Origin of the sequence: Streptomyces fradiae, assembly GCF_041270065.1 — a bacterium.
Classification (GTDB): Bacteria; Actinomycetota; Actinomycetes; order Streptomycetales; family Streptomycetaceae; genus Streptomyces.
Genome location: NZ_CP065958.1, coordinates 7,833,880 through 7,883,796, shown reverse-complemented (window position 1 = coordinate 7,883,796; position 49,917 = coordinate 7,833,880). Strand labels below are relative to the sequence as shown.

Genomic DNA, 49,917 nt, shown 5'->3' with positions numbered 1-49,917 from the left:
GGCGGCTGTGGATATCGGCCCGCACCAGCCGGCGAGGTGTTGGTGGGCTCCCTGGCGGGTGTCGCGAGCGCCGCGTGGTCGGAGATCGCGGCGCCAGGCCGTACGCCGGGGCTCATCGCCGTCTCCCCCAGCGGACGCTACGAAGGGTTTCCCGGTGCGCTCGCGGCTTCCAGGAGGGCGGTGACGGTCTCGTTGTACGGGGTCGGGATGCCGTGGCGGGCGCCGGCGCGGACCACTGCGCCGTTGCGGGCGTCGTACTCCGTCTGGCGGCCGGCCAGGCGGTCCCACAGCATGCTGCTGCCGGACTCGGGCGGCATCGACCGCAAACGGGTGAGGACCTGGTCGGCGAGGTCGGCGGGGAGGTGGGCGCCCGAGGCCAGCGCGACCTGGCGGGCCTCCTCCACCAGGGCGCGGCCGAGTTGGGCGATGCGTGGGTGGGCGAAGACCGGCATGCGGTGCATCGTGAGGGCGGTCACGGCGCCGTTCGCGGCATTCAGGCAGAGTTTCGCCCAGGCGGCGGTGACGAAGTCGTCGACCGGCGTGACCTCGATACCGCTGCCCTGGCACAGGGCCGCGAAGTCGGCGCCGTCGTCGGCGCCCGGGACGGTGAGCCGCAGGGGGCCGAACAGCCGCACCTGACCGCGGTGTCGCGACTCGGCCGAGATCTCGACCACGGCCGGAACGATGCGGGCGGGGCCGGCCAGGGGGGCGACGCGTTCGCGGTGTTCCACGCCGTTCTGGAGTACCGCAACGCGGGTGGTCGGGCCGCAGAGGCGGCTGAGCCAGGGGGACGCCGCGGGGGTCTGATGGGCCTTGGTCGCCAGTACGACCCATTCCACGGGCGACAGTTCGGCGGGGTCGGTGGCCTCGGAGACGGACGTCTCCAGGGCCGACCCGTCGGGCCGTTCGATGCGCAGCCTGCCCAGCGGTGAACGTACGCAGGCGGTCACGTCCAGCCGCCCGGTCGACATCAGACCCGCGGCCACGACGCCGCCCACCGCTCCCACGCCCACTACCGCAACTCTCGTCATGTCCACCCACCCTAGGGGCTTTACCTCCAGGCACGGGGGCGGTAACTTCCGCCCGACGCAAGAGATTTCAGAAACTTTCCGATCGTGTTTCCAACGGGCTGATCCCCATCCTCGACCAACCAGCCCACAGGGGACGCACCTCCGCCTGGAGATTCCGATGAGCCGCACACCCCTTCCGCCGCCGGCGCGTTCGGTGGCCGTCCTGGCCGTGGCCGCCAGCCTGTTCGGCCTGCTCGCCGCGCCGCCCGGCGAACCCGCACCCCGTACGGCCCCCGCCGCGGCCGTCGCGGAGAACACCGCGACGGTCTTCTACTGGACGCGGACGAAGAACTGGGCCGCCTACAACCTGCATTACGCCCCCGACGGCGGCTCCTGGACCACCGTGCCCGGTGTCGCCATGGAACCCGCCTGTACCGACTGGGTGAAGAAGACCGTCAGCCTCGGCTCGGCCGCCGGGCTGAAGGCCACCTTCAACAACGGCAGCGGCACCTGGGACAACAACGGCGGCCAGGACTACGCCCTGGGGACCGGGAACATCACCGTCAAGGACGGCGTCGTCGCCCACTCCGACCCCTGCGCGGACACCACCCCCGCCCCCGCCGCGAAGGCGACCGTCTACTACTCCACCGAGGCCCTCGGCTGGTCCACCGCCAACATCCACTACCAGCCCGCGGGCGGCGCCTGGACCGCCGTGCCCGGCGTCGGCATGCAAGCCGCCTGCGCCGGCTGGTGGAAGCGGGAGATCGACCTCGGGACGGCCGCCTCGCTCAAGGCCGCCTTCAACAACGGCAACGGCACCTGGGACAACAACGGCGGCTCCGACTACACCATCGGCACGGGCGTCTCCACCGTGCGCAACCGGGTGGTGACGGCGAACGCCGCCGACCCCTGCGCCGCCGCCCCGCCCGACACCCAGGCCCCGACCGCCCCGGCCCGGGTGACCGCCGCCGCCGACGGCGTCTCCGTACTGCTCGGCTGGGACCCCGCCACCGACGACCGGGGCGTCACCGCGTACCAGGTCACCCGGACCGGCGGCAGCGGCAGCACGGTCGTGACCGACGTCGGCTCCACCGTGTACACCGACACCGGGCTCGCCGAACGCACCACGTACACCTACACGGTGAAGGCCGTGGACGCCGCCGGGAACGTCTCCGCCGCCTCGGCCCCGGCGACCGCCACCACCGGCGACAAGCCCGCCACGCCCGCGCCCGGGAAGCCGCTGGGCACCGACCCGCGCAAGGACCCCATCTACTTCGTCCTCACCGCCCGCTTCAACGACGGCGACCCGTCGAACAACCGGGGCGGCAGCCAGCACGTGAAGTCGGGCAACGCGGCCAACGACGACCCCATGTTCCGCGGTGACTTCAAGGGCCTCATCCAGAAGCTGGACTACGTCAAGGGCCTCGGCTTCTCGGCGATATGGATCACGCCGGTGGTCCTCAACCGCTCGGACTACGACTACCACGGCTACCACGGCTGGGACTTCTACAAGGTCGACCCGCGCCTGGAGTCCGCCGGCGCCTCCTACCAGGACCTCATCGACGCGGCCCACGCCAAGGGCATGAAGATCTACCAGGACGTCGTCTACAATCACTCCTCCCGCTGGGGCGCCAAGGGTCTGTTCGTGCCGACCGTGTACGGCGTGCGGGACAGCCAGTGGAGCTGGTACTACGACGAGCAGCAGCCCGGCTTCGAGTACGACGGCCTGACCATCGACGCCAAGACCGGGAAGTCGTACTACAACGGCGACCTGTGGTCGACCGCCGAGCCGGCCGGCAACACCTGCGTGAACTGGGGCAAGCCGACCGGAGGAAAGAGCGCCGAGGGCTACACCCTCTACAACTGCCAGTGGCCGAGCCCCACTTCGGGCATGTTTCCCAGGGAGCTCTACCACCAGTGCTGGATCGGCAACTGGGAGGGCGAGGACTCCCGCTCCTGCTGGCTGCACGAGGACCTGGCCGACTTCAACACCGAGAACCCGGCCGTCCAGAACTACCTGATCGGCGCGTACGACAAGTACATCGACATGGGCGTCGACGGCTTCCGCGTCGACACAGCCGTGCACATCCCCCGCACCACCTGGAACCGCCGCTTCCTGCCCGCCATCCAGGAGCGGGTCGCCCAGCGCCACGGCGCCGAGGCGGCCGCGAACTTCTTCGTCTTCGGGGAGGTCGCCGCCTTCGTCAACGACAAGTGGAACCGCGGCTCGGTCAATCACTCGGCGCAGTTCTACACCTGGAAGGAGCGCAAGGAGTACGACGCCGACGACACCAAGGCGGCGCTCGAGATGTACGACTACGAGCAGCAGCAGGGCACCGGCAACCAGCCCACCTCCACCAACGCCTTCCTGAACGGCAACAGCTACCACTCGCCCGACCACAGCCGGTTCTCCGGCATGAACGTCATCGATATGCGCATGCACATGAACTTCGGTGACGCGCAGAACGCCTTCTCCAACGGCAAGGACTCCGACGACAGTTACAACGACGCCACCTACAACGTCGTCTACGTCGACAGCCACGACTACGGCCCCAACAAGTCGAGCGAGCGGTACGCGGGCGGCACCGACGCCTGGGCCGAGAACATGTCCCTGATGTGGACCTTCCGCGGCATCCCGACGCTGTACTACGGGTCCGAGATCGAGTTCCAGAAGGGCAAGAAGATCGACTGCGGGCCCACCTGCCCGCTCGCCGACACCGGCCGCGCCTACTTCGGCGACCATGTCGCCGGCTCCGTCACCGCCTCCGACTTCTCCCAGGTCTCCGCGGCGAGCGGTCAGGTCGCGACCACCCTCCAGCAGCCCCTGGTGCGGCACGTGCAGCGGCTCAACCAGATCCGCCGCGCCATCCCCGCGCTGCAGATGGGCCAGTACTCCACCGAGGGCGTCTCGGGCGGCATGGCGTTCAAGCGCCGCTACACCAGCGGCTCGACGGACAGCTTCGCGCTCGTCACGGTCTCGGGCGGCGCCACCTTCGCGGGCATCCCGAACGGCACGTACACCGACGCCGTCACCGGCGACGTCCGCACCGTCACGAACGGCAGTCTCACCGTCGCCGCACCCGGCAAGGGCAACCTGCGGGTGTACGTCCTGAACGGCCCCGGCAGGATCGGCACGGCCGGACCGTACCTCAAGTGACGTGAGGCCGTACGGGGCGGGCCTCGCCCGCTCCGTACGGCCGGACCGGATCCGGGCTGCCGGGAGTTCGGGTCGTTGATCGTGATCACGGGGCCGCCGCTGTCGCCGGTCCGCGCGACGGCGCCGCCGTTGTGCGGGACGCCGGCGCTGCCGAAGATGTGGGCGCCGCCCCCGCGTGGAACGCCGAGGTGTCGTCCCACCGGCCGCTCAGCGGCACCATCGCGGGCGACTGCCGGACCCGGACCGGCGTGGACCCGGCCTGCGTGAGCTGCTTCGCGACGGCGGGCCGGGCGAGGTACTCCCGCGCGGCCATCGCGTCGTCCACGCCGAGGTCGATCGCGCCGCCGTCGACCGTGCTGCTCGCCATCTCGACATTGAAGGGCAGCTCCTTGCGGCTGACGAGCGCCGTCATCTCCTTCCTGAGCCGCTGCCGGGACTTCGCCTCCGGCGTACGTGCAGCAGTTCCGTGTCGGCCTTCGGGTTCACCTCACGCACAGCGTCGACGAAGACGGCACGGCGCCCCGGGTCGGTGAGGTAGAGAGACGCGACGGACGGCCGGCACCGCGTGTGACCGCCGCGGGCGGCGCGCCGGTGCGCGCGGAGCTCAGACGCGCGGCTGCTCCCCGGCCTGCTGGCGAGCGGACCGCCGGCCGTGGCCCACCGGCGGCACGGAGCACCCGGTCTACGATGTACGGTCGCTGCACCCGCCGCGGCCGGCGCCCCTCCGCCGTGGCACCCATAGATCTGGACACCGCGTCATGACCTCCGCCGTCATCGTCGGCGGCGGGCCCAACGGGCTCGCCGCCGCGGCCCTCCTCGCGAAGGAGGGCCTGGACGTCACGCTTCTGGAGGCCGCGGACGAGGTCGGCGGCGGCACCCGCAGCCACGAGGCCATCGTCCCCGGGCTGCTGCACGACCACTGCTCGGCCATCCATCCGATGGCCGTCACCTCCCCCGCGCTGCGCGCGCTCGGACTCGAACGGCACGGCCTGCGCTGGCGGACGGCGGACGTCGACTGCACCCATCCGCTCGACGACGGCAGCGCCGGGGTCCTGCTGCGTTCCGTCGAGGAGACCGCCCGTCTGCTCGGCGGTACCGACGGCGACCGCTACCGGGCCCTGTTCGCCCCGTCGGTACGGGCCTGGGACGCGCTCGCCGAGGACACGATGGGGCCCCTGCTGCGGGTCCCGGCGCACCCGTTGCTGCTGGCCCGCTTCGGTCTGCCGACCGCGCTGCCGGCCACGGTCCTCGCCCGGCTCTTCGGCACCCCGCAGGCGCGGGCGCTGTGGGCGGGCGTGGCGGCGCACAACTTCCGCCCGCTGTCCCGCCCGTTCACCTCGGCGATCCCGCTGGGCATCCTCACCGCCGGGCACGCGGCCGGCTGGGCCGTGGCGGAAGGCGGCTCGCGGTCCATCGCCGCTGCCCTGGAGGGCGCGCTGCGCGCGTACGGCGGCGTGGTCCGGACGGGGGTGCGCGTCACCGACGCCGCGCAGATCCCGCCCGCCGACGTGACGCTGCTCGACCTCGATCCGGGCCAGGTGGCCGCCCTCTACGGTGACCGGCTGCCGGGGCGGGTACGGCGTGCTTACCGGCGTTTCCGGCGCGCGCCGGGCGCGTTCAAGCTGGACCTGGCGGTGGAGGGCGGAGTGCCCTGGACGAACGAGCCGTCCCGCCGCGCCGTCACCGTCCACCTCGGCGGCCCGCTCGCGGAAGTGGCCGGTCTGGAGCGGGAGGTGGTGGCCGGGCGGATGCCGGAGCGGCCCTTCGTGCTTGTCGGCCAGCAGTATCTGGCCGACCCCTCGCGCTCGGCGGGCGACGTCCACCCCGTGTTCACGTACGCCCATGTGCCGCACGGGTACGACGGGAACGCGACCGAGGCGATCCTCGGACAGCTTGAGCGGTTCGCGCCCGGTGTCCGTGAACGGGTCGTGGGCATGCGGGTCACCCGGCCCTTGGACTTCGCCGCCGGCAACCCCAATTTCGCCGGCGGCGACATCATCACCGGGGCCAAGACGATCCCTCAGCTGCTGCTCGGCCCGCGTCCGGCGTTCGACCCGTACGCCACGGGTGTGCCCGGCGTGTTCCTGTGCTCGGCGGCGACTCCGCCCGGTCCGGGGGCGCACGGCATGTGCGGTGCGGGGGCGGCGGCGTCCGCGCTGCGCCACCTCGGGGCCCGGCCCGCGTGACGGTGCGGGGCCGCTCCGGCCGTACGGTTCCTGGCACCCGTACGGCCGGAGCGGCCCGGTGGGCCGGCCTCGGTCAGGAGGCGGGCACCTCGTCGACGAAGGTCGTGCCGGCGCTGCGCAGGGCGGCGATCTTGGCGGTGACCTGGGCCGGGGTGAGGACCTGGTCCTTGACGTGCAGGACGTAGTCGACCTGCTGGTCGTAGGCGCGCGGCGTGGTGGACGGCTGGCCGTTGAGGTCGATCAGCCACTGGTTGAAGTTGATGGACATGGGCCGTTCGGGCAGGTAGGCGGCGTCGTGGGTGCCGAAGACGGCGCCGTCGATGTAGTAGGTGATCCTGCTGTCGTCGATGGTGACGACGAGATCGTGCCAGCCGGCGAAGCTCTGCCGGCTCTCGCTGTGCTGATTGACGGCCTGCCAGGGGTCGGGGTTGTAGGTCTCCCAGGAGGTCGTGTACAGGATGTTCGCGGGCTCGCCCCAGCCGCCGTTGGGCAGGTACTCGAAGTCGTACTCGGCGTAGTCGTCGGCCATCGGGGCCTTGAGGTCGTTGATGGTGAAGAAGGTCTGGACGATGCGGTCACCGTCGGGGCCGTACTTCGGCGCGTCGGAGAACTTCACCCGGGCCGCGTAGGTGCCGTTCTTGAACTTCGTGGCCTTGGTGAGGACTTCGGTGTGCGTGGTGGTGGAGCCGGTGCCGGCGCTGGAGGTCTCCAGGTTCATCACCGTGTTGCCGCTCTGGTTGACGAAGGTGACCTTGGACGGGTCCCAGGTGGCGCCGGGGACACCGGGGCCGCCGGAGTTGGAGCGCACGTTCCAGCCGTGGCCGGCGAGGGCCGGGTCGGTGTGCGAGGCGTAGGAGAAGTCGTCGAAGAGGGTCTGGCCGCTGCCGGTGGGCGGGTCGGTCGGGGTCGGCGGGTCGGTGGGGGTGGGCGGGTCGGTCGGCTCGTTCCCGGCGGGGGCGGTGCCCCATACGTTCGTTCCGGCGATCTGGGCGGTGACCTTGGTCCAGTCGGCGTAGGCGAGCTGGGTGCCGCTGAAGGAGTAGTCGTCGCTCTGGGTCAGGGTCTGCCAGGTGGACTGGTAGAAGCGCAGCTGCATGTCGCCGGTGTCGGCGCCGGGGGCGAGGGTGCCGGCCCCCGGGGTGAAGCCGATCTCCAGGTAGCGGTCGGCCGTGGCGGTCGGGTTCGCGAGCGTGCCGAAGGTGCCCGTGATGACGGAGCAGCCCTTGACCGCCCAGGAACAGGCGAAGCGGTAGGTGGCGGTCGGGGAGTCGGCCTTGAAGTAGTAGCGGATCTTGACCTGGCTGAGCTGGACGGTGGTGGTGCCGGTGTTGCGCAGCTTGAGCCACGGCTCGGTCTGGTCGGCGGTGGCGCCGGTGGCGCTGGTGCGGTACTGGACGGCGAGTCCGTCGCCCGAGGCGGCGGAGGCGGTGGTGAGGGGCAGGGTGGCCAGGGCGGCGCTGCCGACGAGGGCGATGAGGGCGAGGGCCGCACGGGCGCTGCGGCTGGTGGTACGGCTGGTGCTCCGGGTACTCATCCGGCGTTTCCTTTCGTTCTTCGTTCGCTCCCGCGCTCCGCGGGAGGGTTCGTGGGGGTGTGCGGGTGGAGCGGCGGGACGTTTCGTCATGCGGGGGCGGGTGCGGGCCGGTTCGGGAGCGTGTCGTGCGGGACGCCGAGTGAGGTGAGCCGCGCCCGGTGGCCGTCGAGCCGGGTCCGGAAGTCCCGCCAGTCGCCGGTGGGGGCCCACGCCCGCTCGGCGAGGGCGCACAGGCGGGGGTAGGTGAGGTATTCGATGTGCGCGGGAGTGGGCACGAACTCGGTCCACAGCTGGCCCTGGGTGCCCAGGACCCTCCCGGAGAGCGGCGGCTCGCCGGCCGGCGGGACGAGGTCCACGCCGTACACGGTCCGCAGGCCGAGGGTGTGGCCCGGCTGGGCGGGGGGTTCACCGGGGCCGGGGGCGCGTGCGTAGTCGAAGTAGGTCGAGCGGTGGTCGGCGTGGATGACGTCGTGTCCCCGGCGGGCCGCCGCCCAGGCGTGTCGTGGGGTACGCCAGCTGATCACCGTGCAGGTCAGGGGCAGGGTGGTGGCGTCCTCGGCCCAGGCGACCGGGCGCCGGCCGGCCCGTACGACATGGTCGGCCATGCTCGCCATGAACCAGCTGTGCAGCTCCCGCGGACCGGACAGCCCCTCCCGTGCGGCGCGGGCGACGGCGGCCGGGCTGGACTCCCATTCGGCCGTGGGGACTTCGTCGCCGCCGATGTGGATGTACGGCGAGGGGAAGAGGTCCATCACCTCGTCGAGGACGGTGCGGAAGAAGTCGAGGACGTGGTCGCCGACGCCGAGCACGTTGGGGCAGACGCCCCAGTGCGTCCACACGTCGAGGCGCGTGTCCGGGTGGTTGCCGAGTTCGGGGTAGGCGGCGAGCGCGGCCCGTACGTGCCCGGGGACCCCGACCTCGGGTACCACGGTGACACCGCGTGCGGCGGCGTAGGCGACGAGGCCGGCGAGTTCGGCGTGGGTGTACGAGCCGCCGTGCGGACGTCCGTCGAATTGCTCGCTGCCGGCGGGGCCGACCATCGACTGTGCGCGCCGGCCGCCGATCTCGGTGAGCCGGGGGTAGGCGTCGACCGGCATCCGCCAGCCCTGGTCGTCGGTGAGGTGCAGCTGGAGGACGTTCAGCTTGTGCAGGGCGAGGAGGTCGACGAAGCGGCGCAGGTAGGACACGGGCTGGAAGTGGCGGGCGACGTCGAGCAGCATGCCGCGCCAGGGGTGCGCGGGTACGTCCGTGATCTCCACGCCCGGCAGCTCGGCGCCCCGCCCGGCCCGCTGCCCGGCCCGCCGCTCCGCCCCCTGCCCGTACGGCGCCGACAGGGCTTCGTACGGCAGGAGCTGACGTACCGTCTGGACGCCGCGCAGCAGTCCGGTCGGGCGGGCGGCGCGCATGAGCACTCCGCCGGAGCTGACGGTCAGTCCGTACCCCTCCTCTCCAAGGCCTGTCAGGGCGGGATCGAGAGCGAGGACGAAGGCGCCGTCCTCGGCGTGCTCCAGACGGCCCGGTCCGGTGACGGGCGCGAGATACGTGCGCAGCAGATCGGCCGCGCCTTCGGCGCCGGGGGCGACGCGCAGCCGGGTGGTGTGGTCGAGGCGGAATCGGCCGGGACGGGCGGCGAGCCGGCTCGGGCGGGGGACGAGGGCGCGATCGGGGCGTGGGGGTGCGTGGTTGAGCAGGTCCACGGGACGTGTCTCCCGGAGTTCGACGGGGCGCGGGCGGGCGGGGTGGTGCGGAGGTGCCGGACGGGCCCTGGCTGTCGGCCTAGGGGGTGTCTTGCCGATCAGGCCGGATCAGCGAGCGGCTCCCCCAGAGCTTCGCCTGGGTGGTACCCCCAGTGCCGTGGATCGCAAGGCGGAGGAGGGAGTCAACGCGGAGCGTTGCCGACCGACGACAACGCGGCGAGGCGCGGTGCCAGGCGTCGCGAGCCCGGCAAGATCGGCGAGACACCCCCTAGCCCTTGACTCCTCCGGCGGTGAGGCCGGAGGTCACATGGCGCTGCAGGGCGAGGAAGACGATCAGTGCGGGCAGTGCGAAGAGCGTGGAGGCCGCCATGGTGGCGCCCCAGTCCGTGCCGAAGGTCGTCTGGAAGGAGGAGAGCCAGACGGGCAGGGTGCGGCTGTCCTGCTGTTTGATGATGAGGAAGTTGGCGTAGGTGAACTCGTTCCAGGCGGTGATGAATCCGAAGAGCGAGGTGGCCATCAGGCCGGGGGCGAGCAGGGGGAACGCGACCCGGCGGAAGGCGCCCACCCGGGTGCAGCCGTCGACCTGCGCCGCCTCTTCCAGTTCGGGTGGTATGCCGGCGATGAAGCCGCGGAGGACCACCACGGTGAACGGCAGGGTGATCATGAAGTAGATCAGGGTGAGGGTGGGCAGCCGGTCGAGCATGCCGGTGTCGCGGGAGATGATGTAGATGGGGATGATCAGTGATTCCCACGGCGCCATCTGGGCGATGAACACCGCCAGCATGAACTGCCTGCGGCCGCGCCAGCGCAGCCTCGCGACCGCGTATGCCGCGCCGAGGGCGACGACCAGGGCCAGGAGTACGGCGCCGAGGGTGACCAGGATGCTGTTGCGCCAGAACAGGGCGAAGTGGTCGGCCCGGACCGCCGCGCGGAAGTGGTCGAGGGTCCATTCCGAGGGGAAGAGGCGGGGTTCGTAGGACTGGATGTCCCGGGACGGCTTGAGGGCGGTGGTGACCATCCAGTACACGGGGAAGAGGCAGATCGCCACGGTCAGCGTGGCCGACGCATGAAGCGGGAGCCGGCGCAGGGCGCGTCGCAGGGCGGGCCTGCGGGTGGCGGGCACAAGGGTCACAGGGGTCACAGGGGTCACAGGGGTCACAGGTGCTCCCCTTCCTGGCGGAACAGTTGGCGGAAGTAGAGGACGAGGACGCCGCTCATGAGCAGGACGGTGACCATGGAGGCGGCCGATCCCAGGTCGTAGCGCTGGTTGGCGAGTGCGGTCTGTACGGCGTACACCGGAAGGATCGTGGTCGCGTCGCCCGGCCCGCCGCGGGTCATCACCCAGATCTGGACGAAGGCCTTGAAGGTCCAGATCACCTCCAGGGAGACCACCAGCATGAAGATCGGTCGCACGAGGGGGAAGGTCACGGAGCGGAAGATCCGCAGGGCGCCGGCGCCGTCGAGGCGGGCGGATTCGTAGAGCTCCTCGGGCACGGTGGTGAGGGCCGAGTAGAGGGTGATGGCGGCGAACGGCACCGACTGCCAGACGATGAGGACGACCAGGATGGTGAACGCGGCGCTGCCGTCGGCGAACCAGGTGTAGCCCTCGAAGGAGGTGAAGCCGAGGTCGGTGAGGGTTTCGTTGACGATGCCGAACTCGGAGTGGAACAGCCACTGGAAGACGGTGGTGGCGGCCACGACGGGCACCGCCCACACCAGGACCAGTGAGCTCAGGACCACGGCCCGGCCGGTCCTGCCGAGCCGTTCGATCATCAGGGCGACCAGGGTGGAGAGGATCACGATGGTGATCACGTTGACGGCCATGAAGAGGAAGGTGCGGCGGACGACGGCCCAGAATCTGGGGTCGGCCCACAGGGTCTGGTAGTTGCGCAGACCCACGAACTCGGCGTGGCCCCTGATCAGTTCGCGCAGCCGGAAGTCCTGGAAGGAGATGAGCAGGGCGCGGCCGAACGGATAGAGCAGGAGGTAGAGCATGCCCAGGACCGCCGGTGCGATCAGCAGGTAGGGGCCGAGGGTGAGCGGGCGTCTGCGGGGCGGGCGCCGGGAGGACCTGGCGGCGGGCATCGGTCAGGAACCGCTGTTCAGCGTGGTGGTGATGGACCGGGACGCCTTGGCGGCCTCGGACTTCGCGTCGCGGCCGATGAGCACGGCGGTCATGTAGTCCTTGATGGGGTTCTTGGCCTCGACCGCCGCCCACTGCGGGGTGTTGGGCGTGGCGTGCCCGTTGACGGCGCCGGCCGCCATGGCCGCCGCGCCGGGGTCGGAGCCGACGGCGGCCGCCAGGTTGGTCTTGTTGGGGACGTAGCTCATCGCCAGGGCGAGCTTCTTCTGCCACTCCTCGCCGGTGAGCTCCTTGATGAAGGTGTACGCCTCCTGCTGATGCGCGGCGACGGCGGGCACGACGAGGTCGGAGCCGCCGGTGAACACGGCGCCGGGGGTGTCGGCGGTCTTGCCGGGGATGGGGAAGAAGCCGAGCTTGCCCTTGAGGGCGGGGTTGCTCTGGGTGATGACGTTGGCTCCGCCGGGGGCGGCGATGACCTGGGCGATCTGTCCCTTGGCCACGACCTCGGCCTGGAGCGGGCGGGACTCGTCGGAGTCCTTGGGGCCCTTGCCGAGGGCCTGGAGCCGCTTGTAGAACTCCATGGCGCGGAGCGCTTCGGGGCTGTCGAGGCCGCCCTTCCAGGTGGTGCCGTCCTGGACGGCGAGGTCGCCGCCCTCGTCCCAGACGAAGCCGGCGAGGGTGAACCAGTTCTGGCCGGGGAGGTAGATGCCCTGCGTGCCGTTGCTGTTGAGCTTCTCGGTGGCGGCGAGCCACTGGTCACGTGTCTTGATCTTCGTGGCGTCGATGCCCGCCTGCTGGAACAGGTCGGTGCGGTAGATGACGACGCGGTTGGCGGCGTAGTACGGGATGCCGTACTGCCGGCCCTCCCAGGATCCGGGTTCGGCGAGGCCCTTGAGCCAGAACTCGCCGCCGAGTTCGGTGACCTTGCCGGTGAAGTCGGTGAGGCCGCCGCTCTGGGCGTACTGGGCGACCTGGGTGTTGCCGACCTCGATGACGTCGGGGGCGTCGTTGCTGGCCAGGGCGGCGGTGACCTTCTCGCCTATGCCCTCCCACTCCTGGATCTGGATCTTGACGTCGATCTCCGGGTGAGCCTTCTCGAAGCCGGCCTCGAACTCCTTCTGGAAGGCCTCGGACACGCTGTCGCGCATCAGCCACACGTCGAGGACGGTCGGTCCGCCGGCGTGGTCCTCGGAGTCGCCGCCGCCGGACGCGGAGCAGGCGACGAGTCCGGTGCTCAGCAGCATGGCGCCGAGCAGGGCAAGGGGGCGGTGCTTCACGGTTCACCTCTGGGGAGCCTGAGAACGGGAGGTAAAGTTCGACCTGACCAATCGGCCGCCGGGTCTTTACCAGTTGGTGCGGGGATGAAGGTGGCATGGACCAATGTCGCCGTCAACCCCCGGAGCAGAGATGACATTTGAGCCAGCGAGTGTGAAGAAGCGGCCAGGCGGCCGACCGGCCAGGGGACCTGCACGACTGCTGCAACCTGACCAGCTGACCAGTTATAGTTGACCAGAGAAGCCATCGACCGACGACGAACGAGAGCACCGTATGGAGATCGACGCGGCAGCCTCTGGCGCGATGCTCAAGCGCGAGCGGGTCCGTGACGCGATCCTCGAGCTCATCGAGGCGCGGCGTCCCGGCGACGCCATCCCGTCCGAGCGCGCCCTCTGCTCCGAACTCGGGGTGTCCCGCCCCACGCTGAGGGCGGCGGTCGACGAGCTGGTCGTGGCCGGGCTGCTCGTGCGCGAGCACGGCCGGGGCATGTTCGTGGCGGCGGAGAAGATCACCCAGGAGCTGGTCTCCGACCAGCACGCCTTCAGCCTGCCGCGGGCCGGCGGGGTGTGGACCAGCAGGCTGCTCGAGTTCAGCACCCTGCCCGCCGGTGCCCGGGTCAGCCGCAAGCTCCGCATCTCCCCCGCCGCCGAGATCCTCTACGTCGCCCGCCTGCGCCTCGTGGACGGCTCCCCCATGGCGATCGAGCACCTGCACGTCCGGGCGGATCTGGCCCCGGGCCTGACCAGTGAGGAACTGGAGCAGGGCGACCTCTACGAGCATCTGCGGGACCGGCACGGCCTCCAGGTCGACGAGGCGGTGCAGTCGATCGAACCCACCGTCGTCACCCGCGCCGAGGCCGAACTCCTCGACGTGCCCGAGCTCTCCCCCGCGCTGCTGTTCGAGCGGCTCACCACGGACACCCGCGGCCGCGCGGTGGAGTACGTGCATTCGCTCTACCGCGGCGACCGGTACCGGATCGTCTCCCGCCTCACCCTCAGCGCCGGCGATGCCCAGCCCACGGGGAACGAGGGCCATCATCCGGGCATTCCGCCGGGCGACTTCACCGGGGGCGACCCGGTCCCCTTCTCCACCCGGGGTGTCGTGCAGCAGAACGTCTGAGCGGGGTGGGGTCGGGGTCGGGGTCGGTCAGAGGTGGCAGGTCTCGTCGTAGATCCGGCCGTGCCACCAGCCTCCCCCGCGCCAGGTCTGGCGGTACGCGAAGGGGTCGGGCAGCGTTCTGCGCCGCAGCTCCTCGTCCAACTCCGCTACCAGGGCCGCCAGTTCACGGCGCGCACGGTGCGGCGGAAGCCGGGACAGGACCAGCGCGAGGAGGTCGCGGGCCACGGCCACGTTCTCGCCCAGTTCGCAGTCGTCGCAGCCGCAGACGGTGCGGCGCACGTACAGGGGGCGCCCCGGTCGGGCCAGGAAGGTCCGGAAGCACTTCAGGGCGATGCGGGTGTCGCCGGGTCCGAGGCCTTCGTCGCGGGGGCGGCGGGACTCTTCCGCGTGGATCGCGGACGCCGTCCGGCCGGAAAGCCGGTCGATACGCGGGGGCGCGCCGGCGCTCCCGTACATCCGGCGGGGCATCTGGTTCTGGGCGCGGAGCGCGCCGGGCCGCTTACGCGGCATGGGCCTTTCGGACAGCGGTCATCCGGTGATCATGGCATGGGCCTCAAGGGTTGTCGAGGCTCGTCGGGGGCAGGTGGCAGGCAGGCGACCAGCAGGTCGGCCAGCTCGACGGGGCGGCTGAGCGCGACGCAATGGCTCGCGGCGATCTCGTACGGGACCACACCGAGGCGTTCTCGCACGAGCCGGCGCAGGAAGTCGGGCGGCAGAAAGCGGTCTTCCGTGCACAGGACGCATCCCGTCGGCACGGCCGGCCAGGTGTCGAGCGGCCAGGGCTGGGCCGACGCGGCCGGCGAAGGGTGTGCCCGTTCCCTGCTCATCGCCTCCTCGGCCGGTGGGCGGGGCACGTCGTGGTAGAACGCGACGTAGGGGTCGTCACTGCCGGTGAGGCCGCCGTCCCGGGCGGCCTGGCGCCTGACGGCGTCGGCGTAGCCGGTGTCGCCCCACCACTGGTCGGGTGACTCCCCCGGCTCGGGGATCATTCCGGCGACCAGCACCAGCGCCTCGACGGGGCGGCGTGCCGCGACGAGCGGCGCGGTGAACGCGCCGAACGACTGGCCCACGACGACGAGGCCGTGGCGGTCGCCGACCGCCTCGACCACGGCGTCGGCGTAGTCGTCGAGGGTCAGCGAGTCGTCGTCGCCCGGGAGGTCCGGAGCGACCACGTCGTGCCCGCGGGCCCGGAGTTCGGCCTCGACCAGGTGCCAGTACCAGCCGACATCTCCGGCACCGTGGATCAACACGAACGTCTTCACGTCACGCCTCTCCTCCGTTCTCGCCCCCTGGGCTCCCACCACCATGCTCCCTTCAGGCGGGAAGGGCTCGCGCCCCGGCGGCGGCTCCCGCCCGAACCGCCGTCGTAGCCGTCGGTCAGAAGGTGAGGTGCTGGTAGTGCCGCAGGCGGGAACCGGCGGCCTGTTCGGTCATGCCGAGGGCGGTGGCGACCTGGGAGATCGCCTCCTGCCGGCCGCCGGTGATGAACCGGCCGGCCAGGGGGCCGAAGACGGCGGCGGCCGATTCGAGTTCGCCGACGGCCTTCAGTACGGCGAGCGGGTGTTCGTCGACGAGCTCGTCGAGGCGCTCCTGCAGCCGGCTCAGCAGGGTGTCCACGTCCTCGGGCAGTTTCACCGCGTGGGCCGCGACGTCGTCCATGTGGGCCTCCCAGTCCCGCTCGGGCGCGGAGACGTCGTAGTCGTGGGGGTAGTCGGGGTTGATCTTCTTCCAGTCGATCGGGACGGTCCGTTCGCCGCGCCACCCGCACGCGCAGCTCCCCCGCATCGCCGTCGCGGCCGGCCTGCGGGAGTCGCCGGTGTAGACCCACCAGTCCGTCGACTCGTGGAAGTAGGCACCGCTGCCCATGTCGAAGTAGACCGGCCCCGGCTCGCTGCCGTCGGCGAGCAGCACCCCGACCTTGCCCTCGTGCGACTCGAATCCGTCACGCTTCCAGCACATCGCGGGAATCCCTCCTCGGCGGCGCAGAGCGGCGGCCCGAGCGGGCCGCCCTCCTCCACGATGGGACAGCGAACGACGGCGCCGCAGGCAAGTTGGCATATTCCGGCGGCACGTGGTTGCGCAGGGGATCGCCGCACGCCCCCCAACCCGGGAATCGGGCCGCTTGCCGGTCGGGCCGGCGTTCGATCGGTGACGGCGGGCGCGGGGGTATCGCCTCCCTCGCCCGGGTGGCGGACCATACTGGTCTCGCCCTGCTCACCCACCGAACGGTTCCATGGCCAAGAACAGCACTCCACCGACCCCCGTCCCCGACACCGCCTGGCTCGGGCGCGGACGCCACCTCGGGCCCGAGCCCGAGCGGGACGTCCGGCGCAACCTGATCGCGCTGAAGGCGGCCCAGGTGATCGACGACTTCCTGGACCTCGACCCCGTGGAGGCGGCCCGCTCCACCGATCTGTACCCGCGGGACGAGTCCGCCGACCCCGGCCCGTCCGCCCGTCGGCTCTTCGAGGCGCGCTGGCGCGTCGGCGACGGGGTCACGGTGCGGGCGCAACTGACCACGTACGAGCCCGAGTCGCGCCGTACCGACGGTGAGAGCGTCGGCTGGGTCCTGGCCGCCGAGGCGGAGCGGGCGTGGCAGGCGGACTGGCCGTCGCCCGCCACCGTGTTCTGGCCCGACAGCGACCAGGTCGCGTGGGACGACCACGACACGGTGCCGGGCGTACGCCTGCGGGCGGCGAACCACCTGCCCAAGGACGACGACGAGCTGCGCCGCGTACTGCGGGCCTGCCTGCGGCAGAGCTGGTACATCCACGTCGTGGTGCACGAGGCGATGACGCCGGACGTGCTGGGGCGGCAGCCGATCACGGCGTTCCTGCCGCCGAGTCTGCGTCACCGGGTGGTCGAGCACCGGGCCGCGCCGGAGCAGGCGCTGATCGCCGACTTCGCGGTCAAGAAGGAGGCGGGGGCGGGGCTCCCGCGCGGTGGAGCCGTCGTCCTGGCCCCGGCAGAGCGGGTTCCGGGCTACGAGGCGGACCACTTCACCGTGCGCAATGTCTTCCTGGACGGCACGGAGCCGACCGAACTCCTCGGCAGGATCAAGGAGTTCGCGGCGCTGCCGCAGCCGATGCCGGCCGACGCCGAGCAGGTCCTGACCCGGCTGCGCCAGGGCTGGCACCTGCTCACCCCGGACGAGGAGCTGGTGCACGCCCGGGCCATGGTGACCCGGTACGCCAAGGCCCTCGAAGCCATGACGGCGTCCTGCGACCTGTACCGGGAGGCGGCCGAGTCGGCGCTCGCCGCCCTCGCCGAGGCGACCAAGGGCAACGGCTCGCCCCAGGCGCCCACGGCGGCGCCGCCGACGGCCGCGGTACCCAAGCAGAACGCCTCGCCGCTGAAGAGCCTGACCAAGGCGTTCTCGATCTTCCGGGGGACGGGCGTGGAGGAGACGGAGGGGCGGCAGAGCCCGGACGGCCGGTGACATGCGGGCGGGGAGGGGCATCGGCCCCGGCCCGCCTCGCGGGCGCTACGCCGGGACGGCCTTCAAGGCCTCGGCGAGCAGCGCGAGCAGTTCGTCGATGACCGGCGGCCGGAGGCCGGGTCGGCTCACGGCGAGGACCTCGCGGTGGAGCGGTGTGGACTCCGGCGGCAGGGCGACGCGTTGGACGGTGGGCCGGCCGGTCTCCTCGGCGAGCAGGGTGACGGGGATCAGGCCCACGGCCAGGCCGGCTCTGATCATGGCGAGCATGCTGTGCAGGTCCTCGGTCTCCAGCGTGACGTCCGGGGAGATCCCCAGTTCTCCGGCCCAGCGCCGCAGCAGACGCCGATCGGGGTTGTGCGGATGCCCCGAGGTCCATCCCCTTTCCAGGCATGCGGCCAGGTCGAGTGGGCGATGGCCCGGCTGCGGCCCCGCGACGAGGACCAGTGGCTCGTGCCCCAGGGAGGTGATCTCCCACTCGGGGGAGGTGACCGGCGGGTCCTCGGGCAGATACCGGTAGGCGATGAGCAGATCGAGGTCGCCCGAGGTGACCCTGGGCAGTCCTTCGTGGGTCTCGACGATGACCAGGCGGATCCGGGCGGCGCCGCGGTCGCCGGCCTGGAGAGCGGTCAGGACGCCGGGCAGCAGGTGGCTCACGGCGCTGGGGTAGGCGCCGACGCGCAGTTCGGCGATCTCGCGGTTGGCGATGCCGTCGGCGGTGTCCCTGAAGCGGGCCGTCGCCTCGAAGAGCGTCCGGGCCGCCTGGGCGAGGGAGCGGCCGGCGGCGGTCAGGATGAGCCGGCTGCCCGGGCGGCGGACGAGCAGTTCGATGCCCAGGTCGCGCTCCAGCGCGGCGATGTGCTGGGAGACCGCGGACGGCACGTAGCCGAGGGCTGTCGCCGCCTCGGCCATGGAGCCGTGCTGCACCACGGCCAGGAACGTGGCGAGGAGCTTCAGATCCGGCTGAGCTTTCATGAACCGTGAGCTCTCCCTTCTTGATCCATCGCTTTACGTGTCCGTACGCACGGTGCCAGAGTCTAGGAAACCCACCGCTTCCGCGCCCACCACCCAGGCCGCCGCCTGCGCACCCCCTCCGTCGAAAGCTGAGGCCATGGCCCTCGACCTGCCCGCCCTGCGGGCCCACTTCCCGTCCCTCGACAGCGGCCTCGCCTTCTTCGACGGCCCCGGCGGGACGCAGACGCCCCGACCCGTCGCCGAGGCCATCGCGGCGACGCTGACCGGCCCGCTGTCCAACCGGGGAGCCGTGAGCCCGTCCGAGCTCAACGCCGAGCGCGCCGTGGCGGACTTCCGCGCCGCCTGTGCCGACCTGCTGGGCACGCCCGCGAGCGGCATCGTCCACGGGCGCAGCGCCACCCAGCTCACGTACGACTTCTCCCGTCATCTGGCGAAGGACTGGCGGGCCGGCGACGAGATCGTCCTCAGCCGCCTGGATCACGACTGCAATGTGCGGCCCTGGATCCAGGCGGCCGAGCGCGCGGGGGTGACGGTCCGCTGGATCGAGCTGGACGCGGCGACCACGGAGCTCGACCTCGTGTCGTACGAGCGGGCGCTGTCGCCCCGTACGCGGCTGGTCGCGGTCTCCGCGGCCTCGAACGTGCTGGGCACCATGCCGCCCGTGCGCGGGATCGCCGACCGGGCGCACGAGGTGGGCGCCCTGGTGTACGTGGACGGAGTCCACTACGCCGCGCACCACCTGGTGGACATACCCGCCCTCGGCGCCGACCTGTTCGTCTGCTCGCCGTACAAGTTCCTCGGACCGCACTGCGGTGTGCTCGCCGGCCGGGCGGAAGTCCTGGAGACCCTCCGCCCGGACAAGCTCCTGCCGTCGCCCGACACCGTGCCGGAGCGTTTCGAGTTCGGCACGCTGCCCTACGAGATCCTGGCGGGGGCCACCGCGGCGGTGGACTTCCTCGCCGCTCTCGACCCGGGCTCGGCGGTCTCGCGCCGCGAGCGGCTCGCGCAGTCACTGGACTCCCTGCACCGGCACGAGCTGGCGCTGCGCACCAGGCTCGAGGAGGGCCTGCAGTCCCTGGGCGACGCCGTCACCGTGCACTCGAAGGCGGCCGACCGTACGCCGACCCTGCTGATGTCGTTCGAGGGCCGCGACGCCCGTGAGGCCCAGGTGCATCTGGCCGGGCGGGGCGTCGTGGCCCCGGCCGGATCGTTCTACGCGTACGAACCCTTCACCGCGCTGAAGCTGGAGGACCCCGCGCTCCGGGCCGGCCTCGCGCCGTACAGCACCGCCGACGACGTGGACCGGTTCCTCGACGGGCTCTCCTCGTTCCTCTGAGGTGTCACCGGCCGGCGGTCCCGGCCGGGACTCCGGCCGGATCGCGGCCCTGCTGTTCGTGGCTCTGCTGCTCGCGGACCGCGATCCGGGCGAGCTTGGTCAGCATCATGCCGTTGCGGATAGAGACGAGGTAGTCGACGGGGAGCCCGTGGATCCGGGTGCCGGGGCCCCGCAGGGGATGCCATTCGAGGAGGAAGAGGGTGTGCTCGCCCCAGGGCACCAGATTCATGGCGATGCGGGCGGCGCCGAAGGGATCTGCCTTCGCCTCCAGTTCCAGTCGGCGCCCGGGCTCGCAGATGCGGACGACACAGGTGTCGTCGAGGGTGAGCGGGCCGACGCCCACGCGGACGCGGAGGCGGGCGCCCACGTCGGGCCAGTGCGGGTCCACCGCCATGACCTGCTGCGTACCCGAGACCCATTCCCCGTAGCGAAAGCCGTCGGACAGCAGGTTCCACACCGTGGACGGCGGACTCAAGATCAAGCGACGATCCCGCGACACCGCGACCGCCTTCCCTTCTCTCCCTAGGAAATGGCGTCCAAGGCCGCGGCCGACGCTATCCGCAGCGTGCCGCCCCCGCACGCGGAAGGAGGCCGCACGCGGGAGGCGGCCGGCACGGTGGGTCAGACGGCGGGTCCGGACACGAAGACGCGCTCCAGCAAGGTGTACAGGGTGTCCCGGTCGGTGTCGTCGAGCCGGGCCAGGCCGTCGTGCGTGGTGTGCATCTTCGCGCGGATCGCGTCGGTGACGCGCTCGCCCTCGGGCGTGAGGATGACGTTCTTGACGCGCCGGTCGGATGCGTCGGCCTCGCGGCGGACGAGGCCGCGCTTCTCCAGCCGGTCGATGATGCCGGTCATGTTGGAGGCGTCGCAGGTCATGGTCTCGGCCAGGGCGCGCATCGCGGCGGGTCCCCGGCGCAGCACGGTGAGCGCCTTGCCCTGGCTCGCCGTGAGGTTCTCGCTCGCCGCCGCGACGGTGAAGTCGCCGTAGTAGACGCCGAGCGACACCGAGAGCAGCTCCATGAGCCGGGCGGTGTCGGCGCGGGGCGTGTCGGTGCGGGGAGCTTCTGTCATGGGGCCACTCTACCGCGAGAAACTTGACTACCTCAAATATCTACCTCTACCTTCATTTCGTTGCATGAAGTTCTCAAGCATCAAGGTTGTCAAGCAGTAGCCATGAGGAGCGTCCCCGTGACCGTCACCGCGTCCCCCGCCTCCCGCGCCGCCGAGATCCTTTCCCGGCCCATCGCGCTGAACGGCCTGACCGTCCCGAACCGCATCGCGATGGCGCCGATGACGCGCATGTTCTCCCCCGGCGGCGTTCCCGGTGAGGACGTGCAGTCGTACTACGCCCGCCGCGCCGCCGCCGGCGTGGGCCTGATCGTCACCGAGGGCACCTACGTCGGCCACGAGTCCGCCGGGCAGAGCGACCGGGTGCCGCGGTTCCACGGCGAGGAGCAGCTGGCGGGGTGGGCGAAGGTCGCCGCGGCCGTGCACGAGGCGGGCGGCACGATCGTGCCGCAGCTGTGGCACATCGGCATGGTGCGCCAGCAGGGCCAGGCGCCGTACGCCGACGCCCCCGCCGTGGGCCCCTCCGGTATCCGCGTCGACGGCACCGAGGGCACGGGCAAGGCGATGACCCAGAGCGACCTGGACGACGTCATCGGCGCCTTCGCCGAGGCCGCCGCGGCCGCCGAGCGCATCGGCTTCGACGGCGTCGAGCTGCACGGCGCCCACGGCTACCTCGTCGACCAGTTCCTGTGGGAGCGGACGAACCGCCGCACCGACGCGTACGGCGGCGACTCCGTGGCCCGTACGAAGTTCGGGGCCGAGATCGTCGCCGCGGTCCGCGCGGCCATCTCCCCCGACTTCCCGGTGATCTTCCGCTACTCGCAGTGGAAGCAGGAGGCGTACGACGCGCGGCTCGCCGAGACCCCGCAGGACCTTGAGGCGATCCTGGCCCCGCTCGCCGCGGCCGGCGTCGACGCCTTCCACGCCTCGACGCGCCGCTACTGGCTCCCGGAGTTCGAGGGCTCGGACCTGAACCTGGCCGGCTGGACCAAGAAGCTCACCGGTCGGCCGACGATCACGGTCGGTTCGGTCGGCCTCGACGGCGACTTCATCCGCGCCTTCGCGGGCGAGGGCGCGGAGCTCGGCAGCCTCGACAACCTCCTCGACCGCATGGAGCGCGACGAGTTCGACATGGTTGCCGTCGGCCGCGCCCTGCTCCAGGACCCGGAGTGGGCGGCCAAGGTCCTGGCGGGGCGGAGTGACGAGCTGAAGCCGTACGACGCGGCCGCGCTCAAGACCCTGAGCTGAGCCCCGGGCGCCGGGGCGGGTCCCGCGCCCCGGCGCCGACAGCCGGCGATCACCCGGCGCCATCAGGGCATCAGGCGCCGTCAGGCGATCAGGCGTTCCGCCAGCAGGAGCGCGCCGATGGCGATCATCATGGCGCCGGAGACCCGGGAGACCGCCCGGGCTGCCGAGGGCCGGGTCGTGAGCACCGTGCGGGCGAGCACGCCGACGGCGAGGTAGACGACGGCGCACACCGTCAGGTGCACGGTGCTCAGGAGTCCGGTCTGCGCGGTGACCGGCCAGCCCGTGGCCGGGTCGATGAACTGCGGGAACAGGGAGAAGTACAGCAGCAGCGCCTTGGGGTTCAGGCCGCTGGTCCCGGCGCCCTTGATCACGGTCCGCAGCCGGGAGACCCCCGCCGCCCCTTGGCCCCCTGCCCCGGCGGCCGCCGGCGTGGCGGGCTGCCGGAACACGCCCCAGCCCAGCCACAGCAGGTAGCCGGCGCCGGCGACGGTCAGCGCCGTGAGCACGTTCGGCGAGTTCGCCACGATCACCGCCAGGCCGGCGACCGCCATCAGCGCGTACGCCGTGTGCCCGACGATCAGGCCGGCGACGGCGGGGACGACCGAGCGGTCCCGCAGGCCCGCGGAGATCGCGTAGGCCCAGTCCGCGCCCGGGGTGAACACCAGCAGCAGGTCCACTGCCAAAAAGGCCGCCAGTGTCGTCGTGTCCACGATGGTTCCCTCGGTTCCTTCTCACTCTTCTTGCTGTGCGTGGGAAGGCTAGGGCGGATATGCCCGAAAGTGTTTGCGTTCTTACCCCATGATCGCGGGATTCGGGGGAGAATCTTCTCCATGGATGCCCTGGACCGGAAGATTCTTACCGAGCTGCAGCTCGACGGCCGCCTCACGGTCACCGAACTGGCCGCCCGTGTGCAGCTCAGCGTGTCGCCCTGCCACCGCCGGCTGCGCGACCTGGAACGCGAGGGCGCCATCCGCGGCTACCGCGCCGTGGTGGACCCGAGCGCCGTCGGCCTGAACTTCGAGACGCTCGTCTTCGTCACCCTGCGCTGGGAGGACCCCGACACCGTCACCGCCTTCGAGGAGGCCGTCGCCGCCATCCCCCACGTGCTGCAGGCCCAGCGGCTTTTCGGCGAACCCGACTACCTCCTGCGGGTCGCCACCACCGACCTCCCGGCCTTCCAGCAGCTGTACGACCGGCAGCTCGCCCGGCTGCCCGGTGTCCAGCGCCTGACGTCCACGCTCGTGATGAAGAACGTGGTCGACGACCGCCCGCTGCCCTGACGGTGGCCGGGCTGTCGGACCCCGCGTCTAGGCTGTGCCCGAGAGTCGATCAAGGAGCGGGGCAGTGCGGATAGAGCGTCACCAGGTGGGCGGGGCCGTCGTGTCGGCGGCGCGCGAGGACTTCACGAACCGGATCGGGGGCCAGGTGCGGTCCATGTCCCGGGGCGGCCGGATGGCCACCTACGAATGGCAGTCGATCGCCGAGGAGTTCCTCGAGTACCTCGGCGCGCTGTCCGTCGAGACGCCCGACCTGGACACCCCGGAGGCGAAGGCCGCCCTCAAGGACGCCTCGGAGGCCGCGGCCGGCGCGGTCGCCTACGCGGCGTACCACCCGCACTGCAGCTTCCAGATCTTCCTGGACTACGTGAACTTCGGGATGAGCTACGACCCGGGTGAGGACGCTCCCCCGGAGAGCGTGACGCCCGGCGACTGGATCGACGCGCTGTGTCTGGCGGTCCTCAGGGACAAGGCCACGTGGCACGGCGAGGCCTTCCACTTCGCCCGGCAGAAGTTCGCCGAGCGGGTGCAGGGCACGCCGCTCGGTGAGCTCGCCACCGCGCTGACGGCCGTGTTCCTGGACGACACCGGCGACGACGAGGAGTACCCGCCGAGCGCGCAGGCCAAGCTCGCCGCCGTCGACGCGGCGCTCGACCGCGTCCGGGCCCGCGCGGTGGAGACCGGCGAGCCCCTCCTGGAGCAGTCGAACAGCGCGGCGCTGCGCACCGTGCGCGCCCTGGCCGCCGAGGACCGGGGCGCCTTCGACGCCGCGCTGGCCGATCTCCTGGTCCGGCACAGCAGCGTGCACGGCGTGTCGGCCCGGCCGAGCAGCCTGCTCCCCCTCGTGCCCATCGCCCTGGCCGCGCTCGCGTACCGGAGCCTGGGCTGGACTCCGGCCGTCCACACCGACTACCTGCCGCACGCGCTGGTCACCGGCTTCGAGTCCCGGGGCCCGCGGGTCGCCGGGTTCGGCAGGGACCGGCGGCCGGACGCGGTCGCCGCGCTCGCGGAGGGCCCGCTGGTGGTGGAGCGGCCGGGGTGTGCGTGGACGGTGAATCCGCGGCTCGAGGTCGTGTACGAGCAGCACGTCCAGCAGGCGTTCACCCCCGATGCGGGAGAGCCCCTCGCCGTCTGGCTGCTCAGCAGCGTGATGGGCGATCAGGAGCGCCTGTTCAAATGGCATGCGGGGACCCCGGAGGGCGTCACGGACGCCCGGCTCGCGCACCTCCGGGTGGCCTCCCAGACGGGGGCGGCCCTGTTCCGCATCGCCCTCGCGGAGCCGGGCACCGAGGTCGAGGTGACCGTCGGCGGCCGGACGCTGCGGTACGAGGCGAAGCGGGGCGAGGACGCCGGCGCGGGCAACTGGCAGACGGCCACGGCCCTCGCCCTCATCACCGGTGTACGCGAGGATCTCGCCCCGCTGGTTCTCACCGGCCCCGCCTTCGCCCGCCCGGACGGCTCGGCCTTCACCGCGTACCGCGAAGCCCTCCACGCGTATCTGAAGGGCACGGATCCGGAGGCGGCCGCGCAACGGGCGCTGGATCAGGCGGAGAAGGCGAAGGACTGGGGGTTCGCCATGCCGCCGGCCGTGCTGCTTTCGCAGCTCGTGGAGGGCGACGAGGAGAGCTTCAACCTGGCCCTGGCCGACGCGCTCGAGGCCCACCGCGACCATTACCGGGTCGCCGACCGCGCCGACGATCCGGACGCCTCGGTCAACCTCGACATCCTCGCCCTGGCCTGCCACGCGCGGCGCCGCGGCTGGGCCATCCGGGTCGAGTCGCCGTACCTGCCGCAGGCGGTTCTTCGGGCGGCCGAACCCTTCTAGGACGACCAGCCGTACGTTGTCGCCCCCGTGCCGGCTACTGGAGGTCGGGCGGGCTCAGGCGGCGCCGCCACCAGGGGTCGGGCTGCGGCCGGGCCGAGAGGCAAGGCTGGATCGTCTCTTCGGCCCGGCACGCGTGCCGGGGGACGGACGGGTCAGTGGGCCGCCGTCAGGCCCAGGGCGATGTCCAGGATCATGTCCTCCTGGCCGCCGACCAGGCGGCGGCGGCCGCATTCCAGCAGGATGGCGCGGACGTCGACGTCGTAGCGGCGGGCGGCGGTCTCCGCGTGGCGGAGGAAGCTGGAGTAGACGCCGGCGTAGCCGAGGGTGAGGGTTTCGCGGTCGACGCGGACGGGGCGGTCCTGGAGGGGGCGGACGAGGTCGTCGGCGGCGTCCTGCAGCTTGAACAGGTCGCAGCCGTGCCGGAAGCCCGAGAGGTCGGCGACGGCGATGAAGGCCTCGAGGGGGCAGTTGCCGGCGCCGGCGCCGTGGCCGGCGAGGGAGGCGTCGACGCGGCGGACGCCGTTCTCGACGGCGACGACCGAGTTGGCGACGGAGAGCGAGAGGTTCTCGTGGGCGTGGATGCCGATCTCGGTGTCCGGGTCGAGGAGGTCGCGGTAGGCGCGGACCCGGGCGGCGACGTCGTTCATCGTGAGGCGGCCGCCGGAGTCGGTGACGTACACGCACTGGGCGCCGTACGACTCCATCGACTTCGCCTGCCGCGCGAGCTGTTCGGGCTCGGCCATGTGGGAGAGCATCAGGAAGCCGGAGACGTCCATGCCGAGCTCGCGGGCGGCGGCGATGTGCTGCGCGGAGATGTCGGCCTCGGTGCAGTGGGTGGCCACGCGCACCGAGCGGACGCCGAGGTCGTAGGCGTGCCTCAACTCGTCCACCGTGCCCACGCCCGGAAGCAGCAGGGTGGTGAGGCGGGCGCGCCTGAGGACGGAGGCGGCGGCCTCGATCCACTCCCAGTCGGTGTGGGAGCCGGGGCCGTAGTTGACCGAGCCGCCGGCGAGGCCGTCACCGTGGGCGACCTCGATCGCGTCGACACCGGCCTCGTCCAGGGCCGCGACGATCCGCTTGACGTCGTCGGGAGTGATGCGGTGCCGGACGGCGTGCATGCCGTCCCGGAGCGTGACGTCCTGGACGAAGATCGGGGTGTTCACTTCGCGGCCTCCTTCGCGGCGGCGATCTGCTCGGCCATCCGCACCGCGGCCGAGGTCATGATGTCGAGGTTTCCGGCGTACGCCGGGAGGTACATGCCCGCGCCCTCGACCCTGAGGAAGACGGAGACCTGGTGGGTGGGCCGGGTGGTCGCGCCCTCCGCGAGCAGCGTCTCGACCGGCTGGTCGGCCGGGATCTCGGTGATCTGGACGTCCTGGACCATGCGGTAGCCGGGGACGTACGCCGAGACCTCGGCGACCATCTTCCGTACCGACGCGGTGATCTGCGCCTTCGCGGTCTCGCCGTCCTCACCGGCGGGCAGGGTGGCCAGGGCGAAGACCGTGTCGCGCATCATCAGGGGCGGTTCGGCCGGGTTGAGGATGATGATCGCCTTGCCGCGCTCGGCGCCGCCGACCCGCACGATCGCCGAGGAGGTGGTCTCGGTGAACTCGTCGATGTTGGCCCGGGTGCCGGGGCCGGCCGACTTCGAGGCGATCGAGGCGACGATCTCGGCGTACGCCACCGGGACGACCCGGCTGATCGCGGCCACGACGGGGATGGTGGCCTGACCGCCGCAGGTGACCATGTTGACGTTCGGCGCGTCGAGGTGCTCGTCCAGGTTGACCGCCGGGACGACGTACGGCCCGATCGCGGCCGGCGTCAGGTCGATCACCCTGATGCCCAGCGGGCGCAGCTTGGCGTCGTTGTACCGGTGCGCGCCGGCGGAGGTGGCGTCGAAGACGAGGCCGATGTCGTCGATCTGCGGCGACTTGAGGAGGCCGTCGACGCCTTCGGCGGTGGTCTCGAAGCCGAGGCGGGCGGCGCGGGCGAGGCCGTCGGAGGCGGGGTCGATGCCGACCATGACCCCCATCTCGAGGTGCTGCGCGGTGCGCATGATCTTGATCATCAGGTCGGTGCCGATGTTGCCCGATCCGATGACGGCGACCTTGGTCCTGCGGGTGCTGCTCATCTCGTTCCTTACGCGGAGAAGGTGACCGACACCGTGCCGAGGCCGGTGACGGTGGCGCGGACGGCGGCGCCCGGCGTGACGGGACGCATCGGGCCGAGGGCGCCGGAGAGGACGACCTGGCCGGCGCGCAGGGGTTCGCCCAGGTCGCGGGCCTGGCGGGCGAGCCAGACGACGGCGTCGACGGGGTCGCCGAGGCAGGCGGCGCCGTTGCCGGTGGAGACGGTCTCGCCGTCGATCGTCAGGGTCATCTCGGCGGCGACGGGGTCGAAGGCGGTCAGCGGGACGCGCCGCGTGCCGAGGACGTAGGCACCGGCCGAGGCGTTGTCGGCGACCGTGTCGCCGAAGCTGATGTCCCAGTCGGCCACCCGGCTGCCGCAGATCTCGATGGCGGCGACGGCGTGGTCGACGGCCGCGCGCACCTGGGCGGCGTCGAGCGGTCCCTCGGCGAGGTCGGCGCCGAGGACGAAGGCGATCTCGGCCTCGACCCGCGGCTGAAGGACGGCGTCGGACGGCACGACCGAGCCGTCGGCGTGCGCCATGTCGTCGAAGAGGAAGCCGAAGTCGGGCTGGTCGACGCCGAGCTGCTGCTGCACGGCGGCGGAGGTCAGGCCGATCTTGCGGCCGGTGACGGTGGCGCCGGACGCGATCCGCTCGGCGGTGAGCAGCCGCTGCACGGCGTAGGCGGCGCGGACGTCGTCGCGGCCGATGAGGTCGCGTACGGGGGCGGCGGGGGTGCCGGTGGCGGCGGCCGCGCGGAGCCGGGCAGCGGCGGCGGCGATGCTGTCGGTGCCGACAGTGGGGTGGTTCTGGGGCATGGCATCCAATCTGGGGTACGGGGAGGGGCGAGCTCCATGAAGGCGTTCCACTCAGCGGTACGCTCTTCTCATGGAGGACAGCGACACCGTCCTGGGCAAGGCACTGGCGATCCTGCGGGCGTTCGGCCCGGCCGACTCCGTGCTGCCGCTGGCCGAACTGGTGCGGCGTACGGGTCTGGCCAAGGGCAGCGTCCATCGCGTGGCCGGGGATCTCGTGCACCACCGGCTGCTCGACAAGACCGAGCACGGCTACCGGCTCTCCGGCGGTCTCTTCGAGCTCGGCATGCGCGCCGCCGCCGAACGGACCCTGCTCGAAATGGCGATGCCGTTCCTCCAGGATCTCTACGAGCGGACCCACGAGACGGTGCACCTCGGGGTGCGCGAGGGACACGAGGTCGTCTATGTCGCCAAGATCGGCGGCCACCGGCAGGCCAGGACGCCGTCCCGCACCGGCGGGCGGATGCCGCTGCACTGCACGGCCATCGGCAAGGTGCTGCTCGCCCATGCCGGGGAGGAGGAGCGGACCGCCGTCCTGACCGGCCCGCTCGAACGGCGTACCCCGCACACCGTGATCGCCCCGGGGCTGCTGCGCCGGCAGCTCGACAAGGCCGTCGAGACCGGGGTCGCCTACGAGCGCGAGGAGTCGACGCCCGGGCTGCTCTGCGTCGCCGCTCCGGTCCTGGCCCCCGACGGGCGGACGGCGGTCGCCGCCGTCAGCGTGACCGGCCCGGTCGGGCGCTTCCGCCCCGAGTCGCACGCCAACGCCGTACGCGCCGCGGCCACGGCCCTGGGCTCCACGCTGGCCCGCCGGCGGCCCTGAAACAACGGGTGGCCGGGGGCGACGCGTTGCGCGTCGCCCCCGGCCACCGGTCGGGCGTGAGGAGGTCAGGCCACCGGCTCCTCGACGGCCGCCGAGGAGAGCGGGATCGGCGTGAACATCTCCGGCTCCTCGTCCGGCGTCAGCGCGGTCGGGCCGTACACCCAGTCGGTGAAGGAGTAGTCGTACGCGTCCCGCGCCCTCATGATCGCGTTGCGCTGCTCCCGGGCCACCCCGTCGACGTGCCACAGCTCGCCCCAGGCGCGGGCCGTGGTCTGCACCCGGCGGCAGTGCTCCACCCGGACCGCCTCGTACGCGGCGAGGGCACCGTCCCAGTCCGGCGCGGCGCCCGCCGGGGCGGCCTCGGCGAGGCGCGCGTAGTGCTGCGCGAGCACCCAGCCGTCCTCGATGGCCATGATCGCGCCCTGCGCCATGTACTGGAGCGGCGGGTGCGCGGCGTCGCCGAGGAGGGCGATCCGGCCGTGCACCCAGGTCTCGATCGGGTCGCGGTCGAACATCCGCCACCAGCGGTCCCGCCACATCAGCGGGACGCCCTTGAGGACGGTGTCGCAGCTGCCTTCGAAGGCCGCGTCCAGCTCGTCGGGGGTGCCCCAGTCGTCCTGACCGGCCATCGCCCTGGGCGACTCGAACACGGCGACCTGGTTGAACATCTCGCCGCCGCGCAGCGCGTACTGCACGAAGTGGCGCTGCGGGCCGACGTACACGGTGACGTCGTTCTCCGCGACGCCGTTGTCCTTGACCTGCTCGAACGGGACGGCAGCGCGGTAGGCCACGTACGAGGAGCTGACCGGCTCGTCGCCGATCAGGTCGCGGCGGGCCACCGAGTGCAGTCCGTCGGCGGCCACGACCAGCGGCGCGGACTCGACGCGGCCGTCCTTGAGGCGGACCAGGGCGCCGCCCTCGGTGTTCTCGTAGGCGACGACGGTCTGGTTGTTGAGCAGCTCGACGCCCGCCCGCTCGCAGGCGCGCAGGAAGATGCCGTGCAGGTCGCTGCGGTGGATGACCATGTACGGGAAGCCGTAGCGGCGTTCGAGGTCGCGCAGGTCGAGCCGGGTCAGCTCCCGGGAGTCGAGCGCGTCCCGCATGACCATGTTCTCCGGGACGACGCCCAGCGCCTTGGCCTCGTCGAGCAGGCCGTACTCGTGGAGGATGCGGGTGCAGTTGGGGGCGATCTGCAGGCCGGCGCCGACCTCGCCGTACTCCGGGGCCTGTTCGAGGACGCGGACCTTCAGGCCCTGACGGGTCAGGGCGTAGGCGGTGCTGAGGCCGCCGATGCCGCCACCGACGACGATGACATCGGGCTGCCCGGCAGGGGTGGTTCCAGTGGTCATGACGGTGTGTGTTCCTCTCAGAGCCAGGCGCCGAGCGCGGGGGCGGGTGAGCCGTCGGCGGCGCGCGGGCCGGCGGCCCGTCCGGTGAGGTAGGCGGTGATGTCGTGGAGTTCGCCGGTGACCAGGACGGGCTCGCCCTCGCCCGGCAGCTCCCAGCCGGCGCCGATGGCCCCGGCCCGCAGGGTCACGGCCGGGCCGGGGGCGGCGGCGCGCTTGGCGGCGACGTCGTCGCACAGGGCGACGAGGAAGTCGCCCGGCAGGTCGGCGAAGGTGACGCCGGTCGCCAGGTCGACGGCGTGGACGCAGACCTCGCGGGAGCGCATCCAGGGCAGTTCGGTGGCGGGGACGGTACGGCCCTGGGCGGTGACGACCTCGTGCCGCCACTGTCCGTCGGTGAGCTCGTCCATCGACGCCTCCAGGGCGTCCGCCGAGCGGCGCAGCCAGGCGGTCAGCCGGGCGGCCGGCAGGGCGCGGCCGCGTTCGATGCCGGCGGCGCGTTCCTCGGGCGAGGCGTACATCGGGGTGGGTTCGCCGGTGGCGGCCCAGTGGACCAGGTTGGACAGGGCCTCGGCGTTGGCGGCGACGTGCGCGGCGACGTGGGCGCGGGTCCAGCCGGGCAGGGCGCTGGGTGCCGCGTAGCCGGCGTCGTCGAGTCCGGCGACGGCCTCGAAGGTCAGCTCGGCGCCGATGACGGCCCAGCGGCGGGCGTCGGTGAAGGTCCGGACGCCGGCGCCGGTGCTCGTACGGTCGATACCAGTGCTGGTGCTCGTCATCCCGCGACCACCTGGTTGGTGCAGGCGCCGAGGCCGTCGATCTCGGTGACCACGGTCTGGCCGGGGAGCAGGAAGACCTTGGGGTCGCGGGCGTTGCCTACGCCGGCCGGGGTGCCGGTGGCGATGATGTCGCCGGGGCGCAGGGTGATGACGGTGGAGATGTACTTCACGAGGAAGACCGGGTCGAAGAGCAGGGTGCCGGTGTCGTCCTGCTGCATGACCTGCCCGTCGACGGCCGTGCGGACCTTGAGGGCGGGGCGGACGCCGCCGACCTCGTCGGGGGTGACGACGTACGGGCCGACCGGGGTGGAGGCCTCCCAGATCTTGCCCTGGGTCCACTCGATGGTGCGGAACTGCCAGTCGCGGACCGAGATGTCGTTCATGACGGTGAAGCCGGCGATGGCGTCGGCGGCCTGCTGGTCGTCGGCGCGGCGCACCTGCTCGCCGATGACGACGGCCAGTTCGACCTCCCAGTCGAGGGCGTCGGTCTCGGCGGGCTTGACGATGGCGTCGCCGGCGCCGATCAGGGTCTCGGCGAACTTCGGGAAGAGGGTCGGGTAATCGGGGAGCTCCCGGCCCATCTCCTTGATGTGGTTGGTGTAGTTGTGGCCGACGCAGACGACCTTGGAGGGGTTCGGGACGACCGGGGCGAAGTCTGCGCCGGCGACGGGGTACGTGGGGCCGGCCGCGGCGGCGGCCTGCGCCCGCCAGTCGGGCTGGGCGAACAGCTCGCCCAGGTCGGCGTGGCCGAGGTCGACGTGGACGTCGCCGTCGAGGCGGACCGCCCGGGTGCCGTCGGGGGTGCGGAGGGTGGCGAGCTTCATGGTCAGGCGTCCTTCTGGGTGCGGTGGAGCTTGAGCGCCTCGAAGACGGGCGCGTCGGAGAAGCGGAAGAGGTCGAGGGCGCCGGAGTCGGAGTCGCTCCGGGCGGCCTCGGAGCGGGCGGAGAACGGCGCCCAGGACGGGACGACGAACAGGTCGCCGCGGCCGACCGTCCAGGACTTGTCGCCGACGGTGACCGTGCCGGAGCCGTCGAAGACCTGGTAGACGGAGGAGCCGGTCTCGCGCACGGGAGCGGTCTCGGCGCCGCGGGCGATGCGGTGGAACTCGGCGCGGAGGGTGGGCAGCACGTCGGAGCCGTCGTGCGGGTTCGCGTAGCGCACCGCGGCGTGGCCGGGCTCGACGGTGCCGCCGAACCCCTCCTTCTCCAGGAGGAGCTGGTCGCGCAGGGCGGCGTCGGTGTACTCCCACTTGTAGGAGAGCAACGGGCTGCCCGGTGCGGTCGGGGTGGCCGACAGCGGGCGCAGGCCCGGGTGGCCCCACAGGCGCTCGGAGCGGGACCGCTCGGGGGTGATCCGCTCGGCGTCCGTGATCTCGTCGCGGCCGAACTCGAAGAACTGGGTCTCGGTGACGTACTGGAAGGGGATGTCCAGGCCGTCGATCCAGGCCATCGGCTCGGCGGTGGCGTTGTGGTGGGCGTGCCAGTTCCAGCCGGCCTGCGGGAGGAAGTCGCCGCGGTTCATCGGCACCGGGTCGCCGCCGACAACCGTCCAGACGCCCGAGCCCTCGACGACGAAGCGGAAGGCGTGCTGGGTGTGGCGGTGCTCGGGGGCGTCCTCGCCGGGCATCAGGTACTGGATGGCCGCCCACAGCGTCGGGGTGGCGAACGGCCGGCCGCCGAGAGAGGGGTTGGCCAGGGCGATGGCCCGGCGCTCGCCGCCGCGGCCGACCGGTACGAGCTGTCCGGCCTGGTCGGCCAGTTCCCGCAGCCGCTGCCAGCGCCAGAGGTGCGGTACGGCGCGGGAGCGCGGGTGGGCCGGCATCAGGTCGCCGATCTCGGTCCACAGCGGGACGAGCAGCTCGTTCTCGAAGCCGCGGTACAGCTCTTCGAGGGCCGAGGTGACCTCGGGCTGCCCCTCCGCGGCGACGGCCTGCAGCCGTACCGGGGAGCCCGAGGCGATGTCATGGGCAAGGGAGGAGTGCGTCACAAGGCCCAGCGTGCGCCGTTCTTCTCTGAAGAACATGAAGATTCTGCACAACAGAACGTCCCTATGATGGGAGCAGATCCGTCCCGGGAGAACACCGGAGCAAGCCAATGGACGACAAGCCGCTCAAGACCCCGCCGCCCTACCCCATCGCCAGCGTGGACCACGCCCTGCGTGCGGCGACCATCCTGCAGCTGGAGGGCGGCGCGAGCGTGTCGCAGATCGCCGAACGCCTGGGCGTGGCACGGTCGACCGCCCACCGGATCCTGGCGATGCTGGTCTACCGGGACTTCGCCGTGCAGGGCGACGACCGCGAGTACCGCGCGGGCCCGGTCCTGGAGCTGGCCTCGCACTCCCAGTCGCTGGTCTCCCGGCTGCGGACCGCGGCCCTGCCCCATCTGCACCGGGTCGTCGACCTCCTCGACGAGACCGCGAACCTGATCGTGCGCACCGGGGACACGGTGCGGTTCATCGCCAGCGTCGAGTGCGGGCAGGCCCTGCGGGTCGGCTCCCGCGAGGGCATGGTGTTCCCGGCCCACCGCACCACGGCGGGCCTGCTGCTGCTCGCCGACCTCTCCGACGAGGAGCTCGACGAGGTGTACGCCGCCGAGCGGTACCGGGAGCGCCCGGCGGACCGGCCGGATCCCGACCGGTTGCGGGCGGAGTTGCGGCGGCTGCGGCGCAACGGCTTCGCCGTCAACCGGGGGCGTTCCGAGCGCGGCCTGGTCGCCGTCGGCGTCCCGGTCCGCGACCGGGAGGGCACCGCGCTGGCGGGTCTGTCGGTGTCGCTGCCCAGCGTGCGCTACGACCCGCACCGGCTGCGGTCCCTGGTCGCCACCCTGGAGGCGGCGGCGCACGCCCTGGAGCGGGGTCTCGGCGACGAGGGTCCCTGACCCGGTTCCCCGACAGGCGAGAGGGCCTGTACGGCACCGCCGCCCTCACGTCGGCGGTGTCGTACAGGCCCTGCTCGGGCTCGAACGAGTGTCAGTTGTTGATGACGAAGTCCGTGACCAGCCGGTTGAACTCGTCGGCGTGCTCCAGCTGGGCCCAGTGGCCGCAGCGGTTGATGATGTGGGCGCGGGAGTCGGGTATCGCGGCGTTGAGCATCATCGAACCCTCCATGGTGGCAACGCGGTCATCGCGGCCGTGGATGAGCAGGGTCGGTGCGGTGATGTCGCCGAGCCGGGACTGGTCGACCCAGATCGGGATGGGCGCGAAGGGGATCCTCTTCGCGACGTTCTCGAGGTGCTCGGGATGCTTCAGGGCATTGGCGGAGCGCTCACGCATCAGCTCGGGGCTGGCGAACCTCTCCTTGTCGAAGACCATGATCTCGACGAGCCGCTCGAACATCTCCGGGCTGGGGTCCTGGTAGGTCCCGTACATGATCTTGATGCCCTCGCTGGGGCCGCCCGCGCCGAACAGGAACGGCTTGGGCTGGATCGGCGGGCCCATGGTGATCAGGTGCGAGATCCGCTCGGGGTGTTCGACGGTGAAGCGGATGGAGTTGTGGCCGCCCATCGAGTTCCCGACGATGGCCGCCTTGTCGATGCCGAGCGCGTCGAAGAGCTCGACGAGGACCTCGACGTGGTCGATGGTGGCGAAGTCGACCGCGTCGGAGTCGCCCCAGCCGGGCATGTCGGGCGCGATGACGCGGAAGTGCCGGGCGAGCGCCTCGATGTTGGGCTGGTAGTTGCTCCAGCCGGTCGCGCCCGGGCCGCCGCCGTGCAGCAGCACGACCGGGTGGCCCTCGCCGGCCTCGTAGTAGTGGATCTTCCAGCGCGGCGTCTGGACGTCCTTGCCGATGACGTTCGGGTCGAGTGCCACGTCAGTGTCCGATCTTCGAGTTGGCGGCGCCGGCGGCGAGCATCTCCGCCACCGGACCCGCGGGCATGTGACCCCAGCTGTTGAGCTTGTCGAGGGTCTTGACCTCCCAGGTCGCGTCGTCGATGAGGATGCCTCCCCAGCCGTACTCGACGTTGAAGCCCGAGGGCGTCTCGACGTAGAAGCTGAACATCTGGTCGTTGGGGTGCATGCCCAGGGTCATGTGGAAGGGCTGGTGGGCGGCCAGGCAGCGGTCCCAGGCCAGGCCGACGTCGCGGATGTCGTCGACCTCGACCATGAAGTGGTGGGTGCTCTTGGGGAAGGGCATGTCGCCGAGCGCGACGCTGTGGTGGCGGGGGTTGCAGTGCAGGAAGATCAGGTCGGCGAAGACGCCCGGAGCGAGTTCCTCGATGATGATGTCGCTGACCTTGAACCCGAGCAGGTCGACGTAGAAGGCCAGGTACGTCTCGCGGGAGACGCCGGGCGTCAGCAGGACCTGGTGGCCCGCGCCGCCGGCGCCGGTCACGAAGCCGCCGAGCAGCGACGCGGACTCGAAGGGGGTGGCGGCGTCGGCGAGGCCGTCGACCAGCTCGATGCGGTTGCCCATCGGGTCGGCGGTGAGGAAGATCCGGTCGACCTTGCGGGCGGCGGCGAGTGCCGCGTCGCCCTCGCTGACCTCGACGTCGGCCGCGCGCAGCCGCTCGACCAGGGCGTCGAGCGCGTCGGCGCCCTCGACCTCGTAACCGGTGGCGACCAGGTCGTCGGCCGGGCCTTCGGTGACGATCCAGCGGTGGGCCTTCTCGTCGGTACGGAGGGTGAAGCCGTCGCCGGTCTTCTCGCCGAGCTGCATGCCGAGCAGGTCGACGCCGAAGCGCTCCCAGTCGGCGAGGCCGCTCACCTCGTAGACGACGTATCCGAGTTCCTTGACACCGGACAAGACTTTTCTCCTTGCTCTCAGAGGGCGGGCACGGCGAGGCCGTGGGTGTCGGCGGCGGCGACGAACCGGTCGGGGCGGACCGCGACGACCCGCGCCCCGTAGCGGCGCATCCAGGGCAGGACGACCTCGTCCAGGTCGACCAGCTCGTCCGGGCCCTCGGTGTGCGCGGTCTTCGGGCGCACCGCGCGGTAGTGGGCGCCGAGCGCGTCCCAGCCGGCCTTCTCCTCGGCCGTCAGCAGGGCCGCCGGGTCGATGTCGTCGCCGAGCAGGACGAAGTGGTGGCCGAGGTGCTCGTCCAGGCGGGCCATCCGGCCGGCGGTGTCGCCGGTGATCGGCTGCGGGATCATGCGGCCGATGACGCTGGCGTCACCGGTCTCGCCGCGGATCCAGCCGCCTTCGAGTACGGGCGGGCGGGTGAGCGGCGGCTCGAACGGGGTGACCGTGTTCTCGGGCACCGCGTTCATGGCGGCCTGTTCCTCCGCGGAGACCTCCTGCTTGATCACCCGGCCGAGGCCGACGGCGAGGCCGGTGTAGAAGGCGGCGCTGGGGCGGCGCTCCGCCTCGTAGGTGTCGAGCCAGGCCTCGGGGAGTTCGCCCTTGAGGACGCGGGCGAGTTTCCAGCCCAGGTTGTGGGCGTCGCGCATGCCGGTCTGCATGCCGGCGCCGGCCCACGGCGGCATCAGGTGCGCCGCGTCGCCGGCCAGGAAGACGCGGCCCTGGCGGAAGGTGTCGGCCATGCGGACGTGGTGCTGGTAGAAGGCGTGCTGGTGGATCTCGACGTCGTCCTCGGAGACGCCGAGGGCCTTGAGCAGCGGCCAGAGCTCGGCGCTGGTCGGGTAGTCGGCCGGGGTCTCGTCGGGCTTGAGCGGGATCTCCCAGCGGTGGTTGCCCGCGGACAGGGCGATGTCGACGACCGGGCGCTCCTTGTCGGACCAGAAGGTGAGGAAGTCCCGGTCGGGCCACCAGCGTTTGACGTGGCAGTCGACGACCACCCAGGTGACGTTGTCGGTGTCGCCGAGCAGTGTGCAGCCGATCCGGGACCGGGTGGCGCTGCTGCCGCCGTCGGAGCCGATGGCGTACCGGGCGCGGGTGGTGCGGGTCGTCCCGTCGGAGGTCGAGGTGACGGTGACGCCGTCGGCGTCCTGCTCGATGCCGGTGACCTCGTCGCCGTAGTGCACGGTGACCAGGTCGTCGTACCGCTCCCGGACGGCCGCGCGCAGTTCGGCCTCCATGGTGGGCTGGTAGATGTTGTAGAAGCGCGGGGTGCGGCCGAGGGTGGACGGCGGGTGCTCGATCCGCATGATCTCGGTCCGGTCGTACGTCATCCAGCGCAGGGCCCGCTGCGGGTCGATCACCTTGTCGATCCGCTCGTCGATGCCGAGGTCCTGGAAGATCCGCATCGTCCAGTCGTTGACCGTCACGGCCCGGGCCCGGGGGTAGATGGCCCGGTCCCGTTCGAGGGCGACGGCGGAGATGCCGTATCGGGCGAGGGTGAGTGCGGCGATCACGCCGGTCGGGCCGTAGCCGACGATGGCGACGTCCGCGTCGTACTGCTGGGTCATGCGCTGGCTCCGTGGGTCAGGCTCGAACGCGTAAGGCGAGGGAGAAAGAAGCGCGTGGGGGAAGCGTGGGGAGAAGCGAGGGGGAAGCGTGGCGAAGTTTTGGACCGATCGGTCGGTACATTTCGAAAGGTAGCAGCGCCCCTCCGAGAGCCGTCAAGAGTTTCCGGACGCGGATTTTCCGCATCCGGTACCGCCGAGGGGCCGCTTCCCGGCGTCGCCTAGACTCCGGAGCGTGGAGATGATCGAGCCGCCCGCGCCGGAGACACGAACCAACCGCCGCGGCCGCCGGTCACGGCAGGAGATCCTGGACGCGGCCGCCCGCGTGATGTCCGTACGCGGCTACGCCGGGACGTCGATGTCGGCGCTCAGCAAGGAGACCGGGCTGCCGAAGAGCGCGTTCTACCACCACTTCGAGTCCAAGGCCGGACTGCTCTCGGCCGTCATGGAGCAGGGTGCGCACGCCTTCTTCGCCGCCATGCGCGAGACCCACCGCAACCCTCCCGAGGACGGCACCCCGCACGAGCGACTGCGCTGGTACCTGCGGCGCACCGGCGACGTCATGGAGAACGGCGAGGAGTTCCTGCGCCTGCTGCTCGTGCTCGTGATGAGCCGCGAGGCGGCGGAGGCGCCCGAGGCGCTGCAGACCGTGATCTCGGTCCGTGAGGAAGGCCGCGCCTACATGGCGCACATGATCCGCTCGTCCTTCGCGGGCGCGGGCGAGGAGACCGCCGACCAGGTCGCGAACGCGCTCGCGGCCTTCGGGATGGCCGGTTACGACGGCGCGTTCGTCGCCCTGCAGTCCGAGGGCGGTGGCCGGCCCGTCTCGGAGTGGATGGACCAGCTGGCCGATGCGCTCGCGGCGCTCGGGGAGGCGATCGTGGCCGGCGGCGCCGACGCCTGCTGACGACAGCAGGCCTAGCTCTGCGGGGCCTGCGGGGTCTGCGCGGGCTGCCGGGAGCGGCCGAGGACATTCCGGAGGGTGAGCCTACGGCGGCGTGCGCGGCTCTCGCGGGTGTGCCGGTCGAGTTCCTCCATCAGCCGCCGTCCCCGGTGTTCGGGGTCGAGCTCGTCGAGTACGCGGTCGAGTTCGGCGAGCATCGCCCCGTACAGCTGCCATCGGCCCGGCTCGCGCAGCGCGAGGGCGAGGAGCAGGCCGGCGGCGCGGCCCCGGCAGGCGCGGGCGGCCCGCAGTTCGCCCGCGAGCCGGGACTCGGCGGCCTCGGCCGCGTCGCTTCCGGAGGACGTGACGAGGACGGCGAAGCTGACGAAGGCGTCGGCGGTGTGCTGCGCCGCCTCCCGGAGGGCGAGTGCGGTCGGGGCGGGCAGCAGTTCCCGGCCCTCCCGCTCCTTGGCCAGGTCGGTGAGGGTACGGGCGAGGACGCGCAGGACCACGGCGCAGATCTCGAGGGTGTCGAGGCCGGTGCGCAGCACGATCCGGTGCAGCAGCCCCTCCTTGACCCGCGGGTTGAACCGCAGGCTGTCCTCGGCCGTGCGCAGCGCGCCGTCCACGTCGGCCACGTCGTTGTCGAGCCGCCGTGCCTCGTGGAGGCGGGCCGCGGCCCGCTCGACCGGGGGCGCGCCGCCGAACTCCTCCGCGACGTCGATCAGCAGGCGGCGCATCCGGCGGGCCAGGTCCTCGATGGAGTCGCCGGCCGTGTCCACCCAGACGGGCGGGGCGAGGACGAGGTTGAACAGCAGTCCGACGGCCGCGCCGATCAGGGTCTCCAGGACCCGGTCCCAGGCGGTGTGGGCGACCTGGGTGACGCCGAGCACGAGCATCGCGCTGATCGCGACCTCGGGCACGAACTCCTCGACCCGCACGAGACGGCCCACGACGAGGGAGGCCAGGATGATCAGGGCGAGACTCCACCAGGAGAGCCCGACGAGCGCGCTGAAGGCGATGGCGATGAGCACGCCGACGACCACCGAGTTCACCCGGCGCAGGCTGGTGGTGAGCGTGGAGTAGACGGTGACCTGGACGACGAGGAGCGCCGTCAGGGGTGCGGTGAGCGGCGCGGGCTCGCTGCTGAGCCAGAGCGCGACGACGTACGAGAGGGTCGCCGCCGCCGTGGAGCGCACGCTCTGCACGGTGAACGGGTCCCGGCGCAGCTGCGCCAGCCGTGCCGCGGCCTTGCGGCGCCGGGCGTCCCACCTGCCCCACCTGCCGTGTCGCGTCACGTCTTCCCTCGTCACGCGCTGCCTCGCCTCGCTCCCGCTCCCGCTCCATGGCCCGGTCCCCCGGCCTTCCCGCCCGACCGTGCCATCCCGCGCGCATTCGGGCGGGCGCGGCACGCCGGGCGCGCGCGGGGGATGGCAGGGCACGTAGCGTGGAGGGGTCGGATGTGCCAGGCGGCCGGCCGGCCGCCGGAGACGTTCGGGTGGTCGATGCCCATGCCCCGGTCAACGCGCTCCCGCAAGGTCGTCGCGGTTCTCGCGGCGGTCGTCGCGGCCGTCGTCGCGGCGGTCCTGGCCATGCTGACGGGCGGGTCCCCGACAGAAGCCGGCGACTCCTCGAAGGCGCCCGCGAGCCGTTCGCCCGCCCCCGCTCCCCCACCGGCGCCACCGGCGCCACCCGCGCCGACACCGACACCTACGCCCACGCCGACGCCCACGCCGGTGCCCGCCCCCCGGCCGCGGGTCGCCGAGCTGCACATCCCGTCGATCGGGGTCGCCGGCCTGCGGGTCGTGCCGTACGAGGGGACGACCGACGACCGGGCCGGCACCCGGATCCAGGACCGCGGCATGGCGGCGAGCCCGTACGGGAAACGGGGCGGCGCGGGGCCGGGCGACATCGGCAACTATCTGGTGACGGCGCACCGCCTCTCGGCCGGCGGGCCGCTGCGCGAGCTCCCGTCCGTCGAGAAGGGCGACCGGGTCCTCGTGGAGGCCGACGGCCGGATCTACGAGTACCGGATCACCGAGACCCGGTCGACCTCGTTCCGCTCCGCCCGCTCCCTCGCGGAGCAGCGGGCCGCCGTACCGGGGTCGCCCGGCGAGCGCCCCACCGAGGCGATGATCACGCTCTCCACGTGCGCGACCCCGGAGGACAACGCGGCGGGCAACTTCTGGCGGGACGCCCAGGGCAACCCGGAGCACCGCATCGACAAGATCGGCGTCCTCGTCTCGGTCAAGGACGCCAAGGACACCAAGGACGCTACGGACGCTACGGACGCTACGGAGTCACCGTGAGCGGCGACAGCGCCGCGCACAGGTCTTCCAGCCGCCGGTAGTGGACGGCCGTCATCCCGATCTCACGTGCAGCGGTGACGTTGGCCGCCGTGTCGTCGACGAACAGGCAGCGGTCGACCGCCACCCCGAGGCGCTCGGCGGCGATGCGGTAGACGCGGGGATCGGGTTTGGCGACGCCGATGCGCGCGGTGTTCACGACGGCGTCGGCGAGGTCGGCGAGGCCCTGGTGCGCCAGATCCCGCTCCAGCCGGGTGGTCGCGTTGGTGACCAGGGCGACGGAGGCGACCTCGCGGACGCGCCGAAGCAACGCGACGACGTCCTGATCGACGGCGGGCACGAGGCCGGACCACGCCAGGACCGCCGCTTCGGCGCGGTCCTTCGATCCGTGGCGAGCGGTGAGGTCGGCGGCGACCGCCGACCGCCACTCCTCATCGGTGATCCGCCCGGTGACAGCCGGGACCAGACGGGCCGGTGCGAACGCCGCGGCCGCGAGCGCGCCGACGGGCAGCCCGTGCTCCTCCTCCAGGGCGTCGGCCGAAGGCCAATGCCGGATCACACCGTCGATGTCGCACAGCACGGCGTCGTAGGACGGGGGCGGAAGAGACGACATGTCGCTCCCCCGCGATCAGGCGTGCGTCGTCGCGCCGCCGGCCGAGGCGGCCAGCCCGTCCGCCACGAGCGCCGCGTCGGCGTCCGCGACGTCGGCCGGGTACTCCGGCAGCAGGTCGTCCCAGACGGGCAGCCATGAGCCGTACAGCTGGGCCTGGCCCTCGGGGCGGGCGAAGAACCAGATGTGGAGGTGGGCGCCGCCGTCGCCGATGCGGTAGACGTGGGCGCGCGAGATGTGCGGCAGGGCCTGGACGTGGCGGACGATGTGGGTGGACAGGACGCCGAGTTCGGCCGCCAGGTCGTCGGGCAGGTCGGCCATGTCGTAGTGATCGCGCGGGTGGAGCATGAGCACCAGCGGCACGCCGACGCCCTGGATCCGGGTCAGCCGCCACCGGTCGTTCCGCCAGATCCCCTCGTCCCGGGCGCGGCACGACCCGCAGTCCGACGGGTCCTCTCCGTGCCGCGCGGGCTCGGGCAGGACCGGAGGCCGCAGCGGTGCGACGCGCAGTCCGTCCTGCTCGAACGGGCTGATGTCCCACCCCGTCATGCGCGCGAGCGGGAGCCGGTGTTCGTCGTCCGTGGCGGCGAGGGCGTGGTCGTAGAACTCGTCAGGTCGCAGGGCCATGCCCCGAAGACTAGGGCCTGTCTCCTCGATCAACATCAGGGCCCCCGACGCATCGGCGCCTGCGAAACCGCGAAGCATGTCGCCCTCGAAGGCCGAGTCGATCAGCGCCCGTTGTCGACCAGCAGCTGAGAGCTGAGGGTGTCGTACGCCCATTGCTCCCACTTGGCCGGTGGCCACGCGCGGTCGCGGGTGAGGACCAGGAAGAGCTCTGGGCTGAGGATGGCGTAGATGATGTCCGCCGCTTCTTCGGCGGGGGTGGCGGGGCGGGCACCTGGCTTCTCGGTCAGGGACTTCGCCGCGGTCGCGATCACGGTGTACCGCGGATCTGCCTGATCCGGCCACAACTCCCGGATCTCCGGGTTGGTTGCCGTCGCGGCGCGGACCATCTCGTTGATGGCCGCGACGCGTTCGAGTGTCCTGCGGGTGCCGGCGACCAGTGCGGCCAGTGCGGACTCGGCGGTAGGCGCGGTCATGACCTCCGCGAACCAGGGCCGATCCATCGTCGGCACGGGTTCGTCGTCGCCCGCGATCGCGGCATCGACAAGTTCCTTGAGCAGCGAGGGCTTGTTGCGAAAGACGAAGTAGACGGTCTGCACCGCCACCCCTGCCCGGTCGGCGATCTCCTGCAGTTTTGTCGCCCCGTAGCCCTGCTCGACGAAGAGCGCGCCGGCCGCCTCGATGATCCGTCGCCGTGTCTCCTGGGCCTTGCGGCCCTGCTTCCCCTTGCCGTCACTCATGACTGGAGTCTATATCTAGAGTTGGACTCTAGAGGTGAACTCTAAGTTTGGAGGCAGGCCGTGCACACGATCGCCAACCGTCAGCAGGCAGAGGCATGGAACGACTGGGAGGGCACCCTCTGGGCCGAACACGCCGAGCGTTACAACGGGATGATGGGCGCGTTCAACGCGCCCCTCTTCGCCGCCGCGGACATCACAGCCCCGAACCGGGTCCTCGACGTCGGCTGCGGCACCGGCCAGACGACGCGCCTCGCGGCGCAACGGGCCTACGACGGAAACGTCGTGGGTATCGACCTGTCCGCGCCGATGCTGGAACGTGCCCGCCGTGACGCAGCCCAGGAAGGTCTCGACAACGTCACCTTCGAGCAGGGTGACGCACAGGTGCATCCCTTCCCCGACCGCGGATTCGATGTCCTCATCAGTCGCGGCGGCGTCATGTTCTTCGCCGACCCCGTCGCAGCCTTCACCCATCTCAGGCACGCGCTCGCGCCCGCCGGCCGCCTTGCGTTCCTCGGCCCGCAGCCCGCGGGCCCGGACAGCGCCTACGCCCGCGCAACCGCCGCACTCTCGCCGTTCCTGCGCGAGGCATCCCCCGCCTCCAGGGGTATGGGGTCGCTCCTCGACCCGGCGCGCACCCGCCACGTGCTCGCCGCCAGCGGGTTCACCGACATCGAGGTGGATCCAGCCGAGGCGCCCATGACCTTCGGCGTCAACGCGGACGACGCTGCCGACTTCATCTTCTCCATGGGCCCGACGCGCTACAACCTGCGCCATGTCGACCCGAGCACCATCACCCGTATCCGCGCCGAAGTACACGACACCCTCACGGAGTTCGAGACCGCGGACGGTGTCTGCATCCCCGGGGCAGTCTGGATCGTCACAGCGACGCGTGAACGTATCCCTTCGGGAAAGTGAAGCATCGTTCCGGAAGCGGTCAGCAGGGGGGATCTGTCCACCTCGGCGCGGAGGGCCGCTGCCGCCCGCTGTCGGTACTGATCGCACCCGGACAGCGCGCGGACTGCATGCAGTTCGAACCGGTCCTCGACAAGATCCGCGTCCCCTGCACCGGGGTGGGGCGTCCGCGCCCCACCCCGGACAGCGTACGGAAAGACCCACCGTGTGGATCTTGTGCGGATGAGCGGCAGGTCTTGCGCCGAGCGGCCGCCCCGCCCCCCGTGCTCGCACCCTCCCCCAGTGGCGCGAATCACCCATATCGCCATCAACTCCCCTGCTCATAGGTGGTTTTGACGACACATCACCCCTCCTTGCGTTTCGCTCGGGCGTTCTGGAACCCTCCGTTCGACTTGTCTGACACAGCATCGACGGAGGCAACCTCCCATGCCCTCACGGCGAATACGCCGCGCCTGGCTCACCGCAGCCGCCGCGGCCTCGCTCCTGCTCACCGGCCTCGTGGCGCCGGCCGCCCACGCCGAGGACGTGCCGCTGGACGTCTCGGACCCCACGGTCCAGGAGCCCCTCGCGAACGAGGGCGCTCCCTCGGCGTTCGGGGCCACCGCCTGGACCTCGCCCGGCGGCGCGGCCTCGCCCGGCGACTTCACCCTGTCGCCCGGCGCGCTGAACGCCGAGACCACCTCGCGGGTCAGCCGGCTCGACTCGGTGCTCCCCAAGTCGGGCGTGCAGAACCTGCTGGCCGGGGCGAACCGCACCGTGACGCCGTGGTGTTCGCGCGATCCGTTCGGGACCGCCGCCGACCCGGACATCAAGTACTGCCTGCAGAACGACGATTCCGTATCGCAGGAGTGGGTGCCCCAGGGATTCACCGGCGTGTCCGACGCCCAGGACGACGAACTGTGGGGCACGGCCGGGAACATCCAGCTCTTCGCCTCGTACGACGGCTGGGACCCGGGCCGGGAGACCGACCCGGACCCGACGACGGGTGACTGCACGACCGCCGAGCTGGAGGCGAACGACGCCTGCAACCAGAAGGGCGTGCGGATCACCTTCGTCCAGAGCCGGATCAACCCGGCCACCGGCAGTCCGGAGGTCAAGTACCGGCACGTCCTGCTGGGCTGGACGTACATCAACTCGGCCGACCACGTCTCCTTCGACGGGCTGCACGCCTCCGAGTACCCGATCCAGAAGGGCGTCCACGCCGGCGGAATCGTCTGGTACGGCAACTACCTCTACGTCGCCGACACCCGCAACGGCCTGCGCGTCTTCGACATGCGCTACATCATGGACCTCGACCCGGACGGCGACGCGAGCACGCACGACGCGATGGGTGCGGACACCGACGGCGTACAGACCACCGCCAACGTCGAGGACAAGACGAAGGTCGGCCGGCACGACAACGTCTGGTACAGCTTCGGCTACCGCTATGTGATGCCGCAGGTCGCCGCGTGGAAGTTCAAGGCGACGCAGAGCAATCCGGCCGGTTCCTACGCCTGTGTCTCGACCGGTGCGCCGAAGGCCTCGTACATCTCGCTTGACCGCAGCACCACCCCGGACCGCCTGCTCATGGGCGAGTACTGCCGCCCCGAGAGCGGCTACCCGTCCACCGGCCGCATCGCCTCGTATCCCGTCGCCGAGCTCGAGGGCCGTTCCGCCGACGTGGCCGCGCAGGGCTGGGCCAACTACCTGCCGCTGACGAACGGCGGCGCGCAGGGCGCGGCGGCGGTGGGCGGCACGCTGTACGTGAACGAGTCGAAGGGCACGGACGAGCCGGGCAACCTCTGGCGCTACGTCTGGAGCAATGGCCAGTTGGTCCAGAACGGGCAGGCCGTCAAGACCGCCCGGGGCGCCGAGGACCTCTACGTCGAGCGCGGCACGGGGCGGCTCTGGTCCCTCTCCGAGCACCGTCCGGGGTCGGCTGCCGACTGCACCGCGAACCGGGACGCCGCCGATCCGGTGGGCACGGACTACTGCCAGCGGGTGCTGTACGGGCACAAGCTGAGCTGGCTCGACGGCCAGCCGTAGCGCGCCGGACGTCGCGCCGGACGTCGCGCCGCCGCTCGGCGGAGGGCCGGGGGCCGAATCAGGTCGCCCGGCCTTCGCCGAGCACGCGTACGGCGTCCACGATCAGGTCCCAGAACCCGTCGGCGTCGACGTCCATGGCGACCTCGACGTCGGCGGGCCGGCCCGTCACCCCGTGCAGGTCCACCACCGTCGCGCCCCGGGTGTGCGTGCCGGTCAGCTCCACGGCCACCGCCGCCCGAGCCAGGCCGACCAGCGTCGGGTCGATCAGATGGGCAACGGTGAGCGGGTCGTGCAGCGGGGGCGCGTCGAAGCCGAACACCTCGCGGTAGGTGGACGCGAAGTAGGTGAGCAGGTCGACGCAGAGGCCGCTCAGCGGGGTGCCGAGCGCGGCGATCCGGGCAACGACCTCCGGGGTGGCCTGTGCCTGGTGGGTCGCGTTGAGTCCGAACATCGTCACCGGCAGCCCGCTGCGGAGGACGATGTCCGCCGCCTCCGGATCGCACAGGATGTTGAACTCGGCGGCGGGCGTGGTGTTTCCGCGCTCCGTCGAACCGCCCATCATCACGATCCGCTCGATCCGCCCGGCGAGCTCCGGGTGGGCGAGGAGCAGGACCGCGATGTTGGTGAGCGGCCCGGTCGGTACGAGCGTCACCGGCGCCGGGTGGGCGAGCAGGGTGTCCCGGACGAGAGTGAGGGCGTCGCGCGGGTCCAGCGGCACGTCCGGCTCGCCCGCCGCGAAGCCGGGCCCGTCCAGGCCGGACGCGCCGTGGATGTCCTCGGCGATCCGGCGCGGCCCGTGCAGCGGGCGGTCCCGCCCGGCGGCGATCGGCACGCCCCGGATCCCGGCCACCGAACAGACCCGGCGGGCGTTGAGCGTGGTCTTCTCCAGCGTCTGGTTGCCCGCGACGGTGGTGATCGCGAGCAGCTCGATCGCGGGATTCGCGGCGGCGAGGAGGATGTTGAAGGCGTCGTCGTGACCGGGATCGCAGTCGAGAATCACGGGAACCGGCATGGCTTCACCGTGCCACATCCGGGGCGGCGGGCGAAGGACGCGGGCCCCGGGCGCCGCGCGGTGGCGTGCTGCTGTGGCAGCATCGCCCCGTGACCGAGACCCCTGCCGCCTCCGGCATCCAGGCCGTCGCCGCGGTGACCGGCCGGGTGGGCCCGGCGCTCGACGCGGGCGCGGCACTCCGCTGACCCGCACCGAGATGGGGTCGATCATCGCCGCCCTTCCGGGGGACTTCTGGGCCGTCCGGTACGACGGTGCGCGCTACCCGGGCTCTGCGGCCGTGGCCGCCCGGCCGGGCCTCGCGGCGGGCGCCAACTGCCAGTTGTACGCGTACGAGGTGCTCAGGCACTTCGGCCTGACGCCGCCCGAGCTGCGCTCCTCCGAGCTCTGGAGCGACACGGAGGCGACGGTCCAGGTGCCGGTCCCCCGCCCCCTGGACCTGGTCCTGTTCAACTCCACCGACCGGGCCTACGGCGCCCATGTCGGCGTTCACGCCGGGGACGACGCGATCCTCCATCTGTGCGCGGAGGTCGGGCGCCCGGCGGTGTGGGCGGCGGCGGACTTCGCGGCGCGGGAGCGCTACCGGGTCCGGCTCGGCGCCAAACGGGTGCTCCCGCCCCGGTAGTCGGCGAGCGTGCGCTCCGCCCGCCACCCCTGGGCCTGTGCCCGGGACACGTCCAGGACGACGGAGTGCGCCAGCTGGTCGACGGCGTAGCGGGTGAGCGCCGGCTCGGCGTGCGGGCGCGGCCGGGCGAGGCTCTGGGCGGCGGTCGCCGCGGCCCGGGCGAGCGGCAGCGGCAGGTGGCCGATGCGGGCGCGGGTGTCGTGGGCGCGCAGCACTGTGCGGATCGCGTCGTCGCGCTCGTACGGGACGGGATCGGCGATGTTGTACGCGCCGGGCGGCCAGCCGGCGGCCGTCAGACAGGCGTCGGCGAGGTTCTCGACGGCGGTCAGGCTGAGGCGGACGCTGGGGCCGGGCAGCATCAGCAGCCCACGGCGGACCCGGGACAGCAACCGGGGCACCAGATGCGGGTCCCCGGGCCCGTACACCGCCCGCGGCCGCAGCACCACGGCGCCCGCGGCGAGCGCCAGCGCCTCGCCGGCGGCCTTGGTGCGGCCGTACGCGTTCAGGTGCCCGCGCACCGGATGGTCCTCGGTGATCCGGGTACGTCCCGGCCCGGGGGCGTAGACGCTGGCACTGCTCACCCACACCACCGGCCGGCCGCCGGCGGCCCGGAGCAGCCGTGCCGTGCCGTCGACGTTGACGGCCTGCAGGATGGCCTCGGCCGGTGAGCCAGGCACCGGGTCGCCGACGGCCGCCGCGCAGTGCACGACGAGGTCGGCCCCGGACAGGTCGGGGTCCTCGCGCGTGGCGTCCCAGGGGACGTGCCGGCCGACGGGGCCGGGGCGCCGGCCGACGCACAGGACATCGGCCCCGCGAGCGGCGGCGGTGGCGGCGACGTGGGAACCGCAGAAGCCGCTGGCGCCGGTGACGGCGATCGTGGTCATCGGGACTCCGGGGATCGGTGACGGATGGCAGCCGCACGCACGCCGAGCGAGCGCCGGCCGAGGCACAGGACGTCGGCGCCGCGAGCAGAGCCGCTCGCGCCGGTGACAGCGATCGTGGTCATCGGGACTCCCGGGATCGGTGACGGTCGTCGGTCGCTCGCACCGTGAGCGAGCGCCAACCCGGCAGGGCCGCGGTCCGGTCGACGCGGGCGCCGGTGACGACGGGGCAGTAGGGGGCCAGTGCGGCGAGGGCGTCGTCGAGTTGGGCGCGGGCCAGGCGGGCGCCGGGGCAGGCGTGGCTGCCGGCGCCGAAGACGAGGTGGGCCACGGCGGGCGGTGCCGGGTGGTGGGCGTCGGGTGGTGCGGTGTGGGCCCGCGCGGCGTGCCGGGCCACCAGGATGAGGCGGTCTCCGGCTCGTACGGGACAGCCGTCGAGATCGGCGTCGGCCGCCGCCACGCGGGGCAGCAGCGGGGACGGGGCGACCACGCGCAGGAGTTCGTCCACCAGGGCCGGGCGCAGCCGGTCGTCCGCCGCCTGGTCCCACAGCCCGGCGTCGGCGCACCAGGCGGCGGCGCGGGGCAGGGCGGCGACGGTGGTGTTGACGGCGGCGACGGTGAGCATGGCCCGCAGCGCCGTGTCGCCCGCCTCGTCCGGCCCGCCGGGCGGATCGAGCAGAGCCTGCAGGCGTGCCGTCGCCGCGACGGCCGCCCGCGCGGTGCCGGGCCGTCGGGGCCCGGGGAGGTGGTCGCGTACGGCGGCGGCCGCGGCCCGGGCGGCCGCCTCGGCGAGCGCCTCCGGGTCGGCGGTCGTGCCCAGGAGCGCGCGGACGGTGGCACCGGCCACTTCGCGCGCCAGCGGTACGAGGTCGGTCTCGCGCCCTGCGGCGAGCGGGGCGAGCCGGCGGGCAAGGATGTCCCGCCACACCGGGCGCAGCCGTTCCACCCCGGCCGCGCCGAGGCCGTCGGCGACCGCCCGCCGGGTGGCGCGGTGCCCGGTTCCCTCCTGGTCGAACAGCGTGCCGCCGGTGGAGAGTTCGCGGGCCGCGCCGCCGGTGGTGCCGGCTGCGGTGCGGTCCAGCGGGATACGGGTGAGGGCCTGGCGGTACGCGTCGGGGCCGTGCACCAGGACCGCGCCGCCGATCCGGGTGACCGCGCGGCGGCGGGTGGCGGCGAGGAGGGCGAACAGCACGGGGTGGGAGCGGGTGTAGACGCGGCGGTCGCGGCGGCGGGCGGCGCGGAGGGCGGCGGGCGCGGCTGCCAGTGGCGGCGGCGTACTGACGGGCGCGGTCATCCTCGGGTCCGTTCGGTCCGTTCGGTGCGTTCGGCCAGGCGGCGGGCGGCGAGGCGCGCCGTCGCGGCGCGGTCCGGCTTCAGGGAGCGGCCGGAGAGCGGGATGTCGGCGAGGAGCACCGCGTCCGGCCGGGCTGTGCCCATGCGCTCCAGCGGCCCGGCCAGGGCCGCCCGCAGCGCCTGGCGTTCCGCGCCGGCGCTCGGCTGGACGACGGCGACCAGGCGTTCGTCGCCGTCGCCTGCGGGTACGCCCACGAGCAGGGCCAGTTCGACGCCGGGGACGTGGAGCCCGGGCTCGTACAGACCGGGATAGATGTTCTCGGCGTGGCGCAGGATCATGTCCTTGCGGCGGCCTTCGAGGACGATCCGGCCGTGGTCGAGGCGTGCCCGGTCGCCGGTGGCGACCCAGGGGTCGGGGTCCTCGCCGAGGTAGCGGTCGCGGGCGGCGGGGCCGGAGAGGAGCAGTTCGCCGGAGGCGTCGGTCTTGGCCGTCACGCCCGGGAGGGGTGTGCCGACGAGGTCTCCGTCGCCGGTGAAGGCGGACTTGTCGGCCTGTTCGACGGCTGCGGCCGGGAACAGTTCGGTCAGCGCGTA

Annotated in this window: 47 protein-coding genes (1 of these 47 only partly in view); 15 read left to right on the top strand and 32 right to left on the bottom strand. The window is 72.3% G+C overall.

Annotated features, from left to right (window positions below):
• Window positions 1-137: 137 nt before the first annotated feature.
• Complete coding sequence (locus tag JAO84_RS35815; protein WP_370416615.1) at window positions 138-1,031, bottom strand: 2-dehydropantoate 2-reductase; 894 nt, start codon at window positions 1,029-1,031, stop codon at window positions 138-140.
• Between the two features lie 157 nt (window positions 1,032-1,188).
• On the opposite strand from JAO84_RS35815, the gene JAO84_RS35810 reads away from it, so the two are divergent.
• On the top strand, window positions 1,189-4,167 hold the full coding sequence (locus JAO84_RS35810; RefSeq protein WP_370416614.1) for a carbohydrate binding domain-containing protein: 2,979 nt from the start codon (window positions 1,189-1,191) through the stop codon (window positions 4,165-4,167).
• 85 nt (window positions 4,168-4,252) lie between these two features.
• Here the strand turns inward: JAO84_RS35810 and JAO84_RS35805 are convergent, their stop codons facing one another.
• Window positions 4,253-4,579, bottom strand: coding sequence for a hypothetical protein (locus JAO84_RS35805; RefSeq protein WP_370416613.1), 327 nt, complete (start codon window positions 4,577-4,579; stop codon window positions 4,253-4,255).
• 346 nt (window positions 4,580-4,925) lie between these two features.
• On the opposite strand from JAO84_RS35805, the gene JAO84_RS35800 reads away from it, so the two are divergent.
• Window positions 4,926-6,353, top strand: coding sequence for a phytoene desaturase family protein (locus tag JAO84_RS35800; RefSeq protein ID WP_370416612.1), 1,428 nt, complete (start codon window positions 4,926-4,928; stop codon window positions 6,351-6,353).
• Between the two features lie 73 nt (window positions 6,354-6,426).
• Here the strand turns inward: JAO84_RS35800 and JAO84_RS35795 are convergent, their stop codons facing one another.
• The 5 genes from JAO84_RS35795 to JAO84_RS35775 form a co-directional block, all read right to left on the bottom strand.
• On the bottom strand, window positions 6,427-7,887 hold the full coding sequence (locus tag JAO84_RS35795) for a cellulose binding domain-containing protein (RefSeq protein ID WP_370416611.1): 1,461 nt from the start codon (window positions 7,885-7,887) through the stop codon (window positions 6,427-6,429).
• 86 nt (window positions 7,888-7,973) lie between these two features.
• Window positions 7,974-9,584, bottom strand: coding sequence for a beta-N-acetylhexosaminidase (locus JAO84_RS35790; RefSeq protein ID WP_370416610.1), 1,611 nt, complete (start codon window positions 9,582-9,584; stop codon window positions 7,974-7,976).
• A 268-nt stretch (window positions 9,585-9,852) separates the two neighbouring features.
• On the bottom strand, window positions 9,853-10,707 hold the full coding sequence (locus JAO84_RS35785) for a carbohydrate ABC transporter permease (protein WP_370416957.1): 855 nt from the start codon (window positions 10,705-10,707) through the stop codon (window positions 9,853-9,855).
• Between the two features lie 32 nt (window positions 10,708-10,739).
• Window positions 10,740-11,669, bottom strand: coding sequence for a carbohydrate ABC transporter permease (locus JAO84_RS35780; RefSeq protein WP_370416609.1), 930 nt, complete (start codon window positions 11,667-11,669; stop codon window positions 10,740-10,742).
• Window positions 11,670-11,672: 3 nt separating this feature from the next.
• Window positions 11,673-12,944 carry an extracellular solute-binding protein gene (locus JAO84_RS35775; RefSeq protein ID WP_370416608.1) on the bottom strand — a complete coding sequence of 424 codons (1,272 nt, stop codon included), beginning with the start codon at window positions 12,942-12,944 and terminating at the stop codon, window positions 11,673-11,675.
• A gap of 271 nt (window positions 12,945-13,215) precedes the next feature.
• Between JAO84_RS35775 and JAO84_RS35770 the strand changes: the two genes are divergently transcribed.
• Complete coding sequence (locus JAO84_RS35770; protein ID WP_265867205.1) at window positions 13,216-14,061, top strand: GntR family transcriptional regulator; 846 nt, start codon at window positions 13,216-13,218, stop codon at window positions 14,059-14,061.
• A gap of 27 nt (window positions 14,062-14,088) precedes the next feature.
• Here JAO84_RS35770 and JAO84_RS35765 read toward each other — a convergent pair whose 3' ends face one another.
• From JAO84_RS35765 to JAO84_RS35755, 3 genes are all read right to left on the bottom strand, one after another.
• Window positions 14,089-14,571, bottom strand: a complete 483-nt coding sequence (locus tag JAO84_RS35765) for a hypothetical protein (RefSeq protein ID WP_370416607.1) — start codon at window positions 14,569-14,571, stop codon at window positions 14,089-14,091.
• Window positions 14,572-14,600: 29 nt separating this feature from the next.
• Window positions 14,601-15,323 (bottom strand): alpha/beta fold hydrolase, encoded by a 723-nt coding sequence (locus JAO84_RS35760; RefSeq protein WP_370416606.1) that lies wholly within the window; start codon window positions 15,321-15,323, stop codon window positions 14,601-14,603.
• A gap of 115 nt (window positions 15,324-15,438) precedes the next feature.
• Window positions 15,439-16,020 (bottom strand): hypothetical protein, encoded by a 582-nt coding sequence (locus tag JAO84_RS35755; protein ID WP_370416605.1) that lies wholly within the window; start codon window positions 16,018-16,020, stop codon window positions 15,439-15,441.
• Window positions 16,021-16,294: 274 nt separating this feature from the next.
• Here JAO84_RS35755 and JAO84_RS35750 point away from each other — a divergent pair, with 274 nt between their 5' ends.
• On the top strand, window positions 16,295-17,500 hold the full coding sequence (locus JAO84_RS35750) for a hypothetical protein (RefSeq protein ID WP_370416604.1): 1,206 nt from the start codon (window positions 16,295-16,297) through the stop codon (window positions 17,498-17,500).
• Window positions 17,501-17,545: 45 nt separating this feature from the next.
• Here the strand turns inward: JAO84_RS35750 and JAO84_RS35745 are convergent, their stop codons facing one another.
• Window positions 17,546-18,472 (bottom strand): LysR family transcriptional regulator, encoded by a 927-nt coding sequence (locus JAO84_RS35745; RefSeq protein WP_370416603.1) that lies wholly within the window; start codon window positions 18,470-18,472, stop codon window positions 17,546-17,548.
• Between the two features lie 136 nt (window positions 18,473-18,608).
• Between JAO84_RS35745 and JAO84_RS35740 the strand changes: the two genes are divergently transcribed.
• Window positions 18,609-19,808, top strand: coding sequence for a cysteine desulfurase-like protein (locus JAO84_RS35740; RefSeq protein WP_370416602.1), 1,200 nt, complete (start codon window positions 18,609-18,611; stop codon window positions 19,806-19,808).
• Between the two features lie 4 nt (window positions 19,809-19,812).
• Here JAO84_RS35740 and JAO84_RS35735 read toward each other — a convergent pair whose 3' ends face one another.
• Both JAO84_RS35735 and JAO84_RS35730 read right to left on the bottom strand, forming a co-directional pair.
• On the bottom strand, window positions 19,813-20,307 hold the full coding sequence (locus JAO84_RS35735) for an SRPBCC family protein (protein ID WP_370416601.1): 495 nt from the start codon (window positions 20,305-20,307) through the stop codon (window positions 19,813-19,815).
• Between the two features lie 122 nt (window positions 20,308-20,429).
• The gene (locus JAO84_RS35730) at window positions 20,430-20,828 is read right to left on the bottom strand and encodes a MarR family winged helix-turn-helix transcriptional regulator (RefSeq protein WP_370416956.1); all 399 of its coding nucleotides are present in this window, start codon (window positions 20,826-20,828) and stop codon (window positions 20,430-20,432) included.
• A 168-nt stretch (window positions 20,829-20,996) separates the two neighbouring features.
• Between JAO84_RS35730 and JAO84_RS35725 the strand changes: the two genes are divergently transcribed.
• Entirely contained in the window at window positions 20,997-22,124 is a 1,128-nt protein-coding gene (locus tag JAO84_RS35725) for an NADH:flavin oxidoreductase (RefSeq protein WP_370416600.1), read from the top strand.
• Window positions 22,125-22,204: 80 nt separating this feature from the next.
• Here the strand turns inward: JAO84_RS35725 and JAO84_RS35720 are convergent, their stop codons facing one another.
• Complete coding sequence (locus tag JAO84_RS35720) at window positions 22,205-22,834, bottom strand: LysE family translocator (protein WP_370416599.1); 630 nt, start codon at window positions 22,832-22,834, stop codon at window positions 22,205-22,207.
• A gap of 120 nt (window positions 22,835-22,954) precedes the next feature.
• On the opposite strand from JAO84_RS35720, the gene JAO84_RS35715 reads away from it, so the two are divergent.
• Both JAO84_RS35715 and JAO84_RS35710 read left to right on the top strand, forming a co-directional pair.
• A complete protein-coding gene (locus tag JAO84_RS35715) occupies window positions 22,955-23,404 on the top strand; it encodes an Lrp/AsnC family transcriptional regulator (protein WP_265867214.1) in 450 nt (149 codons plus the stop codon).
• Between the two features lie 85 nt (window positions 23,405-23,489).
• Window positions 23,490-25,226: an immunity 49 family protein gene (locus tag JAO84_RS35710; protein ID WP_370416955.1), complete on the top strand. Its 1,737-nt coding sequence runs from the start codon at window positions 23,490-23,492 to the stop codon at window positions 25,224-25,226.
• Window positions 25,227-25,378: 152 nt separating this feature from the next.
• On the opposite strand, the gene dmpG is transcribed toward JAO84_RS35710, so the two are convergent.
• The 3 genes from dmpG to JAO84_RS35695 are packed head-to-tail and all read right to left on the bottom strand — an operon-like array spanning window position 25,379 to window position 28,172.
• A complete protein-coding gene (gene dmpG / locus JAO84_RS35705; RefSeq protein ID WP_370416598.1) occupies window positions 25,379-26,389 on the bottom strand; it encodes a 4-hydroxy-2-oxovalerate aldolase in 1,011 nt (336 codons plus the stop codon).
• Window positions 26,386-27,357: an acetaldehyde dehydrogenase (acetylating) gene (locus JAO84_RS35700; RefSeq protein ID WP_370416597.1), complete on the bottom strand. Its 972-nt coding sequence runs from the start codon at window positions 27,355-27,357 to the stop codon at window positions 26,386-26,388. The genes dmpG and JAO84_RS35700 overlap by 4 nt, the downstream gene beginning before the upstream one ends.
• An 8-nt stretch (window positions 27,358-27,365) precedes the next feature.
• Complete coding sequence (locus JAO84_RS35695; RefSeq protein ID WP_370416596.1) at window positions 27,366-28,172, bottom strand: 2-keto-4-pentenoate hydratase; 807 nt, start codon at window positions 28,170-28,172, stop codon at window positions 27,366-27,368.
• A gap of 70 nt (window positions 28,173-28,242) precedes the next feature.
• Between JAO84_RS35695 and JAO84_RS35690 the strand changes: the two genes are divergently transcribed.
• Entirely contained in the window at window positions 28,243-28,992 is a 750-nt protein-coding gene (locus tag JAO84_RS35690; RefSeq protein ID WP_370416595.1) for an IclR family transcriptional regulator, read from the top strand.
• A gap of 65 nt (window positions 28,993-29,057) precedes the next feature.
• Here JAO84_RS35690 and JAO84_RS35685 read toward each other — a convergent pair whose 3' ends face one another.
• From JAO84_RS35685 to JAO84_RS35670, 4 genes are read right to left on the bottom strand one after another with little or no spacing between them, the layout of a single operon-like run.
• Complete coding sequence (locus tag JAO84_RS35685) at window positions 29,058-30,341, bottom strand: FAD-dependent oxidoreductase (protein WP_370416594.1); 1,284 nt, start codon at window positions 30,339-30,341, stop codon at window positions 29,058-29,060.
• Between the two features lie 17 nt (window positions 30,342-30,358).
• Window positions 30,359-31,114 (bottom strand): maleylpyruvate isomerase family mycothiol-dependent enzyme, encoded by a 756-nt coding sequence (locus JAO84_RS35680; protein ID WP_370416593.1) that lies wholly within the window; start codon window positions 31,112-31,114, stop codon window positions 30,359-30,361.
• A complete protein-coding gene (locus JAO84_RS35675) occupies window positions 31,111-31,938 on the bottom strand; it encodes a fumarylacetoacetate hydrolase family protein (RefSeq protein WP_370416592.1) in 828 nt (275 codons plus the stop codon). Before JAO84_RS35675 ends, JAO84_RS35680 begins: the two co-directional genes overlap by 4 nt.
• 2 nt (window positions 31,939-31,940) lie before the next feature.
• The gene (locus JAO84_RS35670) at window positions 31,941-33,101 is read right to left on the bottom strand and encodes a cupin domain-containing protein (protein ID WP_370416591.1); all 1,161 of its coding nucleotides are present in this window, start codon (window positions 33,099-33,101) and stop codon (window positions 31,941-31,943) included.
• Window positions 33,102-33,208: 107 nt separating this feature from the next.
• Here JAO84_RS35670 and JAO84_RS35665 point away from each other — a divergent pair, with 107 nt between their 5' ends.
• A complete protein-coding gene (locus JAO84_RS35665) occupies window positions 33,209-33,991 on the top strand; it encodes an IclR family transcriptional regulator (protein WP_370416590.1) in 783 nt (260 codons plus the stop codon).
• A 91-nt stretch (window positions 33,992-34,082) separates the two neighbouring features.
• Here the strand turns inward: JAO84_RS35665 and JAO84_RS35660 are convergent, their stop codons facing one another.
• Genes JAO84_RS35660 through JAO84_RS35650 form a run of 3 tightly spaced genes read right to left on the bottom strand, consistent with a single transcriptional unit; the run spans window position 34,083 to window position 37,418 of the window.
• Complete coding sequence (locus JAO84_RS35660) at window positions 34,083-34,922, bottom strand: alpha/beta fold hydrolase (RefSeq protein ID WP_370416589.1); 840 nt, start codon at window positions 34,920-34,922, stop codon at window positions 34,083-34,085.
• A gap of 1 nt (window position 34,923) precedes the next feature.
• On the bottom strand, window positions 34,924-35,856 hold the full coding sequence (locus tag JAO84_RS35655) for a VOC family protein (protein ID WP_370416588.1): 933 nt from the start codon (window positions 35,854-35,856) through the stop codon (window positions 34,924-34,926).
• 17 nt (window positions 35,857-35,873) lie between these two features.
• Window positions 35,874-37,418, bottom strand: a complete 1,545-nt coding sequence (locus tag JAO84_RS35650) for a bifunctional 3-(3-hydroxy-phenyl)propionate/3-hydroxycinnamic acid hydroxylase (RefSeq protein ID WP_370416587.1) — start codon at window positions 37,416-37,418, stop codon at window positions 35,874-35,876.
• Window positions 37,419-37,656: 238 nt separating this feature from the next.
• On the opposite strand from JAO84_RS35650, the gene JAO84_RS35645 reads away from it, so the two are divergent.
• A complete protein-coding gene (locus JAO84_RS35645) occupies window positions 37,657-38,322 on the top strand; it encodes a TetR/AcrR family transcriptional regulator (RefSeq protein ID WP_370416954.1) in 666 nt (221 codons plus the stop codon).
• Window positions 38,323-38,333: 11 nt separating this feature from the next.
• Here the strand turns inward: JAO84_RS35645 and JAO84_RS35640 are convergent, their stop codons facing one another.
• On the bottom strand, window positions 38,334-39,536 hold the full coding sequence (locus JAO84_RS35640; protein ID WP_370416953.1) for an aromatic acid exporter family protein: 1,203 nt from the start codon (window positions 39,534-39,536) through the stop codon (window positions 38,334-38,336).
• A gap of 273 nt (window positions 39,537-39,809) precedes the next feature.
• On the opposite strand from JAO84_RS35640, the gene JAO84_RS35635 reads away from it, so the two are divergent.
• Window positions 39,810-40,607 (top strand): class E sortase, encoded by a 798-nt coding sequence (locus JAO84_RS35635; protein ID WP_370416586.1) that lies wholly within the window; start codon window positions 39,810-39,812, stop codon window positions 40,605-40,607.
• Here JAO84_RS35635 and JAO84_RS35630 read toward each other — a convergent pair.
• From JAO84_RS35630 to JAO84_RS35620, 3 genes are all read right to left on the bottom strand, one after another.
• Window positions 40,591-41,217 (bottom strand): HAD-IA family hydrolase, encoded by a 627-nt coding sequence (locus JAO84_RS35630; RefSeq protein WP_370416585.1) that lies wholly within the window; start codon window positions 41,215-41,217, stop codon window positions 40,591-40,593. The genes JAO84_RS35635 and JAO84_RS35630 overlap by 17 nt on opposite strands.
• 15 nt (window positions 41,218-41,232) lie before the next feature.
• Window positions 41,233-41,841 carry a hypothetical protein gene (locus tag JAO84_RS35625; RefSeq protein WP_370416584.1) on the bottom strand — a complete coding sequence of 203 codons (609 nt, stop codon included), beginning with the start codon at window positions 41,839-41,841 and terminating at the stop codon, window positions 41,233-41,235.
• Between the two features lie 101 nt (window positions 41,842-41,942).
• Window positions 41,943-42,578, bottom strand: a complete 636-nt coding sequence (locus tag JAO84_RS35620; RefSeq protein WP_370416583.1) for a TetR/AcrR family transcriptional regulator — start codon at window positions 42,576-42,578, stop codon at window positions 41,943-41,945.
• Window positions 42,579-42,638: 60 nt separating this feature from the next.
• Here JAO84_RS35620 and JAO84_RS35615 point away from each other — a divergent pair, with 60 nt between their 5' ends.
• Complete coding sequence (locus JAO84_RS35615) at window positions 42,639-43,493, top strand: class I SAM-dependent methyltransferase (RefSeq protein WP_370416582.1); 855 nt, start codon at window positions 42,639-42,641, stop codon at window positions 43,491-43,493.
• A 423-nt stretch (window positions 43,494-43,916) separates the two neighbouring features.
• A complete protein-coding gene (locus tag JAO84_RS35610; protein WP_370416581.1) occupies window positions 43,917-45,515 on the top strand; it encodes a hypothetical protein in 1,599 nt (532 codons plus the stop codon).
• A 58-nt stretch (window positions 45,516-45,573) separates the two neighbouring features.
• Here the strand turns inward: JAO84_RS35610 and JAO84_RS35605 are convergent, their stop codons facing one another.
• Window positions 45,574-46,527, bottom strand: coding sequence for a nucleoside hydrolase (locus tag JAO84_RS35605; protein WP_370416580.1), 954 nt, complete (start codon window positions 46,525-46,527; stop codon window positions 45,574-45,576).
• A gap of 196 nt (window positions 46,528-46,723) precedes the next feature.
• Between JAO84_RS35605 and JAO84_RS35600 the strand changes: the two genes are divergently transcribed.
• Entirely contained in the window at window positions 46,724-47,149 is a 426-nt protein-coding gene (locus JAO84_RS35600; protein ID WP_370416579.1) for a hydrolase, read from the top strand.
• Here JAO84_RS35600 and JAO84_RS35595 read toward each other — a convergent pair.
• The 3 genes from JAO84_RS35595 to JAO84_RS35585 all read right to left on the bottom strand — a co-directional run.
• Window positions 47,104-48,033 carry an NAD-dependent epimerase/dehydratase family protein gene (locus tag JAO84_RS35595; RefSeq protein WP_370416578.1) on the bottom strand — a complete coding sequence of 310 codons (930 nt, stop codon included), beginning with the start codon at window positions 48,031-48,033 and terminating at the stop codon, window positions 47,104-47,106. The genes JAO84_RS35600 and JAO84_RS35595 overlap by 46 nt on opposite strands.
• Before the next feature lie 118 nt (window positions 48,034-48,151).
• Window positions 48,152-49,324: a cytochrome P450 gene (locus JAO84_RS35590; RefSeq protein WP_370416577.1), complete on the bottom strand. Its 1,173-nt coding sequence runs from the start codon at window positions 49,322-49,324 to the stop codon at window positions 48,152-48,154.
• A protein-coding gene (locus tag JAO84_RS35585) for a class I adenylate-forming enzyme family protein (RefSeq protein ID WP_370416576.1) crosses the window boundary here: on the bottom strand, window positions 49,321-49,917 show its 3' end. It continues 900 nt past the right edge of the window; 597 of the gene's 1,497 nt are visible here — the last part of the coding sequence; its start codon lies beyond the right edge, outside the window; the stop codon is at window positions 49,321-49,323. Before JAO84_RS35585 ends, JAO84_RS35590 begins: the two co-directional genes overlap by 4 nt.

Coding starts and splice junctions, on each gene's coding strand:
- JAO84_RS35815 (WP_370416615.1), bottom strand. CDS start 1,031: ATGACGAGAGTTGCGGTAGTGGGCGTGGGAGCGGTGGGCGGCGTCGTG.
- JAO84_RS35810 (WP_370416614.1), top strand. CDS start 1,189: ATGAGCCGCACACCCCTTCCGCCGCCGGCGCGTTCGGTGGCCGTCCTG.
- JAO84_RS35805 (WP_370416613.1), bottom strand. CDS start 4,579: ATGACGGCGCTCGTCAGCCGCAAGGAGCTGCCCTTCAATGTCGAGATG.
- JAO84_RS35800 (WP_370416612.1), top strand. CDS start 4,926: ATGACCTCCGCCGTCATCGTCGGCGGCGGGCCCAACGGGCTCGCCGCC.
- JAO84_RS35795 (WP_370416611.1), bottom strand. CDS start 7,887: ATGAGTACCCGGAGCACCAGCCGTACCACCAGCCGCAGCGCCCGTGCG.
- JAO84_RS35780 (WP_370416609.1), bottom strand. CDS start 11,669: ATGCCCGCCGCCAGGTCCTCCCGGCGCCCGCCCCGCAGACGCCCGCTC.
- JAO84_RS35770 (WP_265867205.1), top strand. CDS start 13,216: ATGGAGATCGACGCGGCAGCCTCTGGCGCGATGCTCAAGCGCGAGCGG.
- JAO84_RS35765 (WP_370416607.1), bottom strand. CDS start 14,571: ATGCCGCGTAAGCGGCCCGGCGCGCTCCGCGCCCAGAACCAGATGCCC.
- JAO84_RS35755 (WP_370416605.1), bottom strand. CDS start 16,020: ATGTGCTGGAAGCGTGACGGATTCGAGTCGCACGAGGGCAAGGTCGGG.
- JAO84_RS35750 (WP_370416604.1), top strand. CDS start 16,295: ATGGCCAAGAACAGCACTCCACCGACCCCCGTCCCCGACACCGCCTGG.
- JAO84_RS35745 (WP_370416603.1), bottom strand. CDS start 18,472: ATGAAAGCTCAGCCGGATCTGAAGCTCCTCGCCACGTTCCTGGCCGTG.
- JAO84_RS35740 (WP_370416602.1), top strand. CDS start 18,609: ATGGCCCTCGACCTGCCCGCCCTGCGGGCCCACTTCCCGTCCCTCGAC.
- JAO84_RS35730 (WP_370416956.1), bottom strand. CDS start 20,828: ATGGAGCTGCTCTCGGTGTCGCTCGGCGTCTACTACGGCGACTTCACC.
- JAO84_RS35715 (WP_265867214.1), top strand. CDS start 22,955: ATGGATGCCCTGGACCGGAAGATTCTTACCGAGCTGCAGCTCGACGGC.
- JAO84_RS35700 (WP_370416597.1), bottom strand. CDS start 27,357: ATGAGCAGCACCCGCAGGACCAAGGTCGCCGTCATCGGATCGGGCAAC.
- JAO84_RS35695 (WP_370416596.1), bottom strand. CDS start 28,172: ATGCCCCAGAACCACCCCACTGTCGGCACCGACAGCATCGCCGCCGCC.
- JAO84_RS35690 (WP_370416595.1), top strand. CDS start 28,243: ATGGAGGACAGCGACACCGTCCTGGGCAAGGCACTGGCGATCCTGCGG.
- JAO84_RS35685 (WP_370416594.1), bottom strand. CDS start 30,341: ATGACCACTGGAACCACCCCTGCCGGGCAGCCCGATGTCATCGTCGTC.
- JAO84_RS35680 (WP_370416593.1), bottom strand. CDS start 31,114: ATGACGAGCACCAGCACTGGTATCGACCGTACGAGCACCGGCGCCGGC.
- JAO84_RS35675 (WP_370416592.1), bottom strand. CDS start 31,938: ATGAAGCTCGCCACCCTCCGCACCCCCGACGGCACCCGGGCGGTCCGC.
- JAO84_RS35665 (WP_370416590.1), top strand. CDS start 33,209: ATGGACGACAAGCCGCTCAAGACCCCGCCGCCCTACCCCATCGCCAGC.
- JAO84_RS35650 (WP_370416587.1), bottom strand. CDS start 37,418: ATGACCCAGCAGTACGACGCGGACGTCGCCATCGTCGGCTACGGCCCG.
- JAO84_RS35645 (WP_370416954.1), top strand. CDS start 37,657: ATGATCGAGCCGCCCGCGCCGGAGACACGAACCAACCGCCGCGGCCGC.
- JAO84_RS35635 (WP_370416586.1), top strand. CDS start 39,810: ATGCCCCGGTCAACGCGCTCCCGCAAGGTCGTCGCGGTTCTCGCGGCG.
- JAO84_RS35630 (WP_370416585.1), bottom strand. CDS start 41,217: ATGTCGTCTCTTCCGCCCCCGTCCTACGACGCCGTGCTGTGCGACATC.
- JAO84_RS35625 (WP_370416584.1), bottom strand. CDS start 41,841: ATGGCCCTGCGACCTGACGAGTTCTACGACCACGCCCTCGCCGCCACG.
- JAO84_RS35620 (WP_370416583.1), bottom strand. CDS start 42,578: ATGAGTGACGGCAAGGGGAAGCAGGGCCGCAAGGCCCAGGAGACACGG.
- JAO84_RS35610 (WP_370416581.1), top strand. CDS start 43,917: ATGCCCTCACGGCGAATACGCCGCGCCTGGCTCACCGCAGCCGCCGCG.
- JAO84_RS35605 (WP_370416580.1), bottom strand. CDS start 46,527: ATGCCGGTTCCCGTGATTCTCGACTGCGATCCCGGTCACGACGACGCC.
- JAO84_RS35600 (WP_370416579.1), top strand. CDS start 46,724: ATGGGGTCGATCATCGCCGCCCTTCCGGGGGACTTCTGGGCCGTCCGG.
- JAO84_RS35595 (WP_370416578.1), bottom strand. CDS start 48,033: ATGACCACGATCGCCGTCACCGGCGCCAGCGGCTTCTGCGGTTCCCAC.
- JAO84_RS35590 (WP_370416577.1), bottom strand. CDS start 49,324: ATGACCGCGCCCGTCAGTACGCCGCCGCCACTGGCAGCCGCGCCCGCC.